The sequence below is a fragment of the Variovorax sp. 10N420 genome (genome assembly GCF_056394705.1).
Map to the genome: position 1 here is coordinate 1 of NZ_JBFTIJ010000016.1, position 55472 is coordinate 55472.

General features: G+C 65.4%; 55 protein-coding genes (1 of these 55 running past the window's edge). 37 read left to right on the plus strand and 18 right to left on the minus strand.

From position 1 onward, the window contains the following. On the plus strand, positions 1-468 hold a 468-nt coding region (locus tag AC1DEK_RS26670), incomplete at its 5' end, for a 3-hydroxyacyl-CoA dehydrogenase family protein (protein WP_478128326.1). Positions 469-486: 18 nt separating this feature from the next. Here AC1DEK_RS26670 and AC1DEK_RS26675 read toward each other — a convergent pair. Together AC1DEK_RS26675 and AC1DEK_RS26680 are read right to left on the minus strand one after the other, a co-directional pair. After that, on the minus strand, positions 487-1170 hold the full coding sequence (locus tag AC1DEK_RS26675) for a hypothetical protein (RefSeq protein WP_478128327.1): 684 nt from the start codon (positions 1168-1170) through the stop codon (positions 487-489). Positions 1171-1176: 6 nt separating this feature from the next. Beyond that, the gene (locus AC1DEK_RS26680) at positions 1177-2241 is read right to left on the minus strand and encodes a phosphotransferase (RefSeq protein ID WP_478128328.1); all 1065 of its coding nucleotides are present in this window, start codon (positions 2239-2241) and stop codon (positions 1177-1179) included. Between the two features lie 136 nt (positions 2242-2377). Between AC1DEK_RS26680 and AC1DEK_RS26685 the strand changes: the two genes are divergently transcribed. The 9 genes from AC1DEK_RS26685 (at position 2378) to AC1DEK_RS26725 (ending at position 13453) form a co-directional block, all read left to right on the plus strand. Then, entirely contained in the window at positions 2378-3280 is a 903-nt protein-coding gene (locus AC1DEK_RS26685) for a LysR family transcriptional regulator (protein WP_478128329.1), read from the plus strand. A 190-nt stretch (positions 3281-3470) separates the two neighbouring features. Beyond that, a complete protein-coding gene (locus tag AC1DEK_RS26690; protein ID WP_478128330.1) occupies positions 3471-4724 on the plus strand; it encodes an ABC transporter substrate-binding protein in 1254 nt (417 codons plus the stop codon). 22 nt (positions 4725-4746) lie between these two features. Continuing rightward, positions 4747-6012: an ABC transporter substrate-binding protein gene (locus AC1DEK_RS26695; protein WP_478128331.1), complete on the plus strand. Its 1266-nt coding sequence runs from the start codon at positions 4747-4749 to the stop codon at positions 6010-6012. A gap of 2 nt (positions 6013-6014) precedes the next feature. After that, positions 6015-7985 (plus strand): ABC transporter permease, encoded by a 1971-nt coding sequence (locus AC1DEK_RS26700; RefSeq protein ID WP_478128332.1) that lies wholly within the window; start codon positions 6015-6017, stop codon positions 7983-7985. Next, entirely contained in the window at positions 7982-8755 is a 774-nt protein-coding gene (locus AC1DEK_RS26705) for an ABC transporter ATP-binding protein (RefSeq protein ID WP_478128333.1), read from the plus strand. Before AC1DEK_RS26700 ends, AC1DEK_RS26705 begins: the two co-directional genes overlap by 4 nt. Then, complete coding sequence (locus AC1DEK_RS26710) at positions 8748-9452, plus strand: ABC transporter ATP-binding protein (RefSeq protein WP_478128334.1); 705 nt, start codon at positions 8748-8750, stop codon at positions 9450-9452. Before AC1DEK_RS26705 ends, AC1DEK_RS26710 begins: the two co-directional genes overlap by 8 nt. 44 nt (positions 9453-9496) lie before the next feature. Continuing rightward, positions 9497-10627 carry an acyl-CoA dehydrogenase family protein gene (locus AC1DEK_RS26715; RefSeq protein ID WP_478128335.1) on the plus strand — a complete coding sequence of 377 codons (1131 nt, stop codon included), beginning with the start codon at positions 9497-9499 and terminating at the stop codon, positions 10625-10627. Positions 10628-10651: 24 nt separating this feature from the next. After that, entirely contained in the window at positions 10652-11851 is a 1200-nt protein-coding gene (locus AC1DEK_RS26720) for an acyl-CoA dehydrogenase family protein (RefSeq protein WP_478128336.1), read from the plus strand. Positions 11852-11854: 3 nt separating this feature from the next. Then, positions 11855-13453 carry an AMP-binding protein gene (locus AC1DEK_RS26725; protein ID WP_478128337.1) on the plus strand — a complete coding sequence of 533 codons (1599 nt, stop codon included), beginning with the start codon at positions 11855-11857 and terminating at the stop codon, positions 13451-13453. Here AC1DEK_RS26725 and AC1DEK_RS26730 read toward each other — a convergent pair. Further along, positions 13443-14357: a LysR family transcriptional regulator gene (locus AC1DEK_RS26730; RefSeq protein WP_478128338.1), complete on the minus strand. Its 915-nt coding sequence runs from the start codon at positions 14355-14357 to the stop codon at positions 13443-13445. The two genes, AC1DEK_RS26725 and AC1DEK_RS26730, sit on opposite strands and share 11 nt — an antisense overlap. A gap of 99 nt (positions 14358-14456) precedes the next feature. Between AC1DEK_RS26730 and AC1DEK_RS26735 the strand changes: the two genes are divergently transcribed. Genes AC1DEK_RS26735 through AC1DEK_RS26745 form a run of 3 tightly spaced genes read left to right on the plus strand, consistent with a single transcriptional unit; the run spans position 14457 to position 17650 of the window. After that, positions 14457-15401 carry a hydroxymethylglutaryl-CoA lyase gene (locus tag AC1DEK_RS26735; RefSeq protein WP_478128339.1) on the plus strand — a complete coding sequence of 315 codons (945 nt, stop codon included), beginning with the start codon at positions 14457-14459 and terminating at the stop codon, positions 15399-15401. After that, positions 15398-16600: a CaiB/BaiF CoA transferase family protein gene (locus AC1DEK_RS26740; RefSeq protein ID WP_478128340.1), complete on the plus strand. Its 1203-nt coding sequence runs from the start codon at positions 15398-15400 to the stop codon at positions 16598-16600. Before AC1DEK_RS26735 ends, AC1DEK_RS26740 begins: the two co-directional genes overlap by 4 nt. Before the next feature lie 42 nt (positions 16601-16642). Next, positions 16643-17650, plus strand: a complete 1008-nt coding sequence (locus tag AC1DEK_RS26745) for a Bug family tripartite tricarboxylate transporter substrate binding protein (RefSeq protein ID WP_478128341.1) — start codon at positions 16643-16645, stop codon at positions 17648-17650. Positions 17651-17665: 15 nt separating this feature from the next. Here the strand turns inward: AC1DEK_RS26745 and AC1DEK_RS26750 are convergent, their stop codons facing one another. Beyond that, positions 17666-18439 carry an exodeoxyribonuclease III gene (locus AC1DEK_RS26750; protein ID WP_478128342.1) on the minus strand — a complete coding sequence of 258 codons (774 nt, stop codon included), beginning with the start codon at positions 18437-18439 and terminating at the stop codon, positions 17666-17668. 85 nt (positions 18440-18524) lie between these two features. Between AC1DEK_RS26750 and AC1DEK_RS26755 the strand changes: the two genes are divergently transcribed. The 6 genes from AC1DEK_RS26755 to AC1DEK_RS26780 all read left to right on the plus strand — a co-directional run bounded on the left by AC1DEK_RS26755 (position 18525) and on the right by AC1DEK_RS26780 (position 25626). Next, a complete protein-coding gene (locus AC1DEK_RS26755) occupies positions 18525-19535 on the plus strand; it encodes an HlyD family secretion protein (protein WP_478128343.1) in 1011 nt (336 codons plus the stop codon). Then, on the plus strand, positions 19532-21346 hold the full coding sequence (locus AC1DEK_RS26760; RefSeq protein ID WP_478128344.1) for an ATP-binding cassette domain-containing protein: 1815 nt from the start codon (positions 19532-19534) through the stop codon (positions 21344-21346). The genes AC1DEK_RS26755 and AC1DEK_RS26760 overlap by 4 nt, the downstream gene beginning before the upstream one ends. After that, positions 21343-22482, plus strand: coding sequence for an ABC transporter permease (locus AC1DEK_RS26765; RefSeq protein ID WP_478128345.1), 1140 nt, complete (start codon positions 21343-21345; stop codon positions 22480-22482). Before AC1DEK_RS26760 ends, AC1DEK_RS26765 begins: the two co-directional genes overlap by 4 nt. 3 nt (positions 22483-22485) lie before the next feature. After that, positions 22486-23598 (plus strand): ABC transporter permease, encoded by a 1113-nt coding sequence (locus tag AC1DEK_RS26770; protein ID WP_478128346.1) that lies wholly within the window; start codon positions 22486-22488, stop codon positions 23596-23598. A 14-nt stretch (positions 23599-23612) separates the two neighbouring features. After that, positions 23613-25130, plus strand: a complete 1518-nt coding sequence (locus tag AC1DEK_RS26775) for an efflux transporter outer membrane subunit (RefSeq protein WP_478128347.1) — start codon at positions 23613-23615, stop codon at positions 25128-25130. Positions 25131-25248: 118 nt separating this feature from the next. Continuing rightward, complete coding sequence (locus tag AC1DEK_RS26780; protein ID WP_478128348.1) at positions 25249-25626, plus strand: DUF2493 domain-containing protein; 378 nt, start codon at positions 25249-25251, stop codon at positions 25624-25626. A gap of 36 nt (positions 25627-25662) precedes the next feature. On the opposite strand, the gene AC1DEK_RS26785 is transcribed toward AC1DEK_RS26780, so the two are convergent. From AC1DEK_RS26785 to AC1DEK_RS26800, 4 genes are all read right to left on the minus strand, one after another. Then, positions 25663-26067 (minus strand): hypothetical protein, encoded by a 405-nt coding sequence (locus tag AC1DEK_RS26785; protein ID WP_478128349.1) that lies wholly within the window; start codon positions 26065-26067, stop codon positions 25663-25665. 116 nt (positions 26068-26183) lie between these two features. Beyond that, positions 26184-27059 (minus strand): YihY/virulence factor BrkB family protein, encoded by an 876-nt coding sequence (locus AC1DEK_RS26790; RefSeq protein WP_478128350.1) that lies wholly within the window; start codon positions 27057-27059, stop codon positions 26184-26186. 154 nt (positions 27060-27213) lie between these two features. Further along, on the minus strand, positions 27214-27750 hold the full coding sequence (locus AC1DEK_RS26795) for a DUF1003 domain-containing protein (RefSeq protein WP_478128351.1): 537 nt from the start codon (positions 27748-27750) through the stop codon (positions 27214-27216). A gap of 9 nt (positions 27751-27759) precedes the next feature. After that, positions 27760-28032, minus strand: coding sequence for a hypothetical protein (locus AC1DEK_RS26800; protein WP_478128352.1), 273 nt, complete (start codon positions 28030-28032; stop codon positions 27760-27762). A 171-nt stretch (positions 28033-28203) separates the two neighbouring features. Here AC1DEK_RS26800 and AC1DEK_RS26805 point away from each other — a divergent pair, with 171 nt between their 5' ends. Next, positions 28204-28587 carry a response regulator gene (locus AC1DEK_RS26805; protein WP_478128353.1) on the plus strand — a complete coding sequence of 128 codons (384 nt, stop codon included), beginning with the start codon at positions 28204-28206 and terminating at the stop codon, positions 28585-28587. 211 nt (positions 28588-28798) lie between these two features. On the opposite strand, the gene AC1DEK_RS26810 is transcribed toward AC1DEK_RS26805, so the two are convergent. Then, a complete protein-coding gene (locus AC1DEK_RS26810) occupies positions 28799-29008 on the minus strand; it encodes a hypothetical protein (RefSeq protein WP_478128354.1) in 210 nt (69 codons plus the stop codon). A gap of 28 nt (positions 29009-29036) precedes the next feature. Between AC1DEK_RS26810 and AC1DEK_RS26815 the strand changes: the two genes are divergently transcribed. Both AC1DEK_RS26815 and AC1DEK_RS26820 read left to right on the plus strand, forming a co-directional pair. Beyond that, positions 29037-29243, plus strand: a complete 207-nt coding sequence (locus AC1DEK_RS26815) for a hypothetical protein (RefSeq protein ID WP_478128355.1) — start codon at positions 29037-29039, stop codon at positions 29241-29243. Next, positions 29236-29724: a hypothetical protein gene (locus AC1DEK_RS26820; protein WP_478128356.1), complete on the plus strand. Its 489-nt coding sequence runs from the start codon at positions 29236-29238 to the stop codon at positions 29722-29724. Before AC1DEK_RS26815 ends, AC1DEK_RS26820 begins: the two co-directional genes overlap by 8 nt. A gap of 28 nt (positions 29725-29752) precedes the next feature. On the opposite strand, the gene AC1DEK_RS26825 is transcribed toward AC1DEK_RS26820, so the two are convergent. From AC1DEK_RS26825 to AC1DEK_RS26835, 3 genes are all read right to left on the minus strand, one after another. Next, entirely contained in the window at positions 29753-30247 is a 495-nt protein-coding gene (locus AC1DEK_RS26825) for a hemerythrin domain-containing protein (RefSeq protein WP_478128357.1), read from the minus strand. A 91-nt stretch (positions 30248-30338) separates the two neighbouring features. Next, positions 30339-30569 (minus strand): hypothetical protein, encoded by a 231-nt coding sequence (locus AC1DEK_RS26830; protein ID WP_478128358.1) that lies wholly within the window; start codon positions 30567-30569, stop codon positions 30339-30341. Beyond that, entirely contained in the window at positions 30556-30942 is a 387-nt protein-coding gene (locus AC1DEK_RS26835) for a phage holin family protein (protein ID WP_478128359.1), read from the minus strand. Before AC1DEK_RS26835 ends, AC1DEK_RS26830 begins: the two co-directional genes overlap by 14 nt. A 263-nt stretch (positions 30943-31205) precedes the next feature. On the opposite strand from AC1DEK_RS26835, the gene AC1DEK_RS26840 reads away from it, so the two are divergent. Further along, positions 31206-31484 (plus strand): hypothetical protein, encoded by a 279-nt coding sequence (locus AC1DEK_RS26840; RefSeq protein WP_478128360.1) that lies wholly within the window; start codon positions 31206-31208, stop codon positions 31482-31484. After that, complete coding sequence (locus AC1DEK_RS26845) at positions 31481-31789, plus strand: hypothetical protein (protein ID WP_478128361.1); 309 nt, start codon at positions 31481-31483, stop codon at positions 31787-31789. Before AC1DEK_RS26840 ends, AC1DEK_RS26845 begins: the two co-directional genes overlap by 4 nt. 22 nt (positions 31790-31811) lie before the next feature. Here AC1DEK_RS26845 and AC1DEK_RS26850 read toward each other — a convergent pair whose 3' ends face one another. After that, positions 31812-36455, minus strand: coding sequence for a PAS domain S-box protein (locus tag AC1DEK_RS26850; protein ID WP_478128362.1), 4644 nt, complete (start codon positions 36453-36455; stop codon positions 31812-31814). Positions 36456-36636: 181 nt separating this feature from the next. Between AC1DEK_RS26850 and AC1DEK_RS26855 the strand changes: the two genes are divergently transcribed. The 3 genes from AC1DEK_RS26855 (at position 36637) to AC1DEK_RS26865 (ending at position 37805) form a co-directional block, all read left to right on the plus strand. After that, positions 36637-36996 carry a hypothetical protein gene (locus tag AC1DEK_RS26855; RefSeq protein ID WP_478128363.1) on the plus strand — a complete coding sequence of 120 codons (360 nt, stop codon included), beginning with the start codon at positions 36637-36639 and terminating at the stop codon, positions 36994-36996. A 9-nt stretch (positions 36997-37005) separates the two neighbouring features. Then, positions 37006-37437 carry a hypothetical protein gene (locus tag AC1DEK_RS26860; protein WP_478128364.1) on the plus strand — a complete coding sequence of 144 codons (432 nt, stop codon included), beginning with the start codon at positions 37006-37008 and terminating at the stop codon, positions 37435-37437. Between the two features lie 173 nt (positions 37438-37610). Further along, entirely contained in the window at positions 37611-37805 is a 195-nt protein-coding gene (locus AC1DEK_RS26865) for a DUF3606 domain-containing protein (protein ID WP_478128365.1), read from the plus strand. Positions 37806-37874: 69 nt separating this feature from the next. On the opposite strand, the gene AC1DEK_RS26870 is transcribed toward AC1DEK_RS26865, so the two are convergent. Then, positions 37875-38957: a DUF72 domain-containing protein gene (locus AC1DEK_RS26870; RefSeq protein ID WP_478128366.1), complete on the minus strand. Its 1083-nt coding sequence runs from the start codon at positions 38955-38957 to the stop codon at positions 37875-37877. A gap of 181 nt (positions 38958-39138) precedes the next feature. On the opposite strand from AC1DEK_RS26870, the gene AC1DEK_RS26875 reads away from it, so the two are divergent. From AC1DEK_RS26875 to AC1DEK_RS26905, 7 genes are all read left to right on the plus strand, one after another. Next, entirely contained in the window at positions 39139-41451 is a 2313-nt protein-coding gene (locus AC1DEK_RS26875; RefSeq protein WP_478128419.1) for an FdhF/YdeP family oxidoreductase, read from the plus strand. A 9-nt stretch (positions 41452-41460) separates the two neighbouring features. Next, on the plus strand, positions 41461-42417 hold the full coding sequence (locus AC1DEK_RS26880) for a cytochrome c oxidase subunit II (RefSeq protein WP_478128367.1): 957 nt from the start codon (positions 41461-41463) through the stop codon (positions 42415-42417). Next, positions 42414-44357 carry a cytochrome c oxidase subunit I gene (gene ctaD / locus AC1DEK_RS26885; RefSeq protein ID WP_478128368.1) on the plus strand — a complete coding sequence of 648 codons (1944 nt, stop codon included), beginning with the start codon at positions 42414-42416 and terminating at the stop codon, positions 44355-44357. The genes AC1DEK_RS26880 and ctaD overlap by 4 nt, the downstream gene beginning before the upstream one ends. Next, positions 44354-44980 carry a cytochrome c oxidase subunit 3 gene (locus AC1DEK_RS26890; RefSeq protein WP_478128369.1) on the plus strand — a complete coding sequence of 209 codons (627 nt, stop codon included), beginning with the start codon at positions 44354-44356 and terminating at the stop codon, positions 44978-44980. The genes ctaD and AC1DEK_RS26890 overlap by 4 nt, the downstream gene beginning before the upstream one ends. Before the next feature lie 81 nt (positions 44981-45061). Continuing rightward, entirely contained in the window at positions 45062-45952 is an 891-nt protein-coding gene (locus AC1DEK_RS26895) for a cytochrome c oxidase assembly protein (RefSeq protein ID WP_478128420.1), read from the plus strand. Continuing rightward, positions 45949-47244 carry a c-type cytochrome gene (locus tag AC1DEK_RS26900; RefSeq protein WP_478128370.1) on the plus strand — a complete coding sequence of 432 codons (1296 nt, stop codon included), beginning with the start codon at positions 45949-45951 and terminating at the stop codon, positions 47242-47244. The genes AC1DEK_RS26895 and AC1DEK_RS26900 overlap by 4 nt, the downstream gene beginning before the upstream one ends. Positions 47245-47449: 205 nt before the next feature. Next, entirely contained in the window at positions 47450-47689 is a 240-nt protein-coding gene (locus AC1DEK_RS26905) for a DUF3606 domain-containing protein (protein ID WP_478128371.1), read from the plus strand. Positions 47690-47714: 25 nt separating this feature from the next. Here AC1DEK_RS26905 and AC1DEK_RS26910 read toward each other — a convergent pair whose 3' ends face one another. Genes AC1DEK_RS26910 through AC1DEK_RS26925 form a run of 4 tightly spaced genes read right to left on the minus strand, consistent with a single transcriptional unit; the run spans position 47715 to position 52128 of the window. Next, positions 47715-49553, minus strand: a complete 1839-nt coding sequence (locus tag AC1DEK_RS26910) for a hypothetical protein (protein WP_478128372.1) — start codon at positions 49551-49553, stop codon at positions 47715-47717. After that, positions 49487-50029 (minus strand): protein-tyrosine phosphatase family protein, encoded by a 543-nt coding sequence (locus AC1DEK_RS26915; protein WP_478128373.1) that lies wholly within the window; start codon positions 50027-50029, stop codon positions 49487-49489. The genes AC1DEK_RS26910 and AC1DEK_RS26915 overlap by 67 nt, the downstream gene beginning before the upstream one ends. Before the next feature lie 3 nt (positions 50030-50032). Then, complete coding sequence (locus AC1DEK_RS26920; RefSeq protein ID WP_478128374.1) at positions 50033-50986, minus strand: glycoside hydrolase 5 family protein; 954 nt, start codon at positions 50984-50986, stop codon at positions 50033-50035. Then, positions 50983-52128: an inositol-3-phosphate synthase gene (locus AC1DEK_RS26925; protein WP_478128375.1), complete on the minus strand. Its 1146-nt coding sequence runs from the start codon at positions 52126-52128 to the stop codon at positions 50983-50985. Before AC1DEK_RS26925 ends, AC1DEK_RS26920 begins: the two co-directional genes overlap by 4 nt. 300 nt (positions 52129-52428) lie before the next feature. Between AC1DEK_RS26925 and AC1DEK_RS26930 the strand changes: the two genes are divergently transcribed. The 3 genes in view from AC1DEK_RS26930 to AC1DEK_RS26940 are tightly spaced (at most 8 nt apart) and all read left to right on the plus strand, a layout consistent with a single transcriptional unit that may run on beyond the window. Then, a complete protein-coding gene (locus tag AC1DEK_RS26930) occupies positions 52429-53547 on the plus strand; it encodes an NAD-dependent epimerase/dehydratase family protein (RefSeq protein ID WP_478128376.1) in 1119 nt (372 codons plus the stop codon). Between the two features lie 8 nt (positions 53548-53555). After that, positions 53556-54719, plus strand: coding sequence for a GDP-mannose 4,6-dehydratase (locus AC1DEK_RS26935; protein ID WP_478128377.1), 1164 nt, complete (start codon positions 53556-53558; stop codon positions 54717-54719). Then, on the plus strand, positions 54704-55472 hold the 5' portion of the coding sequence (locus tag AC1DEK_RS26940; RefSeq protein ID WP_478128378.1) for an MDR/zinc-dependent alcohol dehydrogenase-like family protein. The gene runs 188 nt beyond the window's last position; the window shows 769 of its 957 coding nt (coding positions 1-769); its start codon is at positions 54704-54706; the stop codon falls past the right edge of the window. The genes AC1DEK_RS26935 and AC1DEK_RS26940 overlap by 16 nt, the downstream gene beginning before the upstream one ends.

Genomic DNA, 55472 nt, shown 5'->3' on the forward strand with positions numbered 1-55472 from the left:
GGCTTCATCGGCAACCGCATGATCGAGCAGTACTCGCGCCAGGCGGGCTTCCTGCTGGACGAAGGCGCGACCCCGCAGCAGGTCGACAAGGCGATCGAGAAGTTCGGCTTCGCGATGGGCCCGTTCCGCATGGGCGACCTCGCGGGCAAGGAAATCGGCATCACGCCGCGCAAGATCTCGGACGAGGAAATCGTTCAGCGACTGGTGTATGCGCTGGTCAACGAAGGCGCGCACATCCTCGAAGACGGCATTGCATCGAAGTCCGGCGACATCGACATGGTGTACCTGACGGGCTATGGCTTCCCGATCTGGCGCGGCGGTCCGATGCATTACGCATCGCAGGTGGGCCTGTACAACGTGGCCGAATCGATGAAGCGTTTTGCGAAGAACCCGCATGACAACGCGAAGTTCTGGCAGCCTGCGGCGCTAATCCAGAAGCTGGTGGCCGAAGGCAAGTCCTTCAGCTGATCTGCGAGCGCCTTCGGTTCATACCCCGGACCGAAGCCTGAAGGTGATGCCGAGCGCCGTGAACGCGGCATGGCGCGCATCGCAGTTGATGCTCAAGCCCTGAGAAGACGCGTTACGTACGAGCGAATCCAGTGCCCCGGTTGTGAAGTCCAGGGCCGTCACGCGGGTGCGGCCGTCGTCGGCCGGGACGAAGCGAAGGTTGAAGCGATCGAGCGCCAGCGTCGGAAGACCGTCGGCATCGCGCGAGCATGCGGCGTGGAACAACTGCGCCCAGTGAAGCGCCACCCGCTCGGGCGTGCGCACGGCCAGTTCCACGCCACAGAGGTGCGCAGGTCCATCGGCTCGGGCGCGTTCGGCGTCCTGCGCCTGCAGATCGACCATGCAAGCGCCCGTGTCCGTCGCGTCCAGCAACAGGCGGGGCGTGCAACCGAGAGCGGAGCCGTCGAGCGCCTCGACGCCGAGCCGTTGCAGGTGGGTGCGCTGCGCATCGAGGTCGTTGCATCGGAAGGCGAATGCATTGTCTGAAGAAGAAGCATGCATTTCGATCCACCGATCGTCGAAGACGTATCGCCGCCCGGCATGGGAGTTCGATGAAGCAGACGGCACGTTGAACACGCTTTCGATCACCGCTGCAGCCGCATCGTCATCGGCTAGGGCAAGGCGGAGCCCGCGAAATCGGGGTGGCTGCAGAGACACCGGCATCCGCCGTCAGTCCTTGGCGACGCAATGCCAGCCGAGTTCGGCCAACTGCCGCGCCTGCCTGCCGGCTTCGAGCGCCTGCGCATTCGACGCGTTCCCGCCCAGTGCGCGCCCCATGATTCCCTGCGCGATGGCCGCGGCCCGGAACAGGTTGAAGGCGGAATAGAACCGCCAGGCATCTACCGTCACCGGCGGGAGTCGCCGCCGCTCACAGTACCGCGCGAGGTAGCGGTCCTCTGTCGGAATGCCCAAGGCCGCCATCTGCACGCGGGAGAGATCGCCCAGCCCGCGAAACGGCGGCGGCAGTTGCCAGGCCATGCAGTGATAGGCGAAGTCGGCCATCGGGTCGCCGAGCGTCGAGAGCTCCCAGTCCAGCACGGCGATGATGCGTGGCTCGTCATGCGCGAAAACGAGGTTGTCGAGGCGGAAGTCGCCATGGACGATCCGGGTGGCTGCCTGCGGCGGCACGTGCTTCGGCAGCCATTCGATGAGGTTCTCGAACGCTTCGATACGCTCCGTTTCGCTTGCGCGGTACTGGCGAGTCCATCGTCCGATCTGGCGTTCGATGTAGTTGCCGGTGCGCCCGAAATCGCCAAGGCCTGCGGCTTCGACGTCGATCTCGTGCAGTGCGGCGAGCACCCGGTTCATGTCGTCGCAGATGCGGGCGCGCTCCTCGTTGCTCGCGCCGGGCAGCTTCGGATCCCAGAGGATCCGGCCGTCCATGTACTCCATCACGTAGAACATGGTGCCGATGACGGCCTCGTCCTCGCAGAGCGCATGCACGCGAGGCACCGGCACCTCCGTGGCGGCCAGTGCCTTCATGACGCGAAACTCGCGGTCTACCGCATGGGCGGACGGCAGCAGGGCGCCCGAAGGCTTGCGCCGCACGACGTAGCGCCGCCCGCCGCCTTCGACCAGGAAGGTCGGATTCGATTGGCCGCCCTTGAACTGAGAGACCCGAAACTCCCTGCCCGCATCGCCGTCGACGTGCGAGACGAACCATTCGCGCAGCCGAGCTTCGTCGAAGCGCTGGCGCTCCTGGACTTCGGTCGTTCCGCTGAATGCTTCGCTCATGGGGCTTGTCTCCTCGGTGAATGCGCTCGGGCGCGATCTCGCGGCATGATCGGCATCATGGGCGTGCTGCAAAAGAGCCTAAGGCCCGCGGCGCCCAGAGGCCAATGAATGCTTGGAATGGACCTGGATACAGCGAATGCATATCTCGAGAGTCGATCTCAACCTGCTCGTGGTGCTCGACACCATCTACACCGAAGGCGGCATCACCAAGGCGGCGGAAAAGCTGCACCTCACGCAGCCTGCGATCAGCCATGCGCTGGCGCGTCTGCGTGAACTGTTCAACGACCCGCTGTTCGAGCGGCAGGGCCACAAGATGGTGCCCACGCCGCTCACCAAGCGGCTGATCGATCCGTTGCGCGGCTCGCTGCAATCCATCGGCGCGCTGCTCAACGACACCCAGAGCTTCGAGCCTGCCGTCGCGAAGAAGCGCTTCGTCATCGGCCTGCGCGACTACATGGAATCGACCGTGATGCCGCCGCTGATGCGCGCCCTCGCGATCGAGGCGCCCGAGGTCGAAGTGTCCGGCGTGCGCGCCAACCGCCGGAGCCTCGAGAGCGAGCTGGCTGCAGGCACGCTGGATGTGGCGATCGACGTGCTGCTGCCGCTGTCGGACGCGGTCAAGGTCAAGCGCATCAGCGTGGACGGCATGGCCGTGGTGGTGCGCAAAGGGCATCCGGCCATCCACGGATCGCTGGACCTGGACACCTACCTCGCCCAGCGCCACATCCTGGTGACTTCGCGCCGCCAGGGGCCCGGATTCGAGGACATCGAGCTGCGCCGCATGGGTGTGCAGCGTCAGGTGGCGTTGCGCTGCCAGTTCTACTTTGCCGCGTGCCGCACCGTGTCCGAAACGGATCTGGTGCTCACCATGCCGGAGAGCTACGCCCATATGGCGAACAGGCAGTTCGGCAACCAGGTGATGGCTTTCCCGGTGCCGCTGTCCTCGATGGACGCCTACATGTATTGGCACGCCAGTACGGACAACGACGCAGCCAACCGCTGGCTGCGCTCGGTGCTGATGCGTTGCTGCGTCCGCTAGGCGGGCGGCACCTTCTCTCCTGTTCCGAAGAAGCGTCCGGCGCTGCACAGCGCCGCGCAGGCGCGCGCCTGAATCTTTCCATGAGGGTTTTCGCCAGTGCGACATCTTGGGCTTGGTCGTAAATTGGCATCTGTTATAACAAATATCGCGCAGCGGAGATTGTTCCGAGGCGTCAACGAAGGAGACACCGATGTCGATGAAGAGGCGCCATTTCCTGCAAACCACTGCCGCTGCGGCCGGCGTCTTGGGCTTGCCGATGCTGCATTCGGCGCGAGCCCAGGCGGGGCCGGTGCGCATCGGCGTGATGCTGCCCATGAGCGGCATCGGCGCCGAAGCCGGCGCGGCCTGGCTCGCCGGTGCAAAGGTCGCGGCCGAGCAATGGAACGCGAAGGGCGGCGTGCTCGGCCGACCCGTCGAACTGGTCGTGCGCGACGACAAGTTCACGAGCGCCGGCGCCGTGGCAGCTGCGCGTGAACTGGCCGGCAGCGGCGTGAACCTGCTGATCGGCGGTTCGCAGTCTCCGATGGCGCTGGCGACCGCTCCCATCCTCCCCGAACTGAAGGCCATGATGGTCGCGCCTTGCCCGACCGTGATGTCGCTCACGCACGAGAACTTCCAGCGCAACTTCTTCCGCCTGTCCTGGAACGCCTACATCGCCTTCGCGGGGATCGGCAACATGCTGACGGACCGCTTCAAGGAAGTGGAAACCTGGTCGTGCATCGTGCCGGACAGCGAGAACGGCCGCGACATGGCCCGCTTCTTCACCATCGGCGTGCAGCGTGCCGCCGCAAAGGCAGGCCGGCAGGTGAAGGTGCTCGACCCGGTGTTCGCGAGCCTCAACAAGGTCGACTACAAGGTCGAGATCAACAGCCTCATGAACGCGCCTTCGCAGGGGCTTTTTGTCGGACTCACGGCCGCGCCCTGCATCAGCCTGCTGCAGCAAGGCCGGGCGGTCGGCATGGACAGGAAGTTCAAGGTCATCGGTGACGCCGGCACCGAACTGATGATCGCCAAGGCGATGCAGAAGTCCACGCCCGCCAATCTCTGGAGCATCAGCTACTGGGTGCCCGGCACCGAAGTCGGCAAGCGCAATCCGATGAGCATGCCGCTCTACGAGGGCTACGTGAAGCTGACCGGGGACAAGAACCCGCCAAGCATCGTGCAGTCGAGCCATCGCTGCGCGCTCGGTCTTTTCAACGCGATCCAGAAGGCGAAGAGCACCGAGACAGAAGCTGTCATTGCCGCGCTGGAGGGCCTCAGCTTCGACACTGCCGTGGGTTCCTACCACGTGCGCAAGGAAGACCATCAGGGGCTCGGCACCGCCTACATCGCCAAGGTGGGCGCGCGCGACGCGGATCCGGGCTACGGCATCGTGGATGCCATTGCCTACAACGAAGCCGACGTGGCCGAACCGCCATCGCCGGGCAAGCCCATCTCGATGTGAGCGACGACGAGGAGACACAGCCATGACACCACTGAAGCGCCGAACCTTCATCCAGGCCGCGAGTGCGGCAGCCGTGCTGGGCGCCGCCGGGACGCGGTTTTCGTCCCTGGCGCTGGCCCAGGGCACGCCGGTCAAGATCGGCGCGATGCTGCCGATGAGCGGCATCGGCGCGGAAGCGGGCGCAGCGTGGCTCAATGGCATCAAGGCCGCGCAGCTGCAATGGAATGCCAATGGCGGCCTGCTGGGGCGGCCGATCGAGATCGTCGTGCGCGACGACAAGTTCACGAGCGCGGGCGCCGTCAGTGCGGTGCGAGAGCTGGCCGGCGAGGGCGTCAACATCTCGATCGGTGCAGGGCAGTCGCCGATGGCGCTGGCGATCGCTCCTATCCTTGGCGAACTCAAGAGCGTGGTGGTGGCGCCGGCGCCCAGCGTGATGTCGGTGACGCACGAGAACTTCAGCCGCAACTTCTTCCGCCTGTCTTCCAACGCCCTGATGCTCTATGGCGGAATCGGCAACCTGATGACGACGCGCTTCGCGGACGTGCAGACCTGGGCCGTGATCGCGCCGGACAGCGAGAACGGCCGCGACGTCGCACGCTACTTCAAGGCGGGTGTGATGCAGGCGGCGGCCAAGAGCGGACGCCAGGTCAAGGTGATCGAGCCGGTGTTCGCGAGCCTGAACAAGGCCGACTACAAGATCGAGATCAACAACCTCATGAACTCCGGCGCCGAGGGCCTGTTCATCGGCCTCACTGCCGCACCCTGCGTGAGCCTGCTCCAGCAGGGCCGCGCGGTCGGCATGGACAAGAAGTTCAAGGTGATCGGAGAAGCCGGCACCGAGCTTCTGATCGCCAAAGCGATGCAGAAGTCCACGCCGCAGAACCTGTGGGGGGTGACCTTCTGGGCGCCCGAACTGGAGCCCTTCAAGAGCCAGTTCCCGGTCAGCAAGGACCTGAGCAAGTACATCGTCGAAGTGACGGGGACGCCCTTCGTGCCCGGCATCGTGCAGGCGTCGCATCGCTCGGCGCTCGCGATCTTCAATGCGGTGGCCAAGGCGAAGTCGACCGAGACCGAGGCCGTGATCCAGGCGCTCGAGGGACTGCAGTTCGACACGGCGGCCGGGCCCTATCGCATTCGGAAGGAAGACCACCAGGGCATCGGCTCCTTCTATTTCGCCAAGATCGGAGCACGGGACGCCGCGCCGGGCTACGGACTGGAGCAGGTGGTACGCCTGGACGAGACCGAGATCGTCGAGCCCGCAGCGCCCGGCAAGAAGTACGAGGGCTGAAAGTGGCCAATGAACTGATGTTCGCGGTGTTCAATGCCGCGGCTTTCGGCATGGCGATCTTTGTGGTCGCGGCGGGCCTGACGCTCATCTTCGGACTGATGCGCCTGCTCAACATGGCGCAGGGCGGCTTCTTCATGATCGGCGCGTACACGGCCTACTCGGTGATGGGCCGCGACGTGCAGTCGCTCTGGATGTTCCTGCTGGCTGCGCTGGTGGGCGGCATCGTGGTGGCGCTGCTGGGGCTCGTGACGGACCGCCTCGTGCTGCGCAGGCTGCGCGACGTCGATCCGCACTACGTCCTCATCGCGACCTTCGCCCTGATGATGGTCTGCACCGGCGTGACCAAGCTCGTCTGGGGAGTGGACTTCTTCTCGGTCAACCCACCGCCCGGGCTCGACCAGCCGCTCAATCCCTTCGGCATGTTCTTCTCGGCCTACCAGATCTTCGTGATCGCGGCCGGGCTGGTGGTCTACATCGTGCTCGAACTGGCGATCCACCGCATGTGGTTCGGCAAGCTGATGCAGGCGCTCGCGGCCGACCCGTGGATGGCGGGTGTGCTCGGGCTCAATGTGTCCTTCGGCATCGCGCTGAGCGTGATGGCGAGCTTCTTCCTCGCTGGGCTGGCCGGCGGCCTGCTGCTGCCCAACCAGAGCCTGTCGACCGGGCTCGGCGATTCCTACCTCATGTATGCCTTCTTCGCCGTCATCATCGGCGGCCTCGGCAACATACGCGGCGCCTTCATCGGATCGCTCGTGCTGGGCCTCGTGCAGAGCCTCAACACGGTGCTGCTGCCCTCCGTGCCGGGCCTCGCGATCTACGTGGTGCTCGCCGCATTCCTGCTCTGGAAGCCGAGCGGCTTGTTCCCGGCGGTCGGGACGCAGGGCGAGGCAGGTGGGGAGTCGCATGGATCGGGCGCGCTGCACCGCCCACGCATTCCGCGTGGCGTGTGGCAGGGCCTGGGCGTGGCCACGGTGGCGGTGCTCGCGACCTTGCCGCTGTGGGTCAATGCCGGGCCGCTCTACGTGGTCGGCACCGTGCTGGTCCAGGTGATCTTCGCGCTGTCGTGGAACATCCTCTTCGGCTACACGGGCCTGGTCTCCTTTGGCCATGCGGGCTTCTTCGCGATCGGTGCTTACCTGGCGGCACTTGCGCTGCGCCACATCGCGGGCGTGCCTTTCCTCGGCGTGATCGCGGGCGCGGCGGTGCTCGGCGCGGTCGCTGCCTGGGTCATCGGGGTCCTGGCCTTGCGCCGCATGAGCGGCGTCTTTCTCGCCGTCCTCACCGTGGCGCTGGCCGAGGCGCTGCGGCTCGTGATCGGCTTCTCGACCTTCCTCGGTCGCGAGGATGGCATCACCGACATCCCGCGTCCGGCGCTGGATTTCGGGCTGTTCCGCATCGACCTCGCCAGTTCCGACGCGTACTACTGGTTCCTGTTGGTGGCGACAGTGCTGATCACAGCATTCTTGTGGTGGCTCCTGCACAGCCGCTTCGGGCGCACCTTGCAGACCGTGCGGCAGGACGCGGAACGTGCCGCTTTCATGGGGACCAATGTCGCGCGATACCGGCTGGCCGCCTTCGTCATTTCCGGTGCCGTTGCGGCAGTGGCAGGGGCGCTGTATGCGCCGTGGTCGCGCATCGTCACGGTGGAGGAGGTGCATTGGCTCGCCTCGGCACAGCCGATGCTGAACACGCTGCTGGGTGGGGTCAGTTCGTTCTGGGGGCCGGTCGTCGGCGCGGGATTGTTCGCAGCCATCACCTATGCGACCCGCACGCTGGTCGGGCTGTCGGAGCTGATCGTCGGCACGGGCCTGCTCGCCATCATCCTGCTGGCGCCCAACGGAGCGGTCGGCCTGTGGCGCAACCTCGAGGAAAGACTCTGGGGTCGCAAGCCGCAGCGTGCAGTGCCCATCGATGCGGGCCGCGAGGGGCGAGTGCCTGCGGTCCCGGACCTGGAGCCGGGAGCCGCGCGATGACCGACGACCTGTTACGCGTTGAGGGCGTGCGCAAGAACTACGGCCCCATCGAAGTGCTGCACGGCGTGAGTCTTTCCGTCGCCGCCGGTGAGGTCTTCGCCATCATCGGACCCAACGGCGCCGGCAAGACCACGATGTTCAAGGTCATGACCGGCGAGGTGCCGTCCAACGGCGGCACCATCCACTTCGGCGGAAAGGACGTGACCCGGCTGGCCGCGCACGATCGGGTGCGCGAAGGTTTCGGCCGCACGTTCCAGGTGGCACGCGTCTTCAGCGACTTCACCGTGCTCGACAACGTCATCGCGGCTGTCGAGGCGCGTAGGAGCTACCGGGGCGAGCCACTCGGCTCACGCTGGCGCTGCGCTCCATCGCAAGATGTGCGGGACGAGGCGATGGTGCTACTCGAAGACGTCAAGCTCCAGGCGCTGGCAGGCGAGGCCGCTCGCTATCTCTCGCACGGCGACAAGAAGCGGCTCGAATTCGTGATCGCGCTGGCCGGCCGGCCGACCATCCTGATGCTCGACGAGCCCACTGCAGGCATGTCGCCGAGCGATCGCTCCGAGATCGCGCAGCTGGTGGCACGCACGCAGAAGGAGCGCGGTATCACCGTCGTGATGACGGAGCACGACATGGATGTCGTGTTCGGTTTGGCCAACCGCATCATGGTCATGAACTACGGCGAAGTCGTGTCCACCGGCACGGTGGACGAAGTGCGTGGCGACCCGAAGGTTCGCGAGGTCTACCTCGGCAAGGAGATGGTCGATGCTTGAAGTCCGCGAACTCGATGCCTTCTACGGCGACAGCCACATCCTGCACGGCGCCCAGGTCTCGGTGAAGCCCGGCCAGCGCGTCGCGCTGCTCGGGCGCAACGGCGCGGGCAAGTCGACCCTGCTGAAGAGCGTGATGAACGCAGGTCCCCGGGTGCGAGGCACCCTGCGCTTCGACGGCAAGGACCTGCATGGCGTGCCCACCCACCAGCGCACGCGCATGGGCCTGTCATTGGTGCCGGAAGACCGGCGCATCTTCACGCACCTGACCGTCGCCGAGAACATCGCCATGGCGCGCTACGGCGCCTCGCCCGCTCGGCCTGCTGTGCCGGTGGGCGACATCATCGCGCGCTTCCCGATGCTGGCACCGCTGCAGCAGCGCTACGGCGGCCAGCTCAGCGGCGGCCAGCAGCAACTCCTCGCGGTGGCACGCGCGATGTCGGCCAACCCGAGCCTGCTGCTGCTGGACGAGCCGACCGAGGGACTGGCGCCGATCATCGTCGAGGAGATGGCGCGCGACGTCGTGCGGACCTGCACGGAGGGCAACGTCGCCCTGCTGCTGTGCGAACAGAACATCTGGTTCGCGCGCCGATGCACCCAATACGTGTACGTGATCGACACAGGCCGTGTGGTGTTCGAAGGCGACTGGGAGCACTTCGATCGCAACCCGCAGGTGCAGCAACGCTACCTCGCGCTCTGACATTTTTGGAACCCTCCACTTCAACGCAAACCTCCAGGATTTCAATGGATCTCCAGTACACCCCCGAACAGAACCAGCTGCGCGAGAGCGTGGAGCGCTTCGTGCGCGAGGAATACGACTTTGCGCATCGCCGCAAGCTCGCGGCGAGCGACACAGGGCATGACGAAAGATGCTGGCGCAGCTATGCCGAGTTCGGCTGGCTGGCGGTACCGTTCAGCGAAGAGGACGGGGGCATCGGCGGCGATGCGACCGACACCGGCATCGTGATGGAAGGCGTCGGCCGTGGCCTGCTGCTGGAGCCCTATCTCGCCAACGTGGTGCTCGGGGGTGGCGTGCTCGCGGCGCTCGGCAGCGCCGGGCAGAAGGCGCAGTTCCTGCAGCCGATGATGACTGGCGCCCACAAGCTGGCGCTGGCCTATGCCGAGCCCGAGTCGCGCTACGAACTCGCGCACTGCGAGACGACTGCGCGCCGGGACGGTGACGGCTGGCGCATCGACGGACGCAAGTCCTTCGTCCAGGGTGGCGGCGCAGCGGACTTCTATGTCGTGATCGCGCGCACCTCCGGCGAGTCGTCGGACAGCAAGGGCCTCACCGCGCTGGTGGTGGATGCGAAGGCCAAGGGCCTCGAAGTGCGTCCCTATGCCACGCACGACGGCAGCCGCGCGGCCGACCTCGTGTTCGAAGGCGTGCATGTGGACGCCTCGCGCCGCCTCGGAGACGAGGGCGCGGCCCTGCCTGCGCTCGAACTCGTGATCGACCAGGCGATTGCCGCCATCGCGTCCGAAGCGGTCGGTGCCATGAGCTCGCTGGTCGACATGACGCTCGAATACCTCAAGACCCGCCAGCAGTTCGGCCGGCCGATCGGCACCAACCAGGCGCTGCAGCATCGCATGGTCGACATGTACATCGCGCTCGATGAGGCGCGCTCGATGGCCCTGTATGGCGCGCTGATGCTCGGCGAGCCGGATTCGGCCGTGAGGCGCAAGGCGCTGTCGGCCACCAAGATCGAGATCGACCGCACGGCGCGGCGCGTGGGCCAGGATGCCGTGCAGTTGCATGGCGCCATGGGCGTCACCGAGGAACTCGCCGTTGGCCACTACTTCAAGCGCCTGTCGATGATCGGCGTCACCTTCGGCGACATGAGCTGGCACCTGCAGCGCCATGCGAGCGCCTGAGCAAATCGGCCGGGAGAACGAGGCGTGGACCTGAATCTATCCGCACAAGAGCGGGCTTTCGAAGCGGAGGTGCGCGAATTCATCGCGCGCGAATTGCCGACCGACATTCGCGAGAAGGTGCGGCTCGACCGTCACCTCGAGCGCGACGACTACATGCGCTGGCAGAAGATCCTCGGGCGCAAGGGCTGGTTCACCGGCGCGTGGCCGCGCGAACACGGCGGGCAGGCATGGAGCGCGATGCAGACGATCATCTTCAACCGGATCGCCGGCGAGATGCATTGCCCTGAGCTGCAGGTTTTCGGGCCGGCGATGGTGGGGCCGGTGATCTACACCTTCGGAACACCCGAGCAGAAGGCCGAGCATCTTCCCGCCATCCGCGACTCGTCGGTCTGGTGGTGCCAGGGCTATTCGGAGCCGGGCGCGGGGTCGGATCTCGCCGCGTTGCAGACCGCCGCGGAAGACGGCGGGGACCACTACATCGTCAATGGCCAGAAGATCTGGACCTCCTTCGCGCACCATGCGGACTGGATGTTCTGCCTCGTTCGCACCGGCCGCGAGGCCAAGCGGCAGCAGGGCATCTCCTTCCTGCTGATCGACATGAAGACGCCGGGCGTCGAGGTGCAGCCCATCCGCATGATGGATGGGCGCCATTACCTCAATGCCGTGTTCTTCAACGGCGCGAAGATTCCCAAGCGCAACCGGATCGGCGAGGAGGGGCTCGGCTGGACCTATGCCAAGTTCCTGCTGGAGCACGAGCGCGTCGAGAACGCCAACCTGCGCTTCATCACCCAGGAGCTGCAGAAGCTGCACAAGGTCGCGGCGCTCGTGCGCAGCGACGGCCGGCGGCTGGCAGACGATCCCGGCTTCATGGCGGAAGTCAGCGCCATCGAGGTGCAGTTCAAGGCGCTGGAAATCGGCCTCTTGCGCATGCTGTCGGACATGCATGCCGGCGCACCTGCCGGGCCGGGCAAGTCGTCCTTCATCAAGATCCGCGGCACCGAGATTGCGCAGCGCATCACCGAACTGCTTGTGCAGGCGAGCGGGCCAGACGCGCTGCGCTACCAGCCCGGGCCGCTGTTCGGCCAGGGAGACGACCGCCTGATCGGCCCGGAGCATGCGCTCGGACCCGTCGCCACTTATCTCTTCTGCCGCGCGATGACCATCTACGGCGGAAGCACCGAGGTTCAGAAAAACATCATGGCCAAGCACACGCTCGGCCTCTAGAGCATGAACGACGACATCGACTATCTCCAGGGCGAAAAGCCTCTGCACGAATACCTGCGGGGACACGCCCGCCGAGAGCCGGACAAGACCGCGCTGGTCTGGTACGGGCGCGAGATCAGCTATGCGGAGCTCGATCGCTACAGCGATGCCTTCGCGCAGGCGCTGCACGAGCGTGGTGTGGCGAAGGGCGACCGCGTGGCGCTCTTCATGCAGAACTGCCCGCAATACCAGATCGCGCATTTCGGTATTCAGAAGCTGGGCGCCATCGTGAGCCCGTGCAGCCCGATGTTCAAGGCGCATGAGTTCGCCTACCAGGTCGGCGATCTCGGTGCGAAGGCGATCGTGGTGGCTGACCATCTGGTACCGATCGTGCAGTCCGTGGCCGACCGGGTTCGGGTGCCGCACGTATTCAGCGTGCGCTATTCGGACTTCCTGCCACAGGCGCCGAGCTTGCGTGTGCCCGACGAAGTCCTGGCGCGGCTGTCGCTGCCTGAAGGCACCATCGACTTCCACGCGACGGTAACGCGGCCAGACCCGGTCGCGCCGTCGGTGGAGCTGTCGATGGACGACGTCTCGCTGATGACCTACACATCAGGCACGACCGGCATGCCCAAGGGCGCGATGCTCAGCTACCGCAACGCGCTCTACAAGACGGCGGTGGGGCAGGAGATGTTCCGCATCCGCAGCGATGACGTGATGCTGGCGGTGGCGCCGCTCTATCACATCGCCGGCATGATCTGCGGCGTCACGATGCTGGCGTATACCGGCGCCACCGTGGTGCTGCTCAACCGCATGGATCCGCTCGCTGTCCTGCAGGCCATTGAGAGGCATCGCGTGAGCTGGTGGTATGCGATGGCGCCGATGCTGGTCGCGGCCATGAAGGAGCCGGGCGCGGAGAAGTTCGACCTGTCGTCGCTGCACACCACCATGGGGACGAGCTTCGGCATCAAGCTGACGGAAGAACTGGCGAGTCGCTGGAGCGCCTTTGCCAACGGCTGCCTGGTGTACGAGGCGGGCTATGGCCTTTCGGAGACGCACACCAACGACGTTCTCATGCCGCGCGACGCGGTGCGCTGGGGAACGAACGGAGTCCCCGGCCGGGGCGTGGAGCTGAAGATCCTCGATCTCGATGGTCGCGAACTCCCGCCTGGCCAGACCGGCGAGATCGCGGTACGCAGCCGCGGCGTCTTCCATGGCTACTGGAACCGGCCGGACGCCACCGCGGAGGTCCTGCGCGACGGTTGGGTCCATACCGGCGACATCGGCAAGATGGACGACCAGGGCTATCTGACCTTCATCGGCCGGGTGAAGGAGATGATCAAGGTGTCGGGCTTCAGCGTCTTCCCCGAGGAAGTCGAGTCCATCCTGATCCTGCATCCCGATGTGGCCCAGGTCGCCGTGATCGGCGTGCCCGATGCCGACAAGGGCGAAGTCATCAAGGCCTTCGTCGTCCCTGGCGCGAGGGGACTGGACGCCGATGCCCTCTTGCGCTGGGCGCGCGAGAACATGTCGCACTACAAAGTGCCGCGCAAGGTCGAGTTTCGCGATTCGCTACCGGCCAGCGGCACCGGCAAGGTATTGCGGCGCTTGCTCAAGGAGTGAAGGACTGTCCCTCGCGGGTACCCAGGTACTCCACCAGTAGCTTCGCCGCCACCGAAAGGCCTTTGGCATCGCGAAAGCAGAGAACGAAACGGCGCTCGGCCCAGGGCTCCGCCAACGAAATGACGTGCAAGCCATGGGATGCACCCTGGCGGTCGGCCACTTCTCTCGGGACCACGCCGATGGCAAGCCCGGCGCGCACCACCCCCAGCGCGCCCTCGAAATTGCTCACGATGATGCGGTGAATCAATGTGCGCCCCGAGCGTGCAGCCGCGCGCTGGAGCAAGACCTGCAGCGAGCTGCCGACAGGCACGCCCACATGCTCGTACTCGAGCGTCTGTTCGAAGCGGACCGTCTTTCGTGATGCAAGCGGATGGCCGCGCGGCACCACGACGCAGAGGTGGTCGCGCCGGTAGGGTCGGGTCTGCAGCGCTCCAAGATCGACGCTGTCCCAGCAGACGCCCATCGAGGCGAGGCCATCGCGCACACCGGACACGACCTCCGGGCTCAGCCGCTCCTCGAGACCGACCTGGATGGTGCGGTGATCGGGCATCTTCAAGAACGACGCCACGTCGTTGGCCAGGGGACCGGCCATGGTGGAGATGCTTGCGAGGACCCGCACCTGCCCGCGCGCGCCGGTCAGATAGCTTTCCATGTCGCGCTCGATGCGTGCCGCGCTGTCCAGCATGCCGCGTGCATGCTCCAGCAGAGTCTGGCCCGCCGCGGTCGGCACGACGCCGTGGCGCTTGCGCACCAGCAACGGCGTTCGCAACTGGTCTTCGAGTTGCGCCAGCCGCTTGCTGATGGCGGAGCCGACGATGTTGGCCTGTTCGCCGGCGCGCGCCATGTTGCCGGCCTCGCAAACGGCCACGAAGAGGCGAAGGGTGGTGAGGTCGAGGTCTCGCAAGATATTCCAATCGGGAATTCAGAGCTTCTCAAAATGACAACCAGGCTCAGTCCGGAAATTCTAGAGTGAGGCCAGCCAAATGCCACCAGGAAACAAGCCATGACCCGTTCTTCCACCTTGCCACCCAGCGTCGTCATCAGGGAGGTCGGCCTGCGCGATGGCCTGCAGATCATCCCGCGCGTGGTGCCGACCGCCGCCAAACTCGAGTGGATCCGCGACGCTTATGAAGCGGGACAGCGCGAGATCGAGGTCGGCTCCTTCGTGCCCGCGCGCCTTCTGCCGCAACTGGCCGACACCGCCGAACTGGTGGCCTTTGCCAAGACCTTGCCCGGCCTCATGGCCTCCGTGCTGGTGCCCAACCTGAAGGGCGCCGAGCACGCGATGGCGTGCGAAGCCGACCTCATGCTGCTTCCGCTGTCGGCCAGCCACGCGCACAGCCTTGCCAATCTGCGCAAGACGCCCGATGAGGTGGTCGAGGACATCGCGCGTATTCGCGATGCGCGCGATGCGCGTGGCTCCCGCACCCGCATCGAGGTCGGGATCAGCACGGCCTTCGGCTGCACGCTGCAGGGCCGGGTCGAGCCTTTGGAGGTGGTCCGGCTGGTCAAGGCGGTGATCGATGCCGGCGCCGAGTCCGTCGGCCTTGCCGACACCGTGGGCTATGCCGACCCGGCCATGGTGCGCTCGCTGTTCGAGGCGGTGCTGCCGATCGCCGGCGACAAGCTCAACTGCGGTCATTTCCACGACACGCGCGGCCTCGGCATGGCGAACGTCTATGCCGCGCTCGAACTCGGCATCAGCCGCTTCGATGCCTGCCTGGGTGGCATCGGCGGCTGCCCGCATGCGCCGGGCGCGAGCGGCAATGTCGCGACCGAAGACCTTGCCTACATGCTCGCCAGCATGGGCATCGAGACCGGCCAGGATTTCGACGCGCTGCTGGCCCTCCGGAAAAAGCTCGCGCAGTGGCTCGAAGGCGAGACCCTGCACGGCACGCTCTGGCGCGCCGGGCTTCCCAAGACCATGAAAGAGGAGCAAGCCGCATGAGCGAACAGGCACAGGTCGCCCAACCTCTCAAGGGCTTGCGCGTCGTCGAGTTCACGCACATGGTGATGGGGCCGACTTGCGGCATGGTGCTGGCCGACCTCGGTGCGGAAGTCATCAAGATCGAGCCGGTGAACGGCGACCACAGCCGGCGGCTGGTGGGTGCCGGTGCGGGTTTCTTCCCGATGTTCAACCGCAACAAGAAGAGCATCGGCATCGACCTGCATACCGAGGAAGGCGCCTGCACCGCGCGGCGCCTCACAGCGACCGCCGACGTGGTGGCCGAGAACTTCAAGCCGGGCACCATGGCCAAGTACGGGCTCGACTACGCATCGCTTGCCAAGGTCAGTCCGCGCATCATCTATGCGAGCCACAAGGGCTTCCTGCCCGGGCCCTACGACCATCGCACCGCGCTCGACGAGGTGGTGCAGATGATGGGCGGCCTCGCGTACATGACGGGGCGCCCCGGCGATCCGCTGCGCGCGGGCACCAGCGTCAACGACATCATGGGCGGTCTGTTCGGCGCCATCGCCGTGCTGGGTGCGCTGATCCAGCGAGGCATCACGGGTCGCGGCATGGAGATTCAGTCCGCCCTCTACGAGAACAATGTTTTCCTGATGGGCCAGCACATGCTGCAGTTCGCGGTGACCGGCAAGCATCCGGCACCGATGCCCGCGCGCGACAACCCCTGGGCGGTCTACGACGTGTTCACCGTCAAGGACGGCGAGCAGATTTTCCTGGCCGCCGTCAGCGACGCCCAGTGGCAGACCTTCTGCGACGCGCTGGGCTTCGCCGACCTCAAGGGCGAGCCTGAACTCGCGACCAACAATCAGCGCGTCTCGCACCGGCCCCGCCTGCTGAAGTCCATTGCAGAGCGCATCGCCGAGCGCAGCGCAGCCGAGCTGGCGCAGGTGATGGAGAAGGCCGGACTGCCTTTTGCACCCATCCGCAAGCCCGAAGACCTTTATGAGGACGAGCACTTGCTGGCCACCGGCGGCTTGGCCGACATGCGCCTGTCGGACGGACCCAAGGCGGGCCAGACCGTCAAGACCACGCTGTTCCCGATCACGCTGGAGGGGCGCCGTCTCGGTGTGCGTATGGACCCGCCTCGCCTGGGCGAGCACACCGCCGAGCTATTGAAGGAGATGGGATGCAGCGATGCCGAGGTCGACGGCATGCGCGCCCGCAACGTCGTGGCCTGACGCCGCAGGGCGTTCGGTACGGCAGAAAACAAGGAGACAGACATGAGCACATCGCCACTTCATATTTCCCGCATTTCGCGTATTTCGCGCCGATCTCTGCTTGCAGGTTCGGCGGCCGCTTTGACCCTGGGGCCGTGGACGCTGGCCGCGCACGCGCAGTCCGGCACGGTGCGGATCATCCTTCCCAATGCCGCCGGTTCGGGCGTGGATGGAATCACGCGCGCGGCCCAGCCGGCGTTGTCCAAGGCCTTGGGAGCTTCGGTGATCGTCGACAACCAGCCGGGGGCGGGCGGCATCGTCGGCCTGCAGGTGCTCGCGCGCTCGGCACCTGACGGCAACACGCTGGCGGTCGTTTCGAACAACGTCGTGATCTTCCCCAGCGTGATCAAGTCGCTGTCCTTCGACATGCCCGGCGACTTCACGCCGATCGCAATCGTCGGCGCGACGCCCATGGTGCTGGTGGTCAATCCGTCACGGATTCCGGCCACGAGCAGCAAGGAGTTGATCGCGTTGCTCAAGAGCAAGCCGGGGGAGTTCAACTTCGCGTCCGGCGGCAACGGCACGATCCTGCACCTGGCGACGCAGCTATTCCTCGAGGAAGCCGGCGTGTCGGCCAGACACATCCCCTACAAAGGCGTGGGGCCCATGGTGGCTGGCCTGATCGGCGGACAGGTCGACTTCGCGACCGCCGCTCTCCCCAGCGTGCAACCGCACATCAAGAGCGGCGCGCTTCGCGCGATCGGGGTGTTGACGGCCCAGCGCACGCCGGCGGCGCCGGAGATCCCGACCTTCGCCGAGCAGGGCTTGCCGAATTTCGTCGTCGACGCATGGTTCGCGGTGATCGGGCCCAAGGGCATGAGCCCCGCCAGCATCGCAAAGGCCCACGATGCGGTGGTTGCGGCCTTCGAAGATGCGGCGGTCAAGCAGGCGATGGCCAACCAGGGCAACACGATCAGCATCAGCACACCGGAACAGGCTCAGACCGCGTTCCGCAGCGAAATGAAAAAGTATGCGGCGCTGGTCAAGAAGGCCGGCCTGGAGCCGGAATAAGGCGCCGCCGGGATTTCAGTCGTTGAGTTCGACCCAGGCCGGCGCATGGTCGCTCGCGCCTTCCAGGCCCCGCACCGCGCGATCGACTCCCGCCTGCATCATCCGTCCGCTTGCAGCGGGGCTCAGCAGCAGATGGTCGATCCGCAAGCCGGCATCGCGAGGCCACCGGTTGCGCAAGTAGCTCCAGAACGTGTAGAGCGGCTCCGCCGGAGATTGACGATGCAGCGCGTCGACCCAGCCCGCGTCGAGAAGCGCCTGGTATGCCGCTCGCGGCGCCGGCTGCAACAGCGCGTTGTCCTTGAATGAACGCGTGGCGTAGATGTCGGCGTCCGTCGGCACGACGTTGTAGTCTCCGGCAAGCACCACAGGGTGCCCCGAGGCCAGCAGCGAGGCGGCGTGACGGTTGAACCTGTCGAACCATTCGAGCTTGTAGTCGAACTTGGGGCCGGGCTGGGGATTGCCGTTGGGCATGTAGAGGGACGCGATCACGAATCCTTGCACGGCCGCTTCGAGATATCTTGCCTGCCGATCGTCGTCGTTCCCCGGCAAGCGTCGGCGGATTTCGATGGGCGCACCGCACTTGCTCAGAATGGCAATGCCGTTCCACGACTTCTGCCCGTGAACGAGCGCTTCGTACCCCATGGCCCGGATCTCGTCGATCGGAAACTCATCTTCCATGCACTTGAGTTCCTGCAGGCAAACCACATCAGGGGCGGTCACGTCGAGCCAGGCGCGCAAAGGGCCGATGCGCTTGCGCACATCATTGACGTTGTAAGTGGCAATCTTCATCGAACGCAATCCTCACCGAAACGCCCGTCCTTTGCTGGTGGCTCCAGTATCCTTGCATGCGTTTGCTGAACGCAGCGGGGATTCAATGAAGAAATCACTGGTTGGCATTCTTGCCGTCGTGCTCGCCGCTGTGTTGATTGTGGGCGGCGTGTTCTGGTGGAAGGCACGCAATGCCCGTGACGACAACACGCTGGTGCTGCAGGGCAACGTCGACATCCGGCAGATTTCGCTGGCCTTCGACGGCAGTGGACGTGTTGCACAGCTGAATGCCGAAGAGGGCCAGCAGGTGAAGGCCGGAATGGTCCTCGCCACACTGGACACCCGGACTCTGCACCTGCAAGGCGACCAAGCCCGCGCGCAGATCGACGTGCAGCGGCAGAACCTGCTTCGATTGCGTCACGGCGCGCGACCGCAGGAAGTTGCACAGGCCCGCAGCCGCCTGGCCGCGGCGCAAGCAGAGGCACAGCGCGCCCAGCGCGAACTCGATCGCCTGCGCGGCATCTCCGGCAACACGCAGGGACGCGCAGTCAGTCCGCAGGATCTCGATCGGGCGCAAACCGCGATGCAGACCGCCAGGGCGAAGGCCGAAGAACTCCGCGATGCCCTGCGGCTGACGGAACTGGGCGCACGAGCCGAAGATCTGGCCGCCGCCGAGGCGCAACTGGAGGCTTCCAACGCGCAATTGGCCCTTCTTCAGCATCAGATCTCGCAAGGGGAGCTGAAGGCCCCGGCGGATGCCGTGGTCCGTTCGCGCCTTCTGGAGCCCGGCGACATGGCGACGCCACAGCGGCCGGTGTTTGCGCTGGCGCTCACGCACCCCAAGTGGGTGCGCGTCTTCGCGAGCGAGGCGTCGCTCGGCCGCATCCGGCCTGGCATGGAGGCCACGGTCCTTACCGACAGCCACCCCGATCGCCCCGTCAAAGGCACCGTGGGCTACATCTCCTCTGTGGCGGAGTTCACACCGAAGACAGTACAGACAGAGGAACTGCGCTCCAGTCTCGTCTACGAGGTTCGTGTCTTGGTCAAAGACGAGGACAACCTGCTGCGCCTGGGCCAGCCCGCCACCGTCAGGCTGGCCATCGGCGAAGCACCATGAGCTTGCCGGAGGCGACCGTCGTCGCCCAGTCCCTTCACAAGGAGTTTCCCGCAGCGCCCAAGGGCACGATGGTGGCGGTGGGCGACATGACGACGAGCTTTCGCCGGGGCGAGCTCACCGCACTGGTGGGCCCGGACGGCGCCGGCAAAACCACCCTCATCCGCATGATCGCCGGCCTGCTTCGCCCCACCAGCGGCAGTCTCCAGGTCCTTGGCCTGGACGTGGTCGCGCAGCCCCAGGCGGTGCAGGATCGCATCAGCTACATGCCCCAGCGCTTCGGCTTGTACGAGGATCTAAGCGTGCAGGAAAACCTGGAGCTCTACGCCGACCTGCATGGCGTCGCGCAGGATGTGCGTCGCGAGCGTTTCGCCCGCATGCTGGAAATGACGGACCTGAAGCGATTCACCGCGCGGCCGGCCGGCAAGCTCTCCGGCGGCATGAAACAGAAGCTGGGGCTGGCCTGTACCCTGGTGCGTTCGCCCGACCTGCTGCTGCTGGACGAGCCATCCGTCGGGGTAGATCCGCTGTCGCGTCGGGATCTGTGGAAGATCGTTCAGCAGTTGGTCGACGATGAGCACCTGAGCGTCATCGTCAGCACCGCCTACATGGACGAGGCCCAGCGCTGCGCCAAGGTGCTGGTCATGCATGAAGGCAGGCTGCTTTACGAAGGAACGCCCGAGGCCTTGCGTCAGCAGGCGAAGGGTTTGACCTTTACGGCCGAGCCGGCGGCGGGTGAACCTCCGCGCAATCTCCAGGCGCGCCTCCTCGACGCAGAGGAATTGATCGTCGATGCGGTGCCCAAGGCAGGCGGAGTGCGATACATCGTCCGACAGGAGGGCCGGGAAAGTCAGGCGGCTCTGAGCACGCTGCTGCAGGACACCCCTCACCACGACAGGCCGGAAGAGCTGGAAGACGCGTTCATGCTGATGCTGCACCGGCGGCAGGCCCAGGGCGAGACCGATACCGCCAGGAAGGCCGTCGCGACCCGGATCGAGCCTCGCCGGGATGACCGGCAGGCAAGCAACGACGCGGACAAGCCTGTGATCGTCGTCCGCGATCTCGTGCGCAAGTTCGGCGATTTCACCGCGGTGGCGCGCACGTCCTTCGACGTCGCACGCGGGGAGATCTTCGGCTTGTTGGGACCGAACGGCGCCGGCAAGACCACCACCTTTCGGATGCTGTGCGGGCTGCTGCCGGCCACCAGCGGGTACCTGGAGGTTGCTGGCGTCGATCTTCGTACTGCCCGTGCCCAGGCCCGCGCGCGCATCGGCTACGTCGCGCAGAAGTTCGCGCTGTACGGCAACCTGAGCGTGCGCGAGAACCTCGAGTTTTTCGGCGCAGCCTATGGTCTCCGGGGCGGCGCGCTGAAGCAGCGGGTAGAGGCGTCGATGCAGCAGTTCAGGCTGGACGGTGCTGCCGCCAGCGGGCCATTGCCGGGCGGCTACAAGCAGCGCCTGGCGATGGCCGCAGGTCTCATCCACCAGCCCGAGATCCTGTTCCTCGATGAACCGACCAGCGGCATCGATCCGCTGGCGCGGCGCTCTTTCTGGCGCATCATCACGGCGCTCGCGCAGTCGGGCGTCACAGTGGTGATCACCACGCACTTTATGGAAGAGGCCGAGTATTGCGATCGCATCGCGATCCAGGACGCCGGCAAGGTGCTCGCGCTCGGCACGCCGCTGCAAGTGCGTGAGAAGGCGGGGGGAGACCAGGGCTTCGACATGTCCGACGCTTTCATCGCCATCGTCGAGCAGGCGCGCCACCAGGAGGAAGCGCGCCACCAAGAGGAAGCGCAAAAGGCCGCCGCATGAATCTTTCCACCTTCCTGCCCACGCGCATTGCAGCTCTGGTACGCAAGGAGATCCGCCAGATGGTGCGAGACCGCAGCAACCTGGCGGTGGGCTTGCTGCTGCCCTTCGCGTTGATCCTGCTCTTTGGCTATGGGCTGTCTTTCGACGTGACGAAAGCCCCTGTCGCTGTCGTCCTGGACGACCGCTCACCCACGGCTCGCGAAGCTGTCTCCGGGCTGGACGGGACCGAGTACCTTTCGCCGGCGGCTGTCGGCAGCATGGCCGAGGCCGAGGCGATGATGCGCGCCGGGCGCGTGAGCGGCATCGTGCGCGTGCCAGCGGACTTCACCCGATTGGCCGCAAGCGGCGCGGGCGCACCGATACAGCTGGTGCTCAACGGCGTGGATTCGACCACCGCCAGCATCATCGAAGGCTATGTCACGGGCGCGCTGGCGAGCGCGGGGTTGCGTCGGGCAGACCGTCAAGGCGGCAAGTCGGTCGCGGCTTCCGGCACCGTGGTTCTCGCGCAGCGCATGTGGTTCAACGAGGCCGGCGTCAGCACCTGGTATCTCGTACCGGGTCTCCTGGCACTGGTGATGACGCTGATCGGTGCGTTCCTCACGTCGCTGCTCGTGGCTCGCGAATGGGAGCGCGGAACGCTTGAGTCCTTGTTCGTCACCCCCGTTCGGCCGATGGAGATCGTCATTGCAAAGCTGGTGCCGTACTTCATCATCGGAGCCATCGACCTGGCGCTTTGCCTGCTCGCGGCGCGTTTCCTCTTCGACGTGCCGATGCGGGGATCGCTGAGCATCATCGTCGGCACATCGCTGCTGTACCTGTTGGTGTCTCTTTCGCTCGGATTGATGATTTCCGGCATCACCCGCAACCAGTTCCAGGCCAGTCAGCTCGCGCTGCTGACGAGCTTCATGCCGGCGATGATGCTTTCGGGCTTCGTCTTCGACTTGCGCAACATGCCGGTGGCCGTGCAGGTGGTGAGTCAACTCCTGCCTGCCACTCACTACATGGGCATGATCAAGACGCTCTTCCTGGCCGGCGACAACGCTGCCATTGTGTTGAAGAACAGCGCCATTCTTTTCGGCTATGCAGTGGTTCTCATCTACGGCTGCAGCCGGACCTTGCGTAAGCGCCTGGAGTGAAGCATGCACGAAGGGATCGCCAAGCTCGCGCAGATCGCCGCCCTGGTGCGCAAGGAGCTGCTTGCCATCCTCAAGGAGCCGTCGAGCAGGGCGATCCTCGTGGTGCCGGCGCTGCTGCAATCGCTTCTGTTCGGCTACGGAGCGACCTTCGACATCAAGCATGTGCCCTATGCCGTCGTCGATCTCAGCCGCGGCGCCGCTTCGACCGAACTGCTGTCACGGCTGGATGGAACGGGCGTCTTCGAACGGGTCGCATCACTCGCCTCCACGAAAGAGATCGCGCGGCCCATCGACTCGGGCGATGCGCTGATGGTGCTGAGCGTTCCGTCCGATTTCGAGTCGCGTCTCGCGAAGGGAGAGCCGGCGCCGCTGCAGTTGATTCTGGATGGCAAGAACTCGACCACTGCGGGCATGGCGGCCGCCTACGTCGGCGCCATCGTCGGGAGCTTCAACGCATCGCGCGCCGGTATGCCCGGTGTCACCGTCGTGCGACGTGCATGGTTCAACCCCAATCTCGAATCGCGCTGGAATCTGATGCCCGCACTGATCGCGGCACTGAGCATGCTTCAGACCTTGCTGCTCGCAGCCTTGTCCGTCGCGCGAGAGCGAGAGCAGGGGACTTTCGACCAACTGCTGGTGACGCCGCTCACGCCGATGCAGATCCTGGTCGGCAAGGCGCTTCCAGCCATCTTCATCGGGCTCGTGCAGTCGAGCATCATCTTCCTGATCATCCGTTTCTGGTTCCAGGTGCCACTGAACGGGTCCGTCTGGTTGATCTATCTCGGACTGTTTTGCTTCACGGGCGCGGCGGTGGGCATCGGCCTTTCAATTTCGGCGCTGGCGCTGAACATGCAGCAGGCCATGCTCTACGCCTTTCTCCTGATCATGCCGCTCATGCTTCTATCGGGCCTGCTCACTCCGGTGGAGAACATGCCTCAGATCCTTCAATGGGTCACCTATGCCAATCCATTGCGGTTTGGCGTGAGTATCGTTCGCCGGGTCTATCTGGAGGGAGCGGGCATGCGCGACGTCGCGATGGATTTCGTGCCACTGCTTTGTATCGCGGCAGTCACGCTGCCCTTGGCCGCGTGGCTTTTTCGTCATCGTCTTTCCTGATCATCGAGGACGCCATGCCGCACTCGTATTCATTGGGTTCATTGAATTTGGTGGCGCCCGGCGCGCTCGCCGTGCTGTTGCTCGGCCTGGCTGGCTGTGCGGTCGGTCCGGAGTTTTCGGCTCCGGCCACCGCGTCACCCAAGAACTGGTCGAGCTGGCACAGCGGCGATCCGGCACTGGCAGTGACGGTCACGGCTGACAGCGTGCTGCCCGATCGTTGGTGGGACGTATTTCAAGACCCTGTTCTCGATGAACTGCAGCAGCGTGCGCTGGCGGCCAGCCCCGACCTCCAAACGGCGGCCCTGCGCTTCGCTCAATCGCGCGCGGTGCGCCAAGGCCAGAATGCACAGAAGGCGCCAACGCTCGACCTCAGTGCAGGCGCCACGCGCCAGCGCCTGAGCGAGTTCGGTGCGGGCACTCGTCTGATCGACGCGATCAGCAGCGGCACAACGCAGCAAGAACTCATTCAACTGCTGAGCGAGCCTTTCAATCTCTATCAGGCGGGGTTCGATGCATCATGGGAACTCGATCTGTGGGGCCGCGTACGGCGCTCGGTCGAAGCGGCCGACGCCGATGTCGCTCAACAGGCGGCGTTGCTCGACCAGGCGCGCCTGAGCCTGCTCAGCGAGGTGGCTCGCAACTACTTCGAGTTGCTAGGCGTGGAGCGACGCCTCGCTTTGACGCGGCAGGAAGTTGCCGCACTCGACGATCGCCTGAGCCTGATCGAAGCACGGGTCAACGGCGGCGTGACGACCCGCCTCGACCTGCTGCGGCAGCGCAGCGAAGTGCTGGGTCTGCGCGCCCAGGTGTCAGCATTGCTGGCGCAGGAGACGAGTCTGCTCAATCAGATCGCCGTGCTGATCGGGGAACGTCCCGGCGCCCTTCAGAAGACGCTTGAAGCGGCAGGTGACTCTGAAGCCATGCGCTTGCCGGACCTCGCGCTCGGCTTGCCATCCGAAGTCGCTCAACGCCGTCCGGACATTCGCGCGTCCGAGGCACAACTGCGCAGTGCGACGGCCAGGATCGGTGTTGCTCAGGCGCAGTTGTATCCCAGCATCCGGCTGGGCGCAGGGTTCGGACTCGAGTCCTTCCTGGCGGACGAATTCACGAACTGGGGCAGCCGCACATGGTCGATCGGCCCATCGCTGAGCCTCCCGATCTTCGATGGCGGCAGGCGCAAAGCCGAAGTGCAACTGCGCGAACTGCAACAGCAGGAAGCGGCCATCGCGTATCAGCGAACGGTGTTGCGGGCGTGGCGCGAGATCGACGACGCACTGACCGGTTATACGGCGGAGCAGCAGCAATGGCATCAGTACCAGGAGCGCGTCGCCACGGCCGGGGAGGGTTACGAGCTGGCCCGGGCGCAATACGACGGCGGTTCGGTCGACTTCACCACGGTGCTGGACACCCAACGTGCCTATCTGCAAGCCCGGATCGATCTGGCGGCAAGTCGTGCGCGGCTGGAGACGAGTTTCGTAGCAATCAACAAAGCCATCGGTGCGGAGGCAACCATGGCTATCATGCGCGAATGATTGATTCATCGACTGGCTGACAGTCATCGCAATCCAACCCCGCTTCGGCGGGGTTTGCTTTTTGGCGGAATCATTTTGAGTAAGAAAGCATGAACGAGTCGAAAGAGACGGCCATTCCATGAGAGTCCTCGTCTGTGGCGGTCGCGACTACGAGGACTGGACATTCATCGTTCGAGTGCTCGATCGGGTCCACGCGCGCCAGCCCATTACCCAGCTCATCGAAGGAGGTGCGACGGGTGCCGACGAACTCGCACGGCGTTGGGCCAAGGCTCGCGGGATCGAGGTCTTGACGTTCACCGCCCACTGGGAACGCTACCCCGGACGTGCCGGTCTGATCCGGAATGCGCAGATGCTGCGAGAAGGGCGACCCGAACTCGTGGTGGCTTTCAAGGGAGGCAGGGTGACGGCGCACATGGTCACCATTGCATCGGCAGCGCTCGTGCCGGTGCTGAAAACCTGGCGCGTGAAGACCGAGGAGCGGCCCGTCGGAGACTGAGTCCCTTGAGTTGCCGGCATTGCGGGGGGGCGGGGATCACAGATCCTCGATGACGAACATGCGATAGCGTTGGGCCATCAGATAGGGACCGCGACTCACGACCTCCATCATCTTTGCCGCAGTCTCTTCGTTCGGCGTCTTCACGAGGAGCCCGTAATGGCCTTCCCTCGCCAGCTTGGTATAGGCCCTCACGGTCGCACCCTCGGTGCCGGCGGATGGCAGCGGGTCGTCCGCATCCTTGGCCGTGGGTGTGATCTGCGACAGGATCGCCGCTGGCGTCACCAGGAGAACCTCGCTGTCTTCCAGGCGCGTGTTCAACTCCGTTCCGACCGAGACTGCCGTGGCTTCGTCCGGGAACATCACCATCGAATAGCCGGTCGGATAGAACGTGCCGCCGACCGTCGCGATCATGGAAGGGTCGAGACTGAATGAGGTGAACATGGGCGCCTTCGGTTCATTCCAGTTGAATGCAAGCCTGCATGATCCAGGCGGCAGGACGGCGCCCGAGTAGGAATAGCACGGCATCGAGCGCCGGTCATGGGAGATTCATGCCGGATTCATACCTGTGGCCTGGCTCCTTCGCGCAGCACCGCGTTGATCTCGGCACCGAAGATGAGCGTCGCCGCACTGATGTACAGGAACACCAGCGTCGCGATGACGCCCGCAAAGCTGCCGTACACCACTGCCAGCCGCCCTGCGGAGCGCAGTGTGTACGACAGCGTCGCGGCGGCGGCCACCCACAATGCAGCGCCCACCAGCGCGCCAGGCGCCACTGAAGACAGCCGCTGGCTGATGTCCGGGAGCCAGCCGTACATCAGCGCATACAGCATCGCCAGCACCACATAGGCCGACCCATAGCGCACGCTGTTGCGAAGCCAGAGCGTTTCCTGCGCCGTCCCCATCGTGTCCAGCAACCGCGACACATAGGGCATCACGATGACCGAGCTGAACGCGACCAGGATGCCCGCGCCCACGATGATCGTGAACACCGTCACCTTGATGCGCGCCTTCCAGAAGGGAAGGCCCCGCTGAATGCCATAGGAGCGGTTCAACGCACTGCGCACCGCCTGCATGCCCGACGAGGCCGTCCATAGCGTGGTGACGACACCCAATGTCAGAAGTGCCTGGTTGCGCTGGGCCAGCAGTTGCTTGATGACCGGCTGCATCGCGTCCCGCACCGCCTGCGGCGCGTAGTCCATCACCCGATCCGCCAGCGCTGCCGCGTCGCCAGGCTCGCCGATGAAACCGGCAGCGGCGGAGACCAGGATCAACAACGGAAACATCGCAATCAGCGACGAGAAAGCCAGGCTGCCGGCCTGGTTCGCGCTCTGGTGATGGATGTAGTTGCGAACGGCGAGCCACACAACCCGCAGTCCGCGCGTGGACATCGCGGCCAGCTGGAAGCGGCGCCAGGCCTGGTGCAGCGACGTCAAGTCTTGTGCCCGGATTCTTCCGGGCCGCTGGGGTCCTGTTGGGGCGAATTGCCCTGATGCTTCATCGGGATCTTTCAAGGCCAGTTCCTCGTCGGCACCTTCCGCCACTCCCGCATTTTTTCGCGTAGGACGGAGTCACATGCCAAGGGACGTCCTATTCGCCCTCCACGCCGGGTTGTTCGATCCGGTCGAGCACTCGTTCCGGCGCCACGTTCCGGCTGAGTTCTTCAAGCTCCGGGTCGCGAGCCGATGCGAGTTCCATGCGATTGGCGATCTCCTTCACCAGCCCGAGCAGCTTCGTGATCTCGTGCTCGCTGAGCAGGCTGATCTGCAGGTCGAGATCCGCGCGCTGATCCGCCAGCGCTGCCATGCGGTTCTGGCTGATCATGACGAAAGTCGAGATGAAGATCGCTTCGACCGAGGCGACCATCGCGAGCACCACGAAGGTCGGATCAAAGGGCTCCAAAGGCGTCCAGCCGAGATTGATCACGAGCCAGGCGCCATAGATCACGAGATGAACGTAGACGAAAGCCATGCTTCCCGCGAGCCGGGTCATGGCGTCGGCGATCTTGTCCTGAATGCCGGCGGACGCGCTGTGCATGTGCCGCCGCTCCACCAGCGCGGCGATGTTGCGGTCGATCACCCCCGCGACGGGGGATTCTTCATCGTTCGCTGCGGTCTCCCTGTCCATTTGGATTCATCACAGTTGCGTCTTCCCGGTGCCCGTCCGGTCGTGCACCCATCGCACGGCCTGCTGCTCCGCGTGGCGCAGCGCCTCGGCGGCAGTCGCATAGGCGAACTCGGAGGTGTCGTTCGGAAGCTCGATCTTCTTGGTGACTGAAGGCCCGCCAACGCAGATTGCGACCGGCTTGAACGTGTTCCCCGGCATCGGCTCCGTGCCGCACAGGAACAGCCATCCGCGGTAGGCGAAGGGCCGCCCTTCGGTCGCGCCTTGCGATGTCGGTGCTTGCATGGAAGGTCTCCTAGTGTCTACAGAGCTTCCGGGCCGGGTGCGAGCGCGCGTGTCGGTACGACGTTGCGCGTACGGTAGGACCGCTCCCACCGCCGGGCTGCTTTCGGTAATTGCGGGTTCGTCCTACCTGCACTCATTGAATACTGTGAGTGAATACATGCTCTTAATGCCATGTCGCTGCCCTTCTTCCTTGTCGAAGACAACCTGCTGATTCAGAAGAACCTGATCTCGGCACTGGATGAATTGGCGGGAGCGAAGGTCATGGAAGTCTTTCCGTCGGAGGCGGAGGCCGTCGCGTGGCTCAAGGCAAATCCCGATCACTGGAAGCTCGGGGTGATCGACCTGTTCCTGGCCCAAGGCTCGGGACTCGGTGTTGTCCAGCAGTGTCGTGGGCGCTCTGCTGATCAGCGTGTGGTTGTGTTGACAAACTACGCGACTGCCGACATTGCCCGCAAGGCATTGGCCGGGGGCGCCGATGCGATCTTCGACAAGTCCACGGAACTGGATGCGTTTTTCGCTTACTGCACTGCACATCGGCTGGCGCTCCATCTTTGAGAGATTCGTGCTCTGAATTCCCCTGCTAACGTCTCCGCGGTCAGGATAGGTTCAGAACCCGGTGCTAGAGTTTTTTGCCGACTTGAAAACGCGCGCACGAGCAGTATTTCACCGGGATGATCACTACTTAGAAGAGGTCATGTCTCAAAGAGCTATTCCTTCGGTCTCTTCGATCCCTTCGATCCCTTCGATCTCTTCGGTTCCTTCGAAGTCACGGGCGCTGCTTGCATTCGAGGCCGCCTGCGAGCGCCTGCGCAACTCCCTGGACTCGCCGGGTGCCGAAGGCAGGCCCTCCGCCAGTTCCGCCGAACGGCAGCAGGCCTACCAGTTGATCCTGGAAGCGTTGGCGAACGTCCGTGACGCCTACGGCATCGAGACTGGGCCAATAGCGCCCATAGCGCAGGTAGCGCCGGCCATCCATGACCCACCACATACATCGGAGGCAAGCCATGGCAATCAACATCGAAGCGTCTGAAGAGATCTTCAGGCGTTGTGCAACGGCGGCGATGCTGATCAAGCCCGGCGATTCGCTGCCGATGCGGTTGCGCGACTACGGCATGCTCGTCGCGGACGAATGCGCAGAGGCGGTGAGGGGATACAGAAACGAGAGCCAGCGCGATGCGGGCGATTCGATCCGGGAAGTCTTTGGTGACTAGCCCTGCAGCAGAGGCGCCCCCCACAGCGTCGATGGAGATTCCCTTCGAGGACCAGCTTCTCGCGTTCGAGGCGCGGCTGGCCAAACAGGGACTCGCGTCGGCCCTGGAGCTTCTGAACGATCGAACGAAGTTCCGCTACACCGCGCTGCACCGGCTCAGGGGCGGCAATCTGCTCCCCGTGTGCGTCTTCGACCGCTTCAACGAAAACCGCGCCTATCTCCAGAGCGCGCAATTCCTGGCGGCGCTCGGCGCGATCACGGTGGAGGCCGGTGATTTCGTGACCTCGGATTGCAGCCAGGATGTTCGCCTGAAGCCGCTCGGCGGACTCATCATTTCCTATTGCGGCGTCGTTCTGGCGCCGGTGGATGGACCCGCATGCGGCGTGCTGTGCCACTTCGACATAGACAGCTGTGAAGTGCGGCCCTGCGAGTTGTCGTTCCTGCGGGCCGTGGCACCACTGCTCGTCCATTACGTCGAGTAGGGCCCTTGAAGAGGGCCCTTCGCGCGGGTCAGGCGGCCGCGGTGAGTTCGCCCATCAGCTCTTCCTTGCGGGTTTCAAGTTGATCGCGCAGGGCCATCAGGTCGAGTCCGTGCGCTGCACGGGCCTTGACGAAAATCTCGTTGCGCTCTTCCTTGACGTGGTGGTCGATGTATTCCCCAAGCACGGTCACCTTGGCGTCGAACTTGTCGTCGATCTCCGTGGCGCCCTGGATCTGGGCAATCAGGTCCTTGGCGCTGGCATGCTCCACCTCGGCTTCGTCGAGGAGGTCTGTCTCCTTGATGGCTTCGCGCACGGCGGGATAGAAGATTTCTTCTTCGATCTGTGCGTGAACGGTGAGCTCCGAACAGATCTCCTCGGCCAGTTCGCGCTTCTTGTCGGAAACGTTGGCGGCTTTCGAGTGGGTCAATTCTTCATAGGCCTTGAACAGCTTCTTGACGTTGCGATGGTCCGCATCGAGAAGGCTGCACGCGTCGGCGGCGGCGCGCTTGGTGGAAGTCGGCATCGTGGGGCTCCGGTTGAGTGGGGGATGAAAACAAGAACGAGTGACGAAGCATCTGAAGGCGAGGGCGGCACCCATGTCGGCTGCCGGTTGTCTATGCGGTAGGACCTCGCCCACTGCCGTTGAAAGTGCGGCGGCGACGATGCCAGGGCTTCAACAGGACCAGCAATGCGCCCGCGCCTGCACCCGCGCTGCACGCGACGAGCAAACCCGGATGCTTCTTGCCGTACTCCTGCAGAGGACGCTGGTCCATCTCCTCATGGAGCTCGGCGCGTGTCACGGCGAGCCTGGCCTTGGCGTCGAGGGAAGCGTCAGAGTCGTTCATGCAGTTTCTCCTTTCGGACCACACGAAGCAGGTCGAGGTCGGCTTCGAATTGCTGCTGCACTTCCTGCGCCTTCGGCACCACCGCCGAGCGCATCGCCGCAACGAGTCCGATCACGAACAGGAGCCACGCGACGCCCGGAACGACGACCAGCGCCCAGTGGAACCCCTGCAACACGCCGAGCATGATCGCCACGGCGGTCAGGCCCAATGCGAGCAGGAGACAAACCCCCGCCACCACGGCACCCGTCGCCTTGATCAGCATCGCGCGCTTGGCTGCGGAAAGTTCGGCTCGCATGAGAGCCACGTGGTTGGCCAGATGGCGTGCAACCAGGTCTGGCCGCCTGAGGATGACGGTAAAGAAGGGATGGATCACGGGCATTTGCTCCTGTGGCGGAGCGTTCGAGCGCGCCGTCATTGCGCATGTAGGAAGAAGGCGCGTGCAACCCGCAAGAAGCGCTGAGGACATGCGATGCAAGGCAATGGCGAATGGCCGCAAAACGATGGTGTAGGCGCACACCGGCAAGCTATGAGGACATTGGCGATGGCCTCTGCTGTGATTGCTGGGTCACGATGAGCGGTTCCATCCCAACCAACCCGACCACCAACTCCCAACCCAACAGCAGCGAAGGAAAAGTCATGACTGCACCACCTCAACGATCAGGCCAGTCCGGTCAGGTGGCCGATTCGGGCAGCGGGGACGGCACCCGCCCCGTCACCAGCGGCGGCGTCGACAACATCGGGGCCGGAGAAGCGTTCACCGGAAAGCAGACGCAAGGCGGCGACGTCTCGGGCCCGGCTCCTGTGGAGAGGAACTCCGACCGGCGCAAAAGCGTGGAAACCAGCCGTGAAGACGACTCGGCCCCTTACAACCTGAGGGAAGACCTCAGCTCGGAACAGAGTCGGGACCCCTCTTGACGCCAGCATTCGATATCGACATCGACATTCGACATCCGGCATTCGGAGGGGGAACGATGGAGCAGAAATTTCGGGTGCCATACCTCGAATGGGAATTCGTGTTCTTCGTCCCGGAGCGTGATTTCGACGGCGTGCTCCACGGCCGTGCGGAAGTGATCCGTACGCGCGACCTGCGGCTGGAATGCACTTTCTCCCTGTCCCGCAAGCAAGGTTCACTCCGACAGCTACGCGGAGAATTGAACGAGGAGTGCCTCGCCTGGGTTTCGGAATGGCGGCGCCGCAAACGCGGCGGCGGAGGAGGGTGAGGCCCCCGGTTTCGGCCTGGGCCTACTTGGGCGGCGCCTCGCTGACCATGCGGCGCAACAAGTGCTCATCGATCAGCTTGCGGATGGTCTCCACGTCGACCGGTTTCGTCAGGTGGGCGTCGAAGCCGGCATTGAGCGCATCCTGGATATCGCGCGGCTGACCCCAGCCGGTCGCCGCGATCAGCATCATTTCGGCGTTCCCAACATCGGCGCGCAATTGCCGTGCAACTTCATGGCCGTCCAGATCCGGCATGCCGATGTCCAGGAGCGCGACGTCGGGCCGGTGCGTTCGGGTGAGTTCGACCGCCTGCAGCCCGCCGTTGGCAATCACGACGCCGTAGCCCGCGCGCTCGAGCAGCTTGGCGAGCCCCCAGGCCGCATCGCGGTTGTCGTCCGCGACGAGGATCTTTGTCTCGCGCGATGGCGGGACGTCCAGCGGCACGAGCTGGCGCGGGGTCGGGGGGGCGTCCAACGCCGTGGCGCGGAACACCGGCAGGCCGAAGCGGAAGCGGCTGCCTTGTCCAGGGCCCGCCGAAGTCGCATGGATCCATCCTCCATGCAACTGCACGATGCTGCGCGAGAGCGCGAGCCCGATGCCGAGTCCGCCGGCGATCCTCTCGCGCGCCTCCGGGGCCTGCACGAACATGTCGAACATGGCGTCGATCTCTGCGGGCACCATGCCGATTCCATCGTCGGCGACAGTCACCACCACTTCGTTCTCGACAAGCTCGGCCGACACGCTGATGTGTCCGCCGGCCGGCGTGTACTTGGCGGCGTTGCTCACGAGATTGCTGATGACCTGCGCCAGTCGAACCGGATCGGCATCGACTTCCAACTCGACGACGGGAAGCCTCACGGTCAGGGTGTGATTGGCGGCATCGATCTGCGGACGGGTCGCCTCCAGCGCTGACTCGACCACGGCCGAAACGCGAACCGCCTGGCGCTGCAGAGCGAGCCTGCCGAGGCGGAGGCGCGAGACGTCGAGCAGATCGTTCAGCAGTTCGCGCATCGCCGCCGCCTGCCGGCGCACGACGTCGGCGGCCCTGTTGCGGTCGCCGTCGGTGTCCGGGCCTTCGAGCACCTGGGCCGCCGACGATATCGATGCGAGCGGCGTCCGGAGCTCATGCGACAGGACCGCGAGGAACCGGTCCTTGGCCGCGTCGGCCACTTCGAGTGCCCGCCGGGCCGAAAGGTTGTCCTGCAAGGCTTCGAGCAACTCCGCCTTGCTGCGCTCCGCCGCGTCCTGCGCCTTGCGCATCAGCGTCTGGTCGCGAAGCACCTTGACGAATCCGACCGCGGCGGCGGCGCTGTCCCGCATCAGCATCATCGCGCCGCTCGCCCAGAAGCGCGTGCCGTCCTTGCGCACGTGGAAGCGATCGTCGGCGGCGCGACCCTCGGTCCGGGCGAGGTCAGCCTCTTGCTCGGGTGCGCCGGCGGCTCGATCCTCTTCGGTGAAGATCACGTCCACCGAGCGGCCGACGACTTCCTTTTCCGAGTAGCCGAGGATGCGCTGCGCACCCGCGTTCCAGGTCGTGACGCGGCGGTCCAGGTCCGTCGAGAAGATGGCGAACTCGTCGGCGTTCTCGATCACCAGGCGCAACTGCTCGCGGCTTTCGCGCAGTTCGGCCTCGACCTGCTTGGCGACCGTGATGTCGCGCGCGGTGGCGGTGCCCGCCATCACTCGGCCGTTGTCGTCGTGGATCGGCGAAATGGTCATGGAGACCTGAAGCGTCGAGCCATTCTTGCGCCGTCGAACGGTTTCGAAGTTCTGCACCTGCTGACCGGCGATGACTTTGTCGAGCAAGGCCGTCTCACGCACGTCCTGCTCTGGGGACAGGATGGAGAGCGGCCTGCCGATGATCTCTTCCTCCGCATAGCCGAACATGGATTCGGCCCCGCCGTTCCAGCTCAGGATCGTGCCGTCCAGCGCGAAGCTCATGATGGCGTCGCTGGAGAAGGCAACCACCGCCGACAGCCAGAGCCGCACTTCCTCCGCCTGCTTGCGCTCGGTGATGTCGATGAAGGACAGCACGATCCCGGCGATCCGGTCGTCGGTCGTGCGATAGGGCAGCAGGCGCGCGAGGAACCAGCTGCCGTCGGCCTGTCCGACTTCGCGCTCGACCGGCACGAGCCGTTCCAGGACGCGATGCGCATCGGCACTGAGTTCGCGGTAATTGAGTTGCGTCGTCAGGTCGGCCAGCGGCCGGCCCAGGTCGGTCGGGATCAGGTTGAACAAGCTGATGGCCGAGGGCGTATAGCGCTTGATGCGCAGGTCGCGGTCCAGGAAGATGGTCGCGATCGCCGTGGCGTCCATCAGGTTCTGCATGTCGCTGTTGGCGTGGCCCAGTTCGTCGACCTTGGCCTTGAGTTCGTGGTTGACCGTCGTCAGCTCTTCATTGATGGACTGCAGCTCCTCGCGGCCGGTTTCCAGTTCCTCGGTGGCCGAACGCAGTTCTTCGTTCATGGCCTGCAATTCCTCGTTGCTGGCCTTGAGCTCTTCGGTGGATGCCTCGTACTGCTCGACCGTGTCCCGCAGATGCGCTTTGAGCCGCTCCAGTTCGCGATCGAGGTGGCGGGCGACCGGGTCGGGCTCCTTGAGCCGAGCCGCGGCATCCGCCGGTTCGGGCGTCTGCACCGCCGCGGGCCGGCTGTCGAGCAGGACGATGTACAGATCGGCCCCCGGTTCACCCACCGGCGTCACGCTCAGGCGAAGGACCAGCGCCTCGCCATCGAGTTCGATAGGGAGGTCCGGCACTTCGGAAGTCTTCCGTGTCTGACCGGCTTCGAGCAGCGCCGCCCGCAACTCGATGCGCAGGGCCGAGTTCACCGATCGCAGCAGATTGCGGCTCGGCTCGCCGCCCGTGAATTGCAGAAACCGTCCGGCGCTCGGCGACAGGTGGACGATTTCGTATTCGCTGTCCACGAGGATGGAAGGCGGCGCCAGCTCTTCCAGCAGACGCAGGTGCAGTTCGCCCCAGGAAGTCCGATGCGAATGCTCCGGCATGCGGCCGGCGCGCTGCAGCGGCAGCGAGGGCTGAGCGGCCGCGGCCGTCGACGCTGCCTCCGTTGCAACCTGCACGCCCGGCGAGAACGCGCCGCGCTGCATCTGCAATGCCAGAGTGCCCGGACCCGACGGTACCGGAAGGCCAATGCGCGGCGCCGCGCGTTGCTTGTAGATCCGGTACTTCTTGTCGGCCACGGCAAACAGCGGGCTGCCGTCGTCCACCGATTCCGACGAGCCCAGGAACAGAACGGCGCCCGGATTCAGCGCGAAATGGAAGGTCTCGAAGACGCGCGCTTGCGCGTCCCGGTTCAGATAAATCAGGAGGTTGCGGCAGCTCACGAGGTCGAGCCGCGAAAACGGAGAGTCCTTCAGCACGTTGTGCGTTGCAAAAAGCACCATCTCGCGCAACTCCCTGCGCACGCGATAGCCGCGATGCTCCTTGGTGAAGAAGCGTTGAAGGCGATCGTCGGACACGTCGGCTTCGATGGCCGCCGGGTAGAGGCCTTCGCGCGCTGCCTGGATCGCTTCCTCGTCGAGGTCGGTCGCGAAGATCTGGATCAGGGGCGGCGCGTCGACCTCGCGCGCGTATTCGGCCAGCATCATTCCGACCGAGTAAGCCTCTTCGCCCGTCGCGCAGGCCACGACCCACACGCGAACCGTTTCGTTCGGCCCCCGTTTGGCGAAGAGCGCCGGCATCTGCCGCTGCAGCGCCGCGAACGATTCAGGGTCGCGGAAGAAGTTGGTGACGCTGATCAAGAGATCCTGCAGCAGCGCACCGGCTTCCGCGGAATTCGTGCGCAGGCAATTCAGGTAGCTGGGCAGATCCTCGATCGAATTGACCTGCATGCGCCGGGCGATGCGGCGCAGCACGGTGGCGCGCTTGTACGACGAGAAGTCGCGCCCGGTGCGAGCGCGCAGAAACGTCAGGATGTCGCGCAGCGCCGCTTCGTCGTGCCCGGGCGGCGGACGCGAGGCTTGCGAGGCGGGTTCTTCTTCCGTCGGGAGCCGCAGCTGTTCGCCAAGCCGGTGGTAGCGCAGCAGGCGCTCCGACATCTGCGACACCGGCAGCACCCAGTCCACCATGCCGGTCTCGATCGATGCGCGCGGCATGCCGTCGTACTCGGCCTCCTCGGGCGATTGCGCGACCGTGAGGCCGCCTCGTTCCTTGATGCGCTTGATGCCGATCGCGCCGTCGCCGTCAGCGCCTGACAGCACCACCGCCGAGGCTTTCGGACCGTGCGACTCCGCCAGAGAGCGCAGGAACAGATCGACGGCCAGGGGGCGGCCCCTGCGTTTGAGCAGGCCGAGCTGCAGTTGATCGCCCGCGGTCTGCAGCGACTTGCCGGGCGGAATGACGTAGATGTGATCGGGCTCGATCGTCAGCGTCTCCTGGACCTGGATCACGGGCAAACTCGTGCAGCGCTGCAGCAGTTCGGCCAGCGTGCTTTCATGATCCGCGGCGAGGTGCAGCACGACCACGAAGGCGACGCCCGGCGCTTCAGGAACACTCTTGAAGAAAGTGACCAGCGAGCCGATGCTGCCCGCGGAACCGCCAATGCCAACGACCGGCACCGCGGCCACTGTGCGCGGCAGGGTGGAGGCCGTCTTTTCGGCGTTCTGTTCGCTGGGTTCGGTGGTCCCTTCAGGCTCCGGTGCGCTCATCCTGCCCTTTCGCAAAAGTTCGGCCAACGTTCGAAAAGCCCGAAATTATGCGCCGCATCGAGGCCTGCGGATGTGCATCGCAAGGCGCGCGTGAGCGACCGCACCCCGGTAGTTCTTGCGGCAACTCTTACCGACCGCGGGCGCCAGGCACGAATCAAGCTCGGCAGTCGGGAGCGGGCACTTGGGCACGGCATTTGCCTACATGGAGGCCGTACACCAGAACACCATCATGCAAGCAAACGAGCCGGGCGCCGGCACCCCTCCATTGGCCCTTGCGGGAAACCACGCGGGGCACCACTTCAACTACCAAGGCTGGGACGTGACCCTGCAGCTCGATGGCGTGAGCCGCGAGGGGCACGTGAGCGGACATGCGGATCTGCGCGCCGGCAACTACAGCTGCCGCCTGGTGCTCGCGACTCCCCACGGCGATGGCGCCAGCGCACTGCGCGCACTTGCGCAGAGAGCCCGGACGCTGATCGCCGATCGCGAAGCGCTGGCTGCCTCGATCAAGCGGAGCGGCGGCGACACCAACCCGGCATAGGGAGCGTTCATGTCACCCCACGTCCGTTTGGGGCTGTGCCTTCTCCAGCAACTGGCGCTCATGCAGGTCCTGCGTGAATTGGCGCGGGTGCTGCGCGTCAGCGGGCGCGGCGAGCCGCCGGGCTGGGACGGCGCGACGATCTCCCAGCGATTCGACAACTACCACCGCGAACTCCTCGCCATACGCGGCTCGTTCACCGCGGAGGATCTGAGCCAGCTCCGGATCTGCCGCGCTGTGTTCCTGCGCCGGATGATGGCAAGCGCTTCGGCGCGCTTGGGCGGATGGGAGGACTCGGTGTCGCTCGAAGACGCGCCGGTCTCGCGGCTTTTCGAATGGCTGTCCCATGATTTCGAGCGCCTGGAGCTCTCGGCGCTCGAAGAAGGCATGACCATGCGCGAGACCGCGTTCTATCTGCAGATCGTCGGCATCCAGGAGGTCTAGCCGGTTGCGCCGGCTCGACGGAACTACCGGCCGCCCGGCTGAAGTTGCGGCAAGTTTTTCAAGCAGCCGCCTGGCGGATTGCCCGACGTTCCAGTGCCGCAGCCGTCGCCGGCATGGCACGACTATTGCCGGAGTAATGGCACACAAGCCGAATCACGCACCAGGACTGCTCCATGGAAATCCAAGCACACGCCCCTCGTCCCCGTCAGTTCGTTCCGCAAGATCTCGATCATGTGGACCTCAACGACGTCTACCAACTGCGTTTCTGGATGCAGGAGTTGCAAGTGACGGAAGGCCGCCTGCGAGCGGCGGTCGCCGCGTGCGGCACGAGGATCGCGGCTGTGAAGAGGTACCTGGGTATCGCCTGAAGGAAAGGCCAATGCAATGGGTGAGTGAGGACGCCGCCGCAGCCAAGTGCCGGGCAGAAGCCGGACAAGCTACCGCAGTTTGGCGCCGAGTCGCCGATGGGCCGGCCTGGACAGCCGGCCGGGATCGCGGGCCTTTACGTCCTTCACATCCTTTACGTTCTTTGCGCTCTTCTCGCTTCCTCCGAAGCGAGCTTCACCAGCGGAGACGTCATTGCCAGCACGGGCGGCAAGCCGGCCGGCTGATGCACCGAGCATCTCGGCCAGCCGCATGGCGTCGTGCGGCGCGTGCGCCTTGACGTCGTTGTCGAAGTAGCAATAGACGTCGCGGCGCGCGCGCGTCGGCGCCGCACGGGTGGACGCACACCGTGCATCGGGCGGCTGGCCGCCATCGCGCCATGCTTCGATGCGGCGCGCCCATCGTGACAGCGCCTCGTCGCTGTAGCCGCTGGCGTAGAGCTGGGTATCGCCATGAAGCCGCACGTAGACGAAGTCGGCCGTGACATCCTCGATCAGCGGAAATCGCCCGGCGGTGTCCGCCACGACGAGCGCCATGCGATGTTCGCGAAGCAGGGCGATGAACGCCGGGTCGACAAAGCTCGGATGGCGGACCTCGAGCGCATGCCGCAGCGGCCGCTCGCCATCCGATTGCAGCCACGTGCGGCCCGCCGTGCGCTCGTCGTGCATGCGACCGAGCGCCTTCGCTTCTTCGGTGTCTTTCGGCAGCAGCGAAAGAAAAGCGCCGATCAGTTCCGCGTTCCATTGCAGGGTCGGCGGCAGCTGCCAAAGAATCGGTCCGAGCTTGGCGCCGAGCGCCAGCGGTCCCGACGCGAAGAAGTTGGCGAGCGCCGTGCGGACTTCCTTCAAGCGCAGAAGGTGAGTCACGTAGCGCGGCCCCTTGAGCGCGAAGACGAAATCGTCCGGCGTCTCGGATGCCCACCCCTGGTACAGCGGCGGCCGCTGCAGCGAATAGAACGAGCCGTTGATTTCCGTCGACGACAGCACGCTCCCCACAAAGGCGAGTTCTTCCCGCTGCTTGAGCCCCTTGGGATAGAACGCGCCGCCGCGCCACTCGGCGTAGCGCCAGCCCGAGACGCCGATCCGCAAATCGCCCGAATGCTTGGAACTCTTGGAAGGCTTCGAAGCCCTGGTCATGCAGGGACGCTGCGGCAAACCGGCAGGCACGCCCGTAGGAAGAGCGCCCACTCGTAGGTCCGCGCCTTCCGTGTCATCAGTGCCGGGACGACACAAGGTGGCAATCCGCTCACGATGTTCGGGGGTACGGAGTACAGAGCGGAGTACGGCTTCGAGCACAACAGTCAAACCACCGGAGACCATCGTGAGTGAAGAGAAATTCGAGCACTATCGGCATCCATCGGGCGGATGGGGTTCTCTCAAGGCAGTGACCTCGCATCTTCTTCACGAAGGGATCGCGATCGCGGGTGCCAGAGCGCTGCTGCATCAGAACAAGCCGGACGGATTCATGTGCGTGAGTTGCGCATGGGCGAAGCCGGCGGAGCCGCACCCTGCCGAGTTCTGCGAGAACGGTGCGAAGGCGACGGCCTGGGAGCTCACGTCCAAGCGGCGCACCGCTGAATTCTTTGCATCGAACACCGTCGAAAGACTGCTCCAGATGAGCGACCACGACCTGGAAGCGGGCGGTCGCCTCACCGTCCCGATGAAGTGGGACGCGGCATCGGACCGCTACCTCGAAGTGAGCTGGGAAGACGCGTTCCAGGGTATTGGCGCCGAACTGCGTTCGCTGCGCGAGAGTTCGCCCGAATCGGTGGTCTTCTACACGTCGGGGCGGGCATCGCTGGAAGCGAGCTACATGTACCAGCTCATGGCGCGCCTCTACGGCAACAACAATCTGCCGGACAGCTCCAACATGTGCCATGAAAGCACGTCGGTCGCATTGCCTGAGAGCATCGGCGTTCCGGTGGGAACGGTCGATCTCGGCGACTTCGAGACAACCGATGCGATCTTCTTCTTCGGCCAGAACGTCGGCGTGAGCAGTCCGCGCATGCTGCACCAGCTGCAGGAAGCGCGGCGCCGCGGCGTGCCGATCATCACCTTCAACCCCCTGCGCGAACGCGGGCTCGTGAATTTCGCGAACCCTCAATCGCCCAAGGAAATGCTGACGCCGGCGGACACCACGATCAGCACGCAGTACCTTCAGCTCAAGATCGGCGGCGACATCGCTGCGATGACGGGGCTCTGCAAGGCCGTTCTCGCCGCCGACGACCCGTCGGCCAATGGCGGCCAGGGCAGCACCGTCGACCGTGGATTCATCGCCCAGCACACCCACGGCTTCGATGAATTCCAGCGCTTCGTCGAAGACACGAGCTGGGAGTCCATCGAGCGCGAGAGCGGCTTGCAGCGCGATGCCATCGAAGCGGCAGCACGCGTGTTCGCCAAGGCACGCGCAGTGATCGGCGTCTACGGCATGGGCCTGACGCAGCATCGAAAAGGGGTGCAGAACGTGCAGATGGTGACCAATCTGCTGCTGTTGGGTGGCCACATCGGCCGACCCGGTGCCGGCATCTGCCCCGTGCGCGGGCACTCGAACGTGCAGGGACAGCGCACGGTGGGCATTTCGGAAAAGCCTGAACTCGTGCCGCTGGACAGGCTCGCGGAACTCTATGGCTTCGAGCCGCCGCGGAAGAAGGGACTGAACACGGTCGAGACCTGCGAAGGCGTGCTCGACGGATCGGTGCGCGCCTTCGTCGGGCTCGGCGGCAATTTTGTTCGTGCGGTGCCGGATACGCGCCGCATGGAAGCCGCATGGCGGCGGCTGCGCCTGACGGTCAACATCGCCACCAAGCTCAACCGGACGCATCTGGTGCATGGCGAGGTGTCGTACCTCCTGCCTTGCCTGGGCCGTATCGAGATCGATCGCCAGCGCACCGGACCGCAGACGGTATCGATGGAGGACTCGACCGGCTACTTCCATGCGTCGCACGCCGTGGCGGAGCCGGCCGCGACGACGCTTCGCTCGGAGATCGCGATCGTTGCCGGCATCGCCAAGGCAACGCTGCCGCCGAATCCGCGCGTGCCGTGGGACGACTGGGTCGATGACTACTCGCGCATCCGCGATGCGATCGAGGCGACGTGGCCGGATGTGTTCACCGACTTCAATGCCCGCTTCGGCAAGCCGGGGGGCTTTCAACGGCCGATCTCGGCGAACAAGCACGAGTGGAAGACACCGACCGGCAAGGCCAACTTCGTCTTGCCCGGTTCGCTCGAGGTCGACCCCGATGCGCCGGAGACCGGGCCGGACGTGCTTCGCCTCATGACCATCCGCAGCGACGACCAGTTCAACACCACCATCTACAGCCTGGACGACAGGTTCCGCGGCGTGCATGGCACGCGGCGCGTGCTGTTGATGAACCCGTTCGACATCGACCGGCTCGGCTTCGAGGAAGGCGCCATCGTCCGCGCGACGACCGCGGTGGACGACGGCGAAACACGCGAGGTCGACGGGCTGCGCGTCACGCCCTACAACATCCCGCGCGGCTGTGCCGCCGGCTACTACCCAGAGTGCAATCCGCTTCTGCCGCTGGCCCACCATGCCGAACGCGCGAAGGTGCCCGCGGGCAAGTCGATTCCCATCCGCCTGCAAGCCGGTTCGCCAGCAGCCCACGCTTGACGAGCGGCCATGCAGGACGCGCTCGCGCCAGCCGGAGTCCAGGCCGCTCACATCTATGGGCTGTGGCAGTTCACGCTCATCGTGTGCATGCTCGTCTTCGCCGGCGTGCTGCTCGCGCTGCTCGTCGCCATGCGAAAGGGCTCGTCCGCGCGGCACCCTTCGCCGGCGGTGCCGGATCCCGCCAGCGCGGGCGAGCGGAGCGCAGGACGCGCCGTGCTGGCGGCGACGCTGCTGTCGTCGGCGGGGCTGGTGGTTCTGGTGGGCGCCGACATTTCCACCGATCGATCGCTGTCTCGGCTTGCGGTGGACGACGCGCTGCACATCCGCATGGTCGGGCACTCGTGGTGGTGGGAAGTGTCCTATGGCGCCGAAGGGCAGCCGCCCGATTTCAAGCTCGCCAACGAGCTGCACGTGCCGGTTGGACGCCCGGTCGTGATCGCCCTGGACAGCGTCGACGTGATCCACACCTTCTGGGTTCCGAACCTGCATGGCAAGAAGGACATGCTGCCCGGCCGGCCGACGACCATCGAGTTCAGGGCCGACAAGCCCGGCGTGTACCGCGGGCAATGCGCGGAGTTCTGCGGGCAGGAGCACGCACTGATGGCGCTCTCGGTCACCGCCGAATCGCCGGAAGACTTTGCAGCGTGGGAGGCCTCGCAGCGAGCGCCCGCCGCGCAGCCTTCTGATGCGGAGGCGCTTCGGGGCCAAGCCATCTTCATGTCGGGCACCTGCGCGCAATGCCATGCGATCAAGGGCACGTCGGCGCAAGGCGCGCTCGGACCCGACCTGACGCACCTGGCGGGCCGCAGGACCATCGCGGCCGGCGCCATCGCCAACACGCCGAGCGAACTCGCCGCCTGGATCGTCGATCCCCAAGCCAAGAAGCCTGGCAGCTGGATGCCGGCGAACCCGCTCGCGCCCGACGACGTGCGCGCCCTCGTCGCCTACCTCGGTACCCTCCAATGAAGCCGGCCCAAGCGTCGATCGCCGCGCGCACGAAGCGGGTCGACGGCGAGGATTCGCCCGAAATCGCCGCAGCGCTGATGAATGCATGGCGCGATCCGCCTGGCTGGCGGGGTGTGCTGTCCGCCATCGACCACAAGACCCTGGGCCGGCGCCTCATGCTGACCACCTTCGCCTTTTTTCTGATTGCGGGGCTGCTGGCGCTGGCGATGCGTACGCAGCTCGCAAGGCCCGGCCTGCGCCTCATGAGCCCCGACGTCTACAACCAGCTCTTCACGGTGCACGGCTCCACGATGATGTTTCTCTTCGCGGTGCCCGTCATGCAAGCGGTGGCGGTCTACCTCGTGCCGTTGATGATCGGTGCGCGGTCCATCGCCTTCCCGCGCATGAACGCCTATGCCTACTGGGTGTTCCTCTTCGGCGGAATCTTTCTCTATGCGGGTCTCGTGTTCGGCAACGGGCCGAACACGGGCTGGTTCAGCTACGTCCCGCTGTCCTCGGGCGACTACTCGCCGAGCAAGGGACCCGACATCTGGGCGCAGATGATCACCTTCACCGAGCTGTCGAGCCTGTTGGTCGCGGTCGTGCTCATCACCACCATCTTCAAGATGCGGGCGCCGGGCATGACGCTCGGACGCATGCCGCTCTTCGTATGGGCCACGCTGGTGACGCAGTTCATGGTGCTGTTCGCGATGCCGGCCGTGATGCTGGCGAGCACGTCGCTCATCCTCGACCGCCTGGTCGGCACGCAGTTCTTCAGCCCGCAGCGCGGCGGCGACGTGCTGTTGTGGCAGCACCTGTTCTGGTTCTTCGGTCATCCGGAGGTCTACCTGATCTTCATCCCGCCGCTGGGTTTCATCTCCACCATCATCGCGACCTTCTCGGGGCGGCCGATCTTTGGCTACACGGCCATGGTGCTCGCGCTGATCGCGACGGGGTTCCTGGCGTTCAGCCTGTGGGTCCACCACATGTTCGCCACCAACCTGCCGGAACTCGGCAAGGCCTTCTTTACCGCTTCGAGCCTGTCCATTGCCGTTCCTTCCGCAGTGCAGATCTTCTGCTGGATGGCGACGCTGTGGCACGGGCGCGTGCGGCTTGCGACGCCCCTGTATTTCGTCCTCGCCTTTTTCTTCATCCTCGTGCTGGGCGGGTTGACGGGCCTGATGCTCGGATCGGTCTCGATCGACCTGCAGGTGCACGACACCTACTTCGTCGTCGCCCATCTGCATTACGTGCTGTTCGGCGGCGGGGTGTTTCCGCTCTTCGGGGCGTTCTATTACTGGTTTCCGAAGTTCAGCGGGCGCATGCTGAACGAGAAAGCGGGCCTCTGGCATTTCTGGCTCTTCTTCGTCGGCTTCAACCTCACCTTCTTTCCAATGCATCTGCTGGGTCTGTGGGGCATGCCGCGCCGCGTCTGGACCTATCCCGAGGGCATGGGCTGGGACTCGCTGAACCTCATGGCAACGATCGGTGCCTGGACCATCGGACTCAGCGTGGCGACCTTCCTCGGCAATGTCGCCTGGAGCCTGTGGCGGGGCCGCGTGGCCGGACCGAACCCTTGGGGCGCCTCGACGCTGGAGTGGCTGGCCGCCAGCCCGCCGCGCCCGCACAACTTCAACGTCATTCCCGTGGTCCAGTCCGCGGAACCGCTCTGGGAGCCCAACGGAATACCGTCGACCGTGAGCGGGCTCGCGACCGACGCGCGAGAGGTCCTGGTCACCAGCGTGATCGAGGCGCATCCTGAGAACCGTCCGCTCTTCCCCATGCCCACGGCGTGGCCCTTCTGGAGTGCCGTCGCCACGACCGTGCTTTTCGTCGGATCGGTCTTCACGCCTTGGGCGGTCGTCTGGGCCGCCTTCCCGCTGACCGCGGTCCTGATCGCCTGGTTCTGGCCCAACAAGAGAGAAAACGCCCATGCCGTGGCGCTGGAGCAGAGGCCGTGAGCGTGCCCGGCGCGACGCTCCCTGCCACGCCCGGTGCAAGGCTCGAAGTCGGTCATCTGCCGACCTATGGCTTCGGCACCCGGAGCCTGATGTTCTGGGGCACCCTCGGACTGATGCTGATCGAAGGCACGGTCTTCGGGCTCGGCGTGATGACGTATTTCTACCTGTGGGGCGTTTCGCCCCAATGGCCGCTCGGCGCACCACCGCCGCGCCTCTTGTGGGGCACGATCAACACGGTGCTGCTCTTCGTGAGCATGTGGCCCAACGAACTCGCCAGGCGCGCCGCCAATGCCGAGAACCGGCGCGTGGCACGGCGCTGGCTGGTGGTGTGCGCCTTGTTCGCGATCGCCTTCCTGGCCGTACGCGCGCTGGAGTTCGGCGCGCTCAACATATCGTGGGACGCCAATGCCTACGGCTCCGTCATCTGGATTCTGCTGGGGCTGCATACGACGCACCTGATCACCGACCTTGTCGATACGGTCGTGCTGGGCGTCCTGCTCTTCACCGGCCCCTTCGAAGGCAAGCGGTTCAGCGACGTGAGCGAGAACGCGGTGTACTGGTATTTCGTCGTGGCGAGCTGGCTGCCGATCTATGCGGTCATCTACCTGGCGCCCCTGTTCTGACGACGAAGGGGCTCGAACGTGATCCGCTCGATCCGCTTGCGACATCTCCCGGCAGCAGGATTCGCACTCTGTGGCGCATCGATGGCGCATGCACACACCGGTGCTGCGACGACTGTCGCATGGGCACCTTCATGGAACTTCGAACTCGGTGTGAGTCTGCCGCTGCTGATCTCGGCCCTGCTGTATGCGGCCGGGCACCGGACACTCCTGCAGCGTGCGAGATCAAGCCGCGCGATCCTGAAACGGCAGGCGGTTGCCTTCGCCGCAGGATGGATCGCATTGGTCGCCGCGCTCCTGTCGCCGCTGGACGCGTTGGGCGGCGCTCTTTTTTCGGCGCACATGGTGCAGCATGAATTGATGATGATCGTGGCGGCGCCGTTGCTGGTCATCGGCCGTCCGCTGCTCACGATGCTGTGGGCGTTTCCCGCGCGCGGACGAACGCTCATCGGCAAGGCAATGCGCTCCGGCGGCGTTCGTGGCACATGGCGGTTCATCACGCGGGCGAGCGTCGCCTGGGTCCTGCATGCGGCAGCGCTTTGGCTCTGGCATGCACCGCGCCTGTTCGAGGCGGCCCTGGCTGACCCCGCGATACACGCGTTGCAGCATGCGAGCTTTCTGGGCAGTGCGCTGCTGTTCTGGTGGACGATCTTCGGAGCGCATGCACGAAACCTCAACGGCAACGGCAACGGCAGCAACGGCGGTGCGGCCATGCTCTCGCTGTTCACGACCATGGCCCATACCGGCGCGCTCGGCGCGCTGCTGACGCTGGCACCGGCGCTCTGGTATCCGTCATACATCGAGTCGGCCACCGCATGGGGCTTCGATCCGCTCCAGGACCAGCAACTCGGTGGCCTGGTCATGTGGGTGCCGGGCGGCCTTGCATACCTCGTCGGCGGGCTGGTGGTGGCTGCGCAACGCCTGCTGCAGCGCGACGGGCGTCCCTTGGTTCCAGGTACCGGCGCGGGACCATGAAACGGCAACCACGTCGCCTTGCCCTTGCTTGCGCCGCGATGGCGGCCCTGCAGTGCGCAGCGGCGCCGCCGTCGCTATCCCCGTCCCCATCCGCTCTGCGCGACCAAGGCGAGTACCTCGCGCTGGTCGCTGGCTGCGCGTCTTGCCATACCGATCCGAATGGCGGCCGCCCCTTCGCGGGCGCACGCAGTGTTCCGTCCCCCTTCGGCCCGATCGTGACCACGAACATCACGCCCGACAAGGAGGCCGGCATCGGACGCTACACCTTCGCCGATTTCGAGCGGGCCCTTCGCGACGGCGTCACGCCCAGCGGCCGCCGCCTCTATCCGGCGATGCCGTACACGGCCTACACGAAGATGCGCGAAGAAGACCTCCAGGCGCTCTACGTCTATCTGATGGAAGGCGTCGAGCCGGTGCCCGTGAAGCCACCCGAGACGAAGCTGCCTTTCCCGTTCAACCAGCGCTGGATGCTGCGCCTCTGGCAGCTTGCGTTCCTCAAGAAGGGCGTCTATGAGCCAGAGCCCGGCAGGGATGCCGCCTGGAACCGCGGCGCCTACCTGGTGCAGTCCACCGCGCATTGCGGCAGCTGCCATACGCCGCGCGGAATGGGCTACCAGGAGCGCGGCGAGAACGAGTCGTCGAGCCAGTTCCTTGCGGGCACCGTCACCAATGATTGGTTCGCGCCCAACCTGACGGGCGACTCCGGTGCCGGCCTCGGGCGCATCGACCAGCAAGCGGTCGCCTCCTTCCTGAAGAACGGCAAGGGCGGCGGGCTGGTCGCCTACGGGACCATGGCCGAAACGGTGAACGAATCGCTGCGCTATATCAGTGAAGAAGACGCCAACGCCATCGCCGGCTACCTGAAATCATTGCCGGCGCAGCAGCCTTCGGGCCAGTACGACCCGAAGCCGGACCGTGAGCAGTGGGCAGAAAAGGGCAATCACACCGCAGGCACCCAGTCCGTGGGTGCGGCGGTCTACGCCGGCTTCTGTGCGCAATGCCACCAGCAGGAAGGCAGGGGGCTGCCGCCGGGCATACCCCGCCTGGCGGGCAATCCCAGCGTGCTGGGCAAGGACACGACATCCCTCATCCGTCTGGTGCTCGAAGGCGGACGTGCGGCACAAACGACCGATGAGCCGCCCTCGGAGATGCCTTCGTTCAACCGCACGCTGAACGACGTGCAGATCGCGCAGGTTCTCACCCACATCCGAACGACCTGGGGGAATGACGCGCGCCCGGTGTCGTCCGGCGACGTCGCGAAGCTGCGCCGCAAACTCAAGCGGCCGCCGTGAGCCTGGCCCGGTGCCTTCGCCGCATTCGCAAGGTTTGCAGCATCGACCGCTGAAGCGTCCTACAAACCGGCCAGAGTGCCACGCACATCGATGGGCCGAGGCACTGCATAGCTTTGCATCTGCATCACAGGAGATGACGATGGCACCCGCTTCCAAAGAGCCCACAGCGCCGGCGAACCCGAATGGTCCGCCGCTGAGCAAAGTCATGCCCACAAAAGCGGAGGCGCGGGCCTCGGGGCTGGAGGGCGCCGGGCCGGTGCAGAAAGTCGATCTGGATTCGCCCGAGAACGTCAATCGATGGCTGCGCGAACTCGACGTCACGCGCGATCAGCTCGAAGCAGCGGTGAAGGCGGTCGGCACGAGTGCGACGGAGGTCGAGATGTACCTGAAGGGCAGCCGCTCTTCGACCAATGCCGATCAGTTGACCGGCAAGCCTGGCCCCTGAGGCGAGGCCCTGGCTTCGAGCCCCGTCAGAGCGCCCCCTTGGCAATCCACCGCGTCAACCCAGCTTCGTAGCGCGCCCGCGCGGCTTCGAGCGGTGGCCGGTCATCGGCTTCCCGTGAGTCGTCGAGCGCCATCCGGAAGTAGCCCATCTGAAATGCCAGATAGCACGGCTTGAGAAATCGAAGGAGGTCCTCGTCCAGGCGAACGCCTGCCGCACGCAGCTGCCCGATCAGCGTCAGCTCTTCTTTGTCGGACAGCGACAACTCCACAGTCGCGCCCGCAATGTCCCACGCGACATCCTGGCAACCGACCAGATCGTGCGCCGCGTGGTGGTCGACGGCATCTGTCTTGAGAAAGCGGTCTTCCTGCATCAGCCACTCCCATGCATGCAAACGGCTGTCGGTCTCGATCGGCATCACACGCGCCTGGAGCGAGGCAGCAAGAGACTCCCTGGCTTGCCAGGCCGTGGCCGCCGTGGCTCCGAGGGCCTCTTGCGTGTTGTGGCGCGCCATGGCTTGCAATTGAACCAGCGAAGCGCCACGGCCGCTCGGAGCCGGGAAACGCAGGGCGCGATAAGCAAGATAGGCACTCAGGTGCGCGACAAACCGCGAGCGCAATGGCGGGGCCAACTGCGGCGGCAGCGGCCGCATGTCGTCGCGCCAGCGCTCGACGAGAAAGCCGTGACAGAAGGCCACCGGCTCGGGACAGAAGCCCGCTGCGGCGAGCGCACTCGCACGTTCGAACGCATGCACACCGCGCCGGCCGAGGCCGACGAACTTGGCCAGCCATCGCCGCCCCGACGCATGCGCCAGGTATTTGCGGCGCTCCTGCCATGGATGCGAGGGCGGTCGCGAGGCGGCCGTCGGCTGCAGCTTGCGCCACGCGCCATTGCCGATGTCTTGCAGCGGTTCATCGAGCGGCCCCAGTGCTTGCGCAATCCAGTTCGACAACCGATGGGCCGGATCGCCTGCCTCCAGCACCGAGGCGTCGAAGCCCGAAACCCACTGGGGCGCCTGCGCCCAAAGCCGACGCACCTCATCGCTCGCATGGGCGCCGGGTCCGTTGCCGTGGCTCGGAAAGAGATGAAGCTGGTCCGGCCGAACTCTCGGGCCCGCGCCCGTTAGCCATCGGATCGCCGCCGCCATCGAAGAGCCTGAAAGGCCCGGCCCCTCATCGACAATCGCAAAGCGGCATCCGCCGGGAAGGCGCGCAGGAGCTTCGGCTTCGATGCGGCGCTCGAACGGCGGGCCGGTCGGCCGCAACGTCAGCGGCAGCGGCGCACCGAGTGCGATCGCGACCATCGCCGACAGGCTGGTGCCGATGCTGCGGAGGCCGATCACGCGCCACGGCGCCGCAGGGTCCGAGACTGAAGCTCGGCAGCGCAACGCCGCCTGCAGATAGCTCTCCGGATAGAGCGCATAGAAGGCGTAGCCCTCCGGCGTGCGCATCTCGAGCCATTGGTCCCTTGCCGCGTGGTCGCAGGCGCGAAGCTCGAGCCACGGCAGCGTCGCGGTTTGCGCAAAGCTGCAGTTCCACGACACGGCGCAACAGTGCGCCAGGGCCATCACCAGGCGCATCGCCGTCACTTCCTCGACGCCCGCGGCGTCGACGCCGGAGCGCTCGAAATGCGCATCGGCGAAGCCCTGCGCGAGCATGCCGGCATCGATGAGCAAACCCGTGAGCCGGCCATGGCGCTCCAGTCCGGGTGCCGTCGTATCGACTTGCCGCATGGCGAGCCGAAGCCGCGCGAGCGCCGTGGTCGCGGGCTCCCGCTGTACGGCATCGCCGTAGACCAGCATCACTCCGCCGAAGGAAAGGACCGATAGGCGATGCGCTCGAAAGCCTCGAAGGTCGGGATCGACCACGCCACGACTCGGCCGCGGCGATAGTCCTCGAGCCACCGAACCCAGCACTCGAACTGCGCAGGGGAAGGCGAGATGACCGCGCGGCGCTTCTTCGCGAGGGCAAGCGCATCCAGGGGCGTCGCGCCATGGGCGACCAGCACGCAGAGCGCGAGCGTTGCCGAACGGCCGATGCCGTGCTCGCAATGAATCAGTACGCGGCGCCCCGCGTCCATCCATTGCGTCGCGAACCGCACGCCGTGCGCGAGATGCGTGGATTCGATCGCGCACGTGTCCTCGGTCGGCAGATGCAGCAACACGATGCCATGGCTGCGCAGCAGATGCTCGTCGTCCCTGGCTTCCAGACGCAGGTCGACGACGGCCTCGATGCCGTGTTCACCGGCGAGCCTGTCGACGTGCCGATGATCGAAGCTGCCGCCGACCGCCAGCTGGTCGGTGATCCAGCTGAAGGTGGGCTTCCATTGCGCAACGCGCGTCATGGCTCATGCCATCGAACGAACGGAAACCGCCGGATCGACACGCGCCGGCAGGGGGGTGCGCGCGAAGCTGCCCGGCGCATAGCGGCGCACCATGCGTGCGCAGAACTCGGCGTACTCGCCAACATCCAGCGGCGGGCTCGTGTGATGCGGTGCCTTGCCGCGATGCTCCGGCGTGAAGCAGAAGGTGAGCGTGACGTCGAAGGGCTCCAGCAGCCGCATCTGCCGGTCGAACCATCGATCGGCGTCCGGGCGAAAGCTGTCGGCCCAGCTCAAGCCGGTGCGCAAATGGCGAACGCCGAGCTGACGCAGCCAAAGGACGGCGTCTTCGATGCGCGGATCCTCGAAGTGAAACCACTGGCAGATGCCGAGGGCGGGCGCATAGTCGCTGAAGAGGCGGCAGGCGAGCTTGGGCGTGCCGTCCTCGCGCAACAGGCCCATGTGGAAATGCCGGTAGTAGCTCGACCCTTCGGCCTCACGATGCCGGGTGGTCGCGGGCCACGCCTTCGGAAGATCGTAGAGCGAATACCAGTGAACACGCGGGACGCGGCCGATCAGCAGTTCCGCCGAACGCGAGAGGCCGAACACCTGCACTTCCTCGGCGCCGAAGCTCGAAACCCCCACTTCGGTGACCCACACCGGCATGTTCGCGACAGCTTCGATCTCGGCGATGCGCGAGGGCCATTCATCGATCTGCCAGTTGTTCCAATCCAGCGGAAAGCCGTGAACAGCCACCGCATCCATGAGATCGAGAACGCCATCGTTGCGCAACCGCTCGATGAAGTGCGGATCGATCGGCGAGATGCCGCCCAGGACGCGGACCATCTCGGGGTTCTCCGAGCGCACCGCCATGGCTGCCTCTCGCGCCATGCAGCCGAACTGCGTCCACTCGGGATCGAGCTCCAGATCCCAGTGCGATTTATTGTTGGGCTCGTTCCAGAACTTGACGGCTTCGATCATTTCCGCTGCTCCGAGGGGTCGACCGCCACGTTAACGGCTGGCGCAGGGCGAGGTTCAGGCGGCCCCATCGCTTCGGCATCGCCCCTGATGAAGGCTTCCACCAGCTCGCGCGCTTCGTCATCGGTGAACTGCTGCGGCGGCGACTTCATGAAGTAGCTCGAAGGCGCCAGCACCGGCCCGCCGATGCCGCGATCCTTTGCCAGCTTGGCGCAGCGGATGGCATCGATCACCACGCCCGCCGAGTTGGGCGAGTCCCACACCTCCAGCTTGACTTCGCACTGCAGCGGGACGTTGCCGAAGGTCGTGCCCTCCATGCGGATGTAGCACCACTTGCGATCTTCGAGCCAGGGCACGTGGTCGCTCGGACCCACGTGCACGTCCGCAGCCTTCATCGGATTGCCGAGCTGGCTGGTGACGGCCTGCGTCTTCGAGATCTTCTTGGATTCGAGGCGCTCGCGCTCCAGCATGTTGAGGAAATCGGTGTTGCCGCCAAAGTTGAGCTGATAGGTGCGATCCAGCCGAACTCCGCGCTTGCGAAAAAGATCGGTGAGGATGCGATGCACGATGGTCGCGCCGACCTGCGACTTGATGTCGTCGCCAATGACCGGCAATCCGCGATCCGCAAAGCGCCGCTGCCAGACAGGATCCGACGCGATGAACACCGGCATGCAGTTCACGAAGGCGCAGCCGGCGTCGAGCGCCTGTTGCGCATACCAGCGCGCTGCCTTCTCCGAGCCCACTGGCAGATAGGAGACGACGACATCCGTCCGCGTCTTCCTCAGGACTTCAGCCACGTCCACTGCGGGGCGGCGCGCGATGGGGACCACGCCCTTGAGATAGCGGCCGATGCCGTCATGGGTGGCTCCGCGTTTCACGTCCACGCCGATCCGCGCAACGTCGGCAAAGCGGATCGTGTTGTTGGGCGGCGCGAAGATCGCTTCGCCGAGATCGCGGCCCACCTTGTGCGCGCTCACGTCGAAGGCCGCGCTGAATTCAATGGCGCCCGCGTGATAGCCCGCGAGATCGACGTGCATCAAGCCGGGCACGAAATCGCCTGCGGCACCTTGATAGAACGTCACGCCCTGCACGAGCGAGCAAGCGCAGTTGCCCACGCCGACGATGGCAACCCGAACCTTCTTCATGGCTGAACCCTTTGTTGTTCGATCGCCGCTGTGTCAAAGCAGCAGTGTCGCGGAGCGCGACGAAACCAAATCTACAGCCGTTGGTTTCGAAGCGCCTCAGGAAAGTTGCTTGTTTAAGGCGAAACCAACTCAGCCGTGACGTAACCGCGTTTTCTTCCTACGCCTCGATCGGCGCGCTCGTACAAAGCGCTGGATTTCGAATGCAGCAACTTTGATCCATCGCGCAACGCGACCAGAACAACGCAAGAAGCAACGACGAAGCAACGAACGAACAACGAAGAAACACGAAGAAAGGGTCTCATGGCACAGCACGTACTCATCACCGGCGGCGCCGGCTTCATCGGCTCGCACGTCGCGGACGAACTCCTCTCGCACGGTTATCGCGTTCGCGCGCTGGACACGCTCGCGTCGCAAGTGCATGGCGAGCGCCCTCGACGTCCGAGCTACCTGGACCCGGAAGTCGAGTTGATGCAAGGTGACGTGTGCGACCCGGCGCTCGTCCGCAAGGCGCTCGAAGGCGTCGACGCGGTCTATCACTTCGCCTCGGCGGTGGGGGTCGGCCAAAGCATGTACCAGGTCGCGCACTACACGCGCGCCAACAACCTCGGGACTGCGGTGCTGCTCGAGGCGCTGATCGAGCGCCCCGTCGCTCAACTGCTGGTGGCTTCGAGCATGAGTGTCTATGGCGAAGGGCTCTATCGCACGCGCGAAGGCGAGGTCCGCGTGGTGGGGGAGCGCTCGTTCGATCAACTGCGCCGCGGCGACTGGGAACTGCACGACGCCGAAGGGCATGTGCTGTCACCTGCGCCGACGCCTGAAGACAAGCCGCCGGCACTTGCCTCCGTGTATGCGCTGTCGAAGTTCGATCAGGAACGCATGTGCCTGATGATCGGCCGGGCCTTCGGCTTCAAGACGGTCGGCTTGCGATTCTTTAACGCCTATGGGCCGCGCCAGGCACTGTCGAATCCCTACACGGGCGTGCTGGCGATCTTCGCGTCGCGCCTGCTCAACGACAGTCCGCCGCTGATCTTCGAAGACGGCCAGCAGCAGCGCGACTTCGTGAGCGTGTATGACATCGCGCGCGCCTGCAGGCTTGCGCTTGAAACGCCTGCAGCAGCGGGCGAGGTCTTCAACGTGGGCAGCGGCAAGCCGAGCTCGGTCGTGGAGATCGCCCGTCGGCTGGCGGAGGTCGTGGGCAAGGAGCAGGTGCATCCCGAGGTGACCGGCAAGTACCGTGTGGGAGACATCCGCCATTGCTACGCCGACATCCGCCGTGCACGCGAAGTCCTGGGCTATGAGCCACAGGTCGATCTGCAGGAAGGCTTGTCGGAGTTGGCGGCATGGCTCGAGGGCCAGGCGGCGGTGGACCACGTCGTTCGGGCTCGTGACGAACTCACCGCCCGGGGGTTGGCGCTATGACGAGTCGCGTGACCCGAACGCATGGCGTGAACGGCAACCACGCGGCAGGACCGCGCAAGGCGCAATCCATCCGCTTCGGCCGCGATGAAGACCTCACGCTCATCACCGGCGGCGCCGGGTTCATCGGCTCCAACCTGGCGCATCGCCTGATGAGCGAGCGCAGGACGGTGCTGGTCTATGACAACCTTTCGAGGCCCGGCGTTGAGGCCAACCTCGAATGGCTCAGGCAGCAACATGGCGAGCGCCTTTCGGTGATGGTCGAAGACGTGCGCGACGCCGAAGCGGTGCGATGGGCCGTGGGCAGGGCGCGGCGGATTTTTCATTTCGCTGCGCAGGTCGCTGTGACCACCAGCCTCGTCGACCCGATGGAAGACTTCGGGGTCAATGCGCTGGGAACGCTCAATGTGCTGGAAGCCGCGCGTGCTCAGCCCCGCGCGCCTTCGATCGTGCTGACGTCGACGAACAAGGTCTACGGTGGCCTCGACGACGTGGCCCTGGAGTTGAGCGGGCAACGCTACGCGCCGGCTTCACCCGAGACGCTGGCGCATGGCATTTCGGAAGACAGGCCGCTCGATTTCCATAGCCCCTACGGATGCTCGAAGGGAACGGCGGACCAGTACGTTCACGACTATGCGCGCAGCTTCGGCCTGCGGACCGTGGTGTTCCGGATGAGCTGCATTTACGGCCAGCGGCAGTTCGGCACGGAAGACCAGGGCTGGGTCGCCCACTTCCTGCTGCGCGCATTGCGGCGCGAGCCGATCACGATCTTCGGCGACGGCAGGCAGGTGCGAGACATCCTGCACGTGGACGACCTGGTGAACGCGATGGTTCTTGCCGACGAGCATATGGAGCGGCTTTCGGGACAGGCTTTCAACATGGGCGGCGGGGTGGACAACGTCATCAGCTTGCTGGACCTGCTCGATCGCATCGAGGCGATCGACGGCACGCGGCCGAAGGTGGACTTCGATGCCTGGCGAGTGGGCGACCAGCGCTACTACGTCTCGGACACCCGGCGCTTCCAGCGGGCGACGGGCTGGCGTCCGCAGACGAGTGCCGACCACGGCATCGAGCGACTCTACGCATGGCTGCGCGAGATGCGGCGAACGTCCGTCTCGGCTCCCGCGGGGAAGTCCCTGGTCGCCGAGGGAGATGCCAAGTGCTTGCGGGCGTGATCGCCTCGCCGGGCCACGTACTGCTCAAGCACGTGCCACGGCCTGAGCCCGGTCCAGGCCAGGTCCTTCTGCGGCTCGAAGGTTCGGGCGTTTGCGCATCGAGCATTCCGCTCTGGGAAGGCCGGGAATGGTTTCAGTACCCGCAGGCCGCGGGCGCGCCGGGTCACGAGGGCTGGGGCCGCGTGGAGGCATGCGGGGAGGGCGTCACCCAAGTGCGCGTCGGCCAGCGCGTGGCCGCGCTCAGCTACTGCGCCCACGCCGAGTACGACGTGGCCGATGCAAGCGCCGTGGTCCCGCTGCCGCCCATGCTCGACGGCATGCCGGTGCCCGGTGAGCCGCTGGGTTGCGCCTTCAACATCTTCCGGCGCAGCGGCATTGCCGCCGGACAGACGGTCGCGATCGTCGGCATCGGCTTTCTCGGCGCATTGCTCACGCGAATGGCCTCCAGCGCGGGTGCACGCGTGATCGCCATCTCCCGAAGGCCCTTTGCGCTGGACATCGCGAGGGCCTGCGGCGCGCAAGAAGCCGTCGAGATGAACGACCACTGGCGCGTCATCGAACAGGTCAAGCGCCTCACCGATGGGCATTTGTGCGAGCGCGTGATCGAAGCCGTCGGGCTGCAGGCGCCGCTCGATCTGGCAGGCGAACTCACCGCCGAAGGCGGACGGCTGGTGATTGCCGGCTATCACCAGGACGGAACAAGACAGGTGAACATGCAGCTCTGGAACTGGCGGGGCATCGATGTCATCAATG

Bases quoted from the DNA above. Each gene is read 5' to 3' on its own strand.
- AC1DEK_RS26675 (WP_478128327.1), bottom strand. From the start codon at position 1,170: ATGCCGGTGTCTCTGCAGCCACCCCGATTTCGCGGGCTCCGCCTTGCC.
- AC1DEK_RS26680 (WP_478128328.1), bottom strand. From the start codon at position 2,241: ATGAGCGAAGCATTCAGCGGAACGACCGAAGTCCAGGAGCGCCAGCGC.
- AC1DEK_RS26685 (WP_478128329.1), top strand. From the start codon at position 2,378: ATGCATATCTCGAGAGTCGATCTCAACCTGCTCGTGGTGCTCGACACC.
- AC1DEK_RS26690 (WP_478128330.1), top strand. From the start codon at position 3,471: ATGTCGATGAAGAGGCGCCATTTCCTGCAAACCACTGCCGCTGCGGCC.
- AC1DEK_RS26695 (WP_478128331.1), top strand. From the start codon at position 4,747: ATGACACCACTGAAGCGCCGAACCTTCATCCAGGCCGCGAGTGCGGCA.
- AC1DEK_RS26705 (WP_478128333.1), top strand. From the start codon at position 7,982: ATGACCGACGACCTGTTACGCGTTGAGGGCGTGCGCAAGAACTACGGC.
- AC1DEK_RS26710 (WP_478128334.1), top strand. From the start codon at position 8,748: ATGCTTGAAGTCCGCGAACTCGATGCCTTCTACGGCGACAGCCACATC.
- AC1DEK_RS26715 (WP_478128335.1), top strand. From the start codon at position 9,497: ATGGATCTCCAGTACACCCCCGAACAGAACCAGCTGCGCGAGAGCGTG.
- AC1DEK_RS26725 (WP_478128337.1), top strand. From the start codon at position 11,855: ATGAACGACGACATCGACTATCTCCAGGGCGAAAAGCCTCTGCACGAA.
- AC1DEK_RS26735 (WP_478128339.1), top strand. From the start codon at position 14,457: ATGACCCGTTCTTCCACCTTGCCACCCAGCGTCGTCATCAGGGAGGTC.
- AC1DEK_RS26740 (WP_478128340.1), top strand. From the start codon at position 15,398: ATGAGCGAACAGGCACAGGTCGCCCAACCTCTCAAGGGCTTGCGCGTC.
- AC1DEK_RS26745 (WP_478128341.1), top strand. From the start codon at position 16,643: ATGAGCACATCGCCACTTCATATTTCCCGCATTTCGCGTATTTCGCGC.
- AC1DEK_RS26750 (WP_478128342.1), bottom strand. From the start codon at position 18,439: ATGAAGATTGCCACTTACAACGTCAATGATGTGCGCAAGCGCATCGGC.
- AC1DEK_RS26755 (WP_478128343.1), top strand. From the start codon at position 18,525: ATGAAGAAATCACTGGTTGGCATTCTTGCCGTCGTGCTCGCCGCTGTG.
- AC1DEK_RS26760 (WP_478128344.1), top strand. From the start codon at position 19,532: ATGAGCTTGCCGGAGGCGACCGTCGTCGCCCAGTCCCTTCACAAGGAG.
- AC1DEK_RS26765 (WP_478128345.1), top strand. From the start codon at position 21,343: ATGAATCTTTCCACCTTCCTGCCCACGCGCATTGCAGCTCTGGTACGC.
- AC1DEK_RS26770 (WP_478128346.1), top strand. From the start codon at position 22,486: ATGCACGAAGGGATCGCCAAGCTCGCGCAGATCGCCGCCCTGGTGCGC.
- AC1DEK_RS26775 (WP_478128347.1), top strand. From the start codon at position 23,613: ATGCCGCACTCGTATTCATTGGGTTCATTGAATTTGGTGGCGCCCGGC.
- AC1DEK_RS26780 (WP_478128348.1), top strand. From the start codon at position 25,249: ATGAGAGTCCTCGTCTGTGGCGGTCGCGACTACGAGGACTGGACATTC.
- AC1DEK_RS26785 (WP_478128349.1), bottom strand. From the start codon at position 26,067: ATGTTCACCTCATTCAGTCTCGACCCTTCCATGATCGCGACGGTCGGC.
- AC1DEK_RS26795 (WP_478128351.1), bottom strand. From the start codon at position 27,750: ATGGACAGGGAGACCGCAGCGAACGATGAAGAATCCCCCGTCGCGGGG.
- AC1DEK_RS26800 (WP_478128352.1), bottom strand. From the start codon at position 28,032: ATGCAAGCACCGACATCGCAAGGCGCGACCGAAGGGCGGCCCTTCGCC.
- AC1DEK_RS26805 (WP_478128353.1), top strand. From the start codon at position 28,204: ATGTCGCTGCCCTTCTTCCTTGTCGAAGACAACCTGCTGATTCAGAAG.
- AC1DEK_RS26810 (WP_478128354.1), bottom strand. From the start codon at position 29,008: ATGGATGGCCGGCGCTACCTGCGCTATGGGCGCTATTGGCCCAGTCTC.
- AC1DEK_RS26815 (WP_478128355.1), top strand. From the start codon at position 29,037: ATGGCAATCAACATCGAAGCGTCTGAAGAGATCTTCAGGCGTTGTGCA.
- AC1DEK_RS26825 (WP_478128357.1), bottom strand. From the start codon at position 30,247: ATGCCGACTTCCACCAAGCGCGCCGCCGCCGACGCGTGCAGCCTTCTC.
- AC1DEK_RS26830 (WP_478128358.1), bottom strand. From the start codon at position 30,569: ATGAACGACTCTGACGCTTCCCTCGACGCCAAGGCCAGGCTCGCCGTG.
- AC1DEK_RS26840 (WP_478128360.1), top strand. From the start codon at position 31,206: ATGACTGCACCACCTCAACGATCAGGCCAGTCCGGTCAGGTGGCCGAT.
- AC1DEK_RS26850 (WP_478128362.1), bottom strand. From the start codon at position 36,455: ATGAGCGCACCGGAGCCTGAAGGGACCACCGAACCCAGCGAACAGAAC.
- AC1DEK_RS26860 (WP_478128364.1), top strand. From the start codon at position 37,006: ATGTCACCCCACGTCCGTTTGGGGCTGTGCCTTCTCCAGCAACTGGCG.
- AC1DEK_RS26865 (WP_478128365.1), top strand. From the start codon at position 37,611: ATGGAAATCCAAGCACACGCCCCTCGTCCCCGTCAGTTCGTTCCGCAA.
- AC1DEK_RS26870 (WP_478128366.1), bottom strand. From the start codon at position 38,957: ATGACCAGGGCTTCGAAGCCTTCCAAGAGTTCCAAGCATTCGGGCGAT.
- AC1DEK_RS26880 (WP_478128367.1), top strand. From the start codon at position 41,461: ATGCAGGACGCGCTCGCGCCAGCCGGAGTCCAGGCCGCTCACATCTAT.
- ctaD (WP_478128368.1), top strand. From the start codon at position 42,414: ATGAAGCCGGCCCAAGCGTCGATCGCCGCGCGCACGAAGCGGGTCGAC.
- AC1DEK_RS26895 (WP_478128420.1), top strand. From the start codon at position 45,062: ATGGCGCATGCACACACCGGTGCTGCGACGACTGTCGCATGGGCACCT.
- AC1DEK_RS26900 (WP_478128370.1), top strand. From the start codon at position 45,949: ATGAAACGGCAACCACGTCGCCTTGCCCTTGCTTGCGCCGCGATGGCG.
- AC1DEK_RS26905 (WP_478128371.1), top strand. From the start codon at position 47,450: ATGCCCACAAAAGCGGAGGCGCGGGCCTCGGGGCTGGAGGGCGCCGGG.
- AC1DEK_RS26915 (WP_478128373.1), bottom strand. From the start codon at position 50,029: ATGACGCGCGTTGCGCAATGGAAGCCCACCTTCAGCTGGATCACCGAC.
- AC1DEK_RS26920 (WP_478128374.1), bottom strand. From the start codon at position 50,986: ATGATCGAAGCCGTCAAGTTCTGGAACGAGCCCAACAATAAATCGCAC.
- AC1DEK_RS26925 (WP_478128375.1), bottom strand. From the start codon at position 52,128: ATGAAGAAGGTTCGGGTTGCCATCGTCGGCGTGGGCAACTGCGCTTGC.
- AC1DEK_RS26930 (WP_478128376.1), top strand. From the start codon at position 52,429: ATGGCACAGCACGTACTCATCACCGGCGGCGCCGGCTTCATCGGCTCG.